Origin of the sequence: Mesorhizobium sp. M0189 (assembly GCF_040322135.1) — a bacterium.
Lineage (GTDB): Bacteria > Pseudomonadota > Alphaproteobacteria > Rhizobiales > Rhizobiaceae > Mesorhizobium.
Genome location: NZ_JAMYSW010000004.1, coordinates 1 through 57,538 on the forward strand (window position 1 = coordinate 1; position 57,538 = coordinate 57,538).

48 protein-coding genes and 3 pseudogenes are annotated in these 57,538 nt (G+C 63.1%); 30 read left to right on the forward strand and 21 right to left on the reverse strand.

Going from position 1 to position 57,538, the window contains the following annotated elements:
• Positions 1-121 precede the first annotated feature (121 nt).
• Positions 122-595: a VOC family protein gene (locus tag NKJ09_RS08465; protein WP_023717939.1), complete on the reverse strand. Its 474-nt coding sequence runs from the start codon at positions 593-595 to the stop codon at positions 122-124.
• Between the two features lie 282 nt (positions 596-877).
• Here NKJ09_RS08465 and ilvD point away from each other — a divergent pair, with 282 nt between their 5' ends.
• The 3 genes from ilvD to NKJ09_RS08480 all read left to right on the forward strand — a co-directional run bounded on the left by ilvD (position 878) and on the right by NKJ09_RS08480 (position 5,060).
• On the forward strand, positions 878-2,722 hold the full coding sequence (gene ilvD, locus NKJ09_RS08470) for a dihydroxy-acid dehydratase (RefSeq protein WP_352762609.1): 1,845 nt from the start codon (positions 878-880) through the stop codon (positions 2,720-2,722).
• Positions 2,723-2,750: 28 nt separating this feature from the next.
• Positions 2,751-4,025 carry an amidohydrolase family protein gene (locus tag NKJ09_RS08475; RefSeq protein WP_352495764.1) on the forward strand — a complete coding sequence of 425 codons (1,275 nt, stop codon included), beginning with the start codon at positions 2,751-2,753 and terminating at the stop codon, positions 4,023-4,025.
• 114 nt (positions 4,026-4,139) lie between these two features.
• Positions 4,140-5,060: a DMT family transporter gene (locus NKJ09_RS08480; protein ID WP_352495763.1), complete on the forward strand. Its 921-nt coding sequence runs from the start codon at positions 4,140-4,142 to the stop codon at positions 5,058-5,060.
• Here the strand turns inward: NKJ09_RS08480 and NKJ09_RS08485 are convergent.
• Positions 5,057-5,959: a phosphotransferase gene (locus tag NKJ09_RS08485; RefSeq protein ID WP_352495762.1), complete on the reverse strand. Its 903-nt coding sequence runs from the start codon at positions 5,957-5,959 to the stop codon at positions 5,057-5,059. The two genes, NKJ09_RS08480 and NKJ09_RS08485, sit on opposite strands and share 4 nt — an antisense overlap.
• A gap of 104 nt (positions 5,960-6,063) precedes the next feature.
• Here NKJ09_RS08485 and NKJ09_RS08490 point away from each other — a divergent pair, with 104 nt between their 5' ends.
• Positions 6,064-6,696, forward strand: a complete 633-nt coding sequence (locus tag NKJ09_RS08490) for a class I SAM-dependent DNA methyltransferase (RefSeq protein WP_023717942.1) — start codon at positions 6,064-6,066, stop codon at positions 6,694-6,696.
• A gap of 18 nt (positions 6,697-6,714) precedes the next feature.
• On the opposite strand, the gene NKJ09_RS08495 is transcribed toward NKJ09_RS08490, so the two are convergent.
• Positions 6,715-9,168: a GcvT family protein gene (locus tag NKJ09_RS08495; protein ID WP_352495761.1), complete on the reverse strand. Its 2,454-nt coding sequence runs from the start codon at positions 9,166-9,168 to the stop codon at positions 6,715-6,717.
• Positions 9,165-10,049 (reverse strand): phosphotransferase, encoded by an 885-nt coding sequence (locus tag NKJ09_RS08500; protein WP_352495768.1) that lies wholly within the window; start codon positions 10,047-10,049, stop codon positions 9,165-9,167. The genes NKJ09_RS08495 and NKJ09_RS08500 overlap by 4 nt, the downstream gene beginning before the upstream one ends.
• Positions 10,050-10,484: 435 nt before the next feature.
• Between NKJ09_RS08500 and NKJ09_RS08505 the strand changes: the two genes are divergently transcribed.
• The 7 genes from NKJ09_RS08505 (at position 10,485) to NKJ09_RS08535 (ending at position 18,014) form a co-directional block, all read left to right on the forward strand.
• Entirely contained in the window at positions 10,485-11,261 is a 777-nt protein-coding gene (locus tag NKJ09_RS08505; protein ID WP_352495767.1) for a DeoR/GlpR family DNA-binding transcription regulator, read from the forward strand.
• A gap of 66 nt (positions 11,262-11,327) precedes the next feature.
• Positions 11,328-12,254: a LysR family transcriptional regulator gene (locus NKJ09_RS08510; protein ID WP_352495760.1), complete on the forward strand. Its 927-nt coding sequence runs from the start codon at positions 11,328-11,330 to the stop codon at positions 12,252-12,254.
• A 201-nt stretch (positions 12,255-12,455) separates the two neighbouring features.
• On the forward strand, positions 12,456-13,610 hold the full coding sequence (locus tag NKJ09_RS08515; protein ID WP_352495759.1) for an ABC transporter substrate-binding protein: 1,155 nt from the start codon (positions 12,456-12,458) through the stop codon (positions 13,608-13,610).
• A 182-nt stretch (positions 13,611-13,792) separates the two neighbouring features.
• Positions 13,793-14,791, forward strand: coding sequence for an ABC transporter ATP-binding protein (locus NKJ09_RS08520; RefSeq protein WP_352495758.1), 999 nt, complete (start codon positions 13,793-13,795; stop codon positions 14,789-14,791).
• 14 nt (positions 14,792-14,805) lie between these two features.
• On the forward strand, positions 14,806-15,756 hold the full coding sequence (locus NKJ09_RS08525) for an ABC transporter permease (RefSeq protein ID WP_023717950.1): 951 nt from the start codon (positions 14,806-14,808) through the stop codon (positions 15,754-15,756).
• Positions 15,746-16,561, forward strand: a complete 816-nt coding sequence (locus NKJ09_RS08530) for an ABC transporter permease (protein WP_352495757.1) — start codon at positions 15,746-15,748, stop codon at positions 16,559-16,561. The genes NKJ09_RS08525 and NKJ09_RS08530 overlap by 11 nt, the downstream gene beginning before the upstream one ends.
• A 25-nt stretch (positions 16,562-16,586) precedes the next feature.
• Positions 16,587-18,014, forward strand: coding sequence for a gamma-aminobutyraldehyde dehydrogenase (locus tag NKJ09_RS08535; RefSeq protein WP_352495756.1), 1,428 nt, complete (start codon positions 16,587-16,589; stop codon positions 18,012-18,014).
• Between the two features lie 49 nt (positions 18,015-18,063).
• Here the strand turns inward: NKJ09_RS08535 and nhaA are convergent, their stop codons facing one another.
• From nhaA to NKJ09_RS08560, 5 genes are all read right to left on the reverse strand, one after another.
• Positions 18,064-19,257 (reverse strand): Na+/H+ antiporter NhaA, encoded by a 1,194-nt coding sequence (gene nhaA, locus NKJ09_RS08540; protein ID WP_352483987.1) that lies wholly within the window; start codon positions 19,255-19,257, stop codon positions 18,064-18,066.
• 91 nt (positions 19,258-19,348) lie between these two features.
• The gene (locus NKJ09_RS08545; RefSeq protein WP_023676342.1) at positions 19,349-19,912 is read right to left on the reverse strand and encodes an ActR/PrrA/RegA family redox response regulator transcription factor; all 564 of its coding nucleotides are present in this window, start codon (positions 19,910-19,912) and stop codon (positions 19,349-19,351) included.
• Positions 19,913-19,975: 63 nt separating this feature from the next.
• Complete coding sequence (locus NKJ09_RS08550) at positions 19,976-21,301, reverse strand: ActS/PrrB/RegB family redox-sensitive histidine kinase (protein ID WP_352495755.1); 1,326 nt, start codon at positions 21,299-21,301, stop codon at positions 19,976-19,978.
• Between the two features lie 91 nt (positions 21,302-21,392).
• On the reverse strand, positions 21,393-23,975 hold the full coding sequence (gene hrpB / locus NKJ09_RS08555) for an ATP-dependent helicase HrpB (protein WP_352495754.1): 2,583 nt from the start codon (positions 23,973-23,975) through the stop codon (positions 21,393-21,395).
• A 75-nt stretch (positions 23,976-24,050) separates the two neighbouring features.
• The gene (locus NKJ09_RS08560) at positions 24,051-24,941 is read right to left on the reverse strand and encodes a DMT family transporter (protein WP_352483984.1); all 891 of its coding nucleotides are present in this window, start codon (positions 24,939-24,941) and stop codon (positions 24,051-24,053) included.
• 26 nt (positions 24,942-24,967) lie between these two features.
• Here NKJ09_RS08560 and NKJ09_RS08565 point away from each other — a divergent pair, with 26 nt between their 5' ends.
• From NKJ09_RS08565 to dhaK, 14 genes are all read left to right on the forward strand, one after another.
• Positions 24,968-25,657: a PIG-L deacetylase family protein gene (locus NKJ09_RS08565; RefSeq protein WP_352483983.1), complete on the forward strand. Its 690-nt coding sequence runs from the start codon at positions 24,968-24,970 to the stop codon at positions 25,655-25,657.
• Positions 25,658-25,869: 212 nt separating this feature from the next.
• Positions 25,870-27,201: an ABC transporter substrate-binding protein gene (locus NKJ09_RS08570; RefSeq protein WP_023717957.1), complete on the forward strand. Its 1,332-nt coding sequence runs from the start codon at positions 25,870-25,872 to the stop codon at positions 27,199-27,201.
• Positions 27,202-27,323: 122 nt separating this feature from the next.
• Positions 27,324-28,271, forward strand: a complete 948-nt coding sequence (locus tag NKJ09_RS08575; RefSeq protein ID WP_031211681.1) for a carbohydrate ABC transporter permease — start codon at positions 27,324-27,326, stop codon at positions 28,269-28,271.
• On the forward strand, positions 28,268-29,218 hold the full coding sequence (locus NKJ09_RS08580; RefSeq protein WP_023717959.1) for a carbohydrate ABC transporter permease: 951 nt from the start codon (positions 28,268-28,270) through the stop codon (positions 29,216-29,218). Before NKJ09_RS08575 ends, NKJ09_RS08580 begins: the two co-directional genes overlap by 4 nt.
• Positions 29,215-29,415 carry a hypothetical protein gene (locus tag NKJ09_RS08585; RefSeq protein WP_023717960.1) on the forward strand — a complete coding sequence of 67 codons (201 nt, stop codon included), beginning with the start codon at positions 29,215-29,217 and terminating at the stop codon, positions 29,413-29,415. Before NKJ09_RS08580 ends, NKJ09_RS08585 begins: the two co-directional genes overlap by 4 nt.
• 3 nt (positions 29,416-29,418) lie before the next feature.
• The gene (locus NKJ09_RS08590) at positions 29,419-30,531 is read left to right on the forward strand and encodes an ABC transporter ATP-binding protein (RefSeq protein ID WP_352495753.1); all 1,113 of its coding nucleotides are present in this window, start codon (positions 29,419-29,421) and stop codon (positions 30,529-30,531) included.
• On the forward strand, positions 30,524-31,537 hold the full coding sequence (locus NKJ09_RS08595; RefSeq protein ID WP_352495752.1) for an ABC transporter ATP-binding protein: 1,014 nt from the start codon (positions 30,524-30,526) through the stop codon (positions 31,535-31,537). Before NKJ09_RS08590 ends, NKJ09_RS08595 begins: the two co-directional genes overlap by 8 nt.
• Before the next feature lie 67 nt (positions 31,538-31,604).
• Entirely contained in the window at positions 31,605-33,248 is a 1,644-nt protein-coding gene (locus tag NKJ09_RS08600; RefSeq protein WP_352495751.1) for a dihydroxyacetone kinase subunit DhaK, read from the forward strand.
• Positions 33,249-33,329: 81 nt separating this feature from the next.
• Entirely contained in the window at positions 33,330-33,932 is a 603-nt protein-coding gene (dhaL, locus tag NKJ09_RS08605) for a dihydroxyacetone kinase subunit DhaL (RefSeq protein WP_352495750.1), read from the forward strand.
• A complete protein-coding gene (dhaM, locus tag NKJ09_RS08610; RefSeq protein WP_172220312.1) occupies positions 33,929-34,318 on the forward strand; it encodes a dihydroxyacetone kinase phosphoryl donor subunit DhaM in 390 nt (129 codons plus the stop codon). The genes dhaL and dhaM overlap by 4 nt, the downstream gene beginning before the upstream one ends.
• Before the next feature lie 22 nt (positions 34,319-34,340).
• Positions 34,341-34,643, forward strand: coding sequence for an HPr family phosphocarrier protein (locus NKJ09_RS08615; RefSeq protein ID WP_023717966.1), 303 nt, complete (start codon positions 34,341-34,343; stop codon positions 34,641-34,643).
• On the forward strand, positions 34,627-36,243 hold the full coding sequence (ptsP, locus tag NKJ09_RS08620; RefSeq protein WP_352495749.1) for a phosphoenolpyruvate--protein phosphotransferase: 1,617 nt from the start codon (positions 34,627-34,629) through the stop codon (positions 36,241-36,243). The genes NKJ09_RS08615 and ptsP overlap by 17 nt, the downstream gene beginning before the upstream one ends.
• Positions 36,244-36,250: 7 nt before the next feature.
• Positions 36,251-36,673, forward strand: a complete 423-nt coding sequence (locus NKJ09_RS08625) for a hypothetical protein (RefSeq protein WP_023717968.1) — start codon at positions 36,251-36,253, stop codon at positions 36,671-36,673.
• A gap of 26 nt (positions 36,674-36,699) precedes the next feature.
• The gene (dhaK, locus tag NKJ09_RS08630; protein WP_352762620.1) at positions 36,700-37,686 is read left to right on the forward strand and encodes a dihydroxyacetone kinase subunit DhaK; all 987 of its coding nucleotides are present in this window, start codon (positions 36,700-36,702) and stop codon (positions 37,684-37,686) included.
• A 282-nt stretch (positions 37,687-37,968) separates the two neighbouring features.
• Here the strand turns inward: dhaK and NKJ09_RS08635 are convergent, their stop codons facing one another.
• On the reverse strand, positions 37,969-38,766 hold the full coding sequence (locus NKJ09_RS08635) for a DUF2259 domain-containing protein (protein ID WP_352495747.1): 798 nt from the start codon (positions 38,764-38,766) through the stop codon (positions 37,969-37,971).
• Between the two features lie 171 nt (positions 38,767-38,937).
• Between NKJ09_RS08635 and NKJ09_RS08640 the strand changes: the two genes are divergently transcribed.
• Together NKJ09_RS08640 and NKJ09_RS08645 are read left to right on the forward strand one after the other, a co-directional pair.
• The gene (locus NKJ09_RS08640; protein ID WP_352495746.1) at positions 38,938-40,845 is read left to right on the forward strand and encodes a propionyl-CoA synthetase; all 1,908 of its coding nucleotides are present in this window, start codon (positions 38,938-38,940) and stop codon (positions 40,843-40,845) included.
• A gap of 128 nt (positions 40,846-40,973) precedes the next feature.
• Positions 40,974-41,738 (forward strand): metallophosphoesterase family protein, encoded by a 765-nt coding sequence (locus NKJ09_RS08645; protein WP_352495745.1) that lies wholly within the window; start codon positions 40,974-40,976, stop codon positions 41,736-41,738.
• A gap of 103 nt (positions 41,739-41,841) precedes the next feature.
• On the opposite strand, the gene NKJ09_RS08650 is transcribed toward NKJ09_RS08645, so the two are convergent.
• Complete coding sequence (locus NKJ09_RS08650) at positions 41,842-42,009, reverse strand: Thivi_2564 family membrane protein (protein WP_023717974.1); 168 nt, start codon at positions 42,007-42,009, stop codon at positions 41,842-41,844.
• 222 nt (positions 42,010-42,231) lie between these two features.
• On the opposite strand from NKJ09_RS08650, the pseudogene NKJ09_RS08655 reads away from it, so the two are divergent.
• Positions 42,232-42,564: pseudogene (locus tag NKJ09_RS08655) on the forward strand (BA14K family protein); the annotation flags it as partial.
• Between the two features lie 109 nt (positions 42,565-42,673).
• Here NKJ09_RS08655 and NKJ09_RS08660 read toward each other — a convergent pair.
• The gene (locus NKJ09_RS08660) at positions 42,674-42,862 is read right to left on the reverse strand and encodes a hypothetical protein (protein WP_352495744.1); all 189 of its coding nucleotides are present in this window, start codon (positions 42,860-42,862) and stop codon (positions 42,674-42,676) included.
• A 163-nt stretch (positions 42,863-43,025) separates the two neighbouring features.
• Positions 43,026-44,094 (reverse strand): annotated as a pseudogene (locus tag NKJ09_RS08665) (sensor histidine kinase).
• Between the two features lie 166 nt (positions 44,095-44,260).
• Here NKJ09_RS08665 and NKJ09_RS08670 point away from each other — a divergent pair.
• Positions 44,261-45,541: a glucoamylase family protein gene (locus tag NKJ09_RS08670; RefSeq protein WP_352495743.1), complete on the forward strand. Its 1,281-nt coding sequence runs from the start codon at positions 44,261-44,263 to the stop codon at positions 45,539-45,541.
• Between the two features lie 65 nt (positions 45,542-45,606).
• On the opposite strand, the gene NKJ09_RS08675 is transcribed toward NKJ09_RS08670, so the two are convergent.
• From NKJ09_RS08675 to NKJ09_RS08700, 6 genes are all read right to left on the reverse strand, one after another.
• Positions 45,607-48,027 carry a polysaccharide biosynthesis tyrosine autokinase gene (locus NKJ09_RS08675; protein ID WP_352483975.1) on the reverse strand — a complete coding sequence of 807 codons (2,421 nt, stop codon included), beginning with the start codon at positions 48,025-48,027 and terminating at the stop codon, positions 45,607-45,609.
• Between the two features lie 149 nt (positions 48,028-48,176).
• Positions 48,177-49,073 (reverse strand): UTP--glucose-1-phosphate uridylyltransferase GalU, encoded by an 897-nt coding sequence (galU, locus tag NKJ09_RS08680; RefSeq protein ID WP_352483974.1) that lies wholly within the window; start codon positions 49,071-49,073, stop codon positions 48,177-48,179.
• 76 nt (positions 49,074-49,149) lie between these two features.
• The gene (locus NKJ09_RS08685; RefSeq protein WP_023717979.1) at positions 49,150-50,100 is read right to left on the reverse strand and encodes a glycosyltransferase family 2 protein; all 951 of its coding nucleotides are present in this window, start codon (positions 50,098-50,100) and stop codon (positions 49,150-49,152) included.
• Positions 50,090-51,040, reverse strand: coding sequence for a glycosyltransferase family 2 protein (locus NKJ09_RS08690; RefSeq protein WP_023717980.1), 951 nt, complete (start codon positions 51,038-51,040; stop codon positions 50,090-50,092). Before NKJ09_RS08690 ends, NKJ09_RS08685 begins: the two co-directional genes overlap by 11 nt.
• Positions 51,040-52,035 carry a glycosyltransferase family 2 protein gene (locus NKJ09_RS08695; protein WP_352483973.1) on the reverse strand — a complete coding sequence of 332 codons (996 nt, stop codon included), beginning with the start codon at positions 52,033-52,035 and terminating at the stop codon, positions 51,040-51,042. The genes NKJ09_RS08690 and NKJ09_RS08695 overlap by 1 nt, the downstream gene beginning before the upstream one ends.
• A gap of 11 nt (positions 52,036-52,046) precedes the next feature.
• On the reverse strand, positions 52,047-53,219 hold the full coding sequence (locus NKJ09_RS08700; RefSeq protein WP_023717982.1) for a glycosyltransferase family protein: 1,173 nt from the start codon (positions 53,217-53,219) through the stop codon (positions 52,047-52,049).
• Positions 53,220-53,512: 293 nt separating this feature from the next.
• Between NKJ09_RS08700 and NKJ09_RS08705 the strand changes: the two are divergent.
• A pseudogene (locus NKJ09_RS08705) lies at positions 53,513-54,565 on the forward strand (polysaccharide pyruvyl transferase family protein); the annotation flags it as partial.
• Between the two features lie 222 nt (positions 54,566-54,787).
• On the opposite strand, the gene NKJ09_RS08710 reads toward NKJ09_RS08705, so the two are convergent.
• Positions 54,788-56,251 carry a lipopolysaccharide biosynthesis protein gene (locus NKJ09_RS08710; protein ID WP_352495742.1) on the reverse strand — a complete coding sequence of 488 codons (1,464 nt, stop codon included), beginning with the start codon at positions 56,249-56,251 and terminating at the stop codon, positions 54,788-54,790.
• Positions 56,248-57,534 carry a glycosyltransferase gene (locus NKJ09_RS08715; protein ID WP_352591600.1) on the reverse strand — a complete coding sequence of 429 codons (1,287 nt, stop codon included), beginning with the start codon at positions 57,532-57,534 and terminating at the stop codon, positions 56,248-56,250. Before NKJ09_RS08715 ends, NKJ09_RS08710 begins: the two co-directional genes overlap by 4 nt.
• Positions 57,535-57,538 lie beyond the last annotated feature (4 nt).

Here is a 57,538-nt window from a genome sequence, read left to right on the forward strand (position 1 = left end):
CCAAAGTTCCCATCAGCCATCGCATCAAGAAATGCGCCTGGAACGACGACTATCTCATCAATGCCATCACTCATATGCGATAGCCCTGCCTTACAGGGGGAGAAGGGAAGATCGCGTTCGTTCACGCCTTGGCCGCCTCTTCGATCTTGGCGACGTCGATCTTGGTCATCTGCATCATCGCCTGCATCACGCGGCCGGCCTTTTCCCTGTCGGGGTCCAACAGCAGTTTGGGCAGCTGCTCGGGAACGACCTGCCAGGAGAGGCCGAATTTGTCCTTCAGCCAGCTGCACTGGCTGGGCTCGCCACCGCCCGCGATGAGCCTGTCCCAGAAATAGTCGACCTCTTCCTGCGTCTTGCAGTCGATGGAGAGCGAGACCGCCTCGGTGAACTTGAATTGCGGGCCGCCGTTGAGGGCCTGGAACGGAACGCCGTCGAGCTCGAATGAGACCATCAGCACCTTGCCCTCACGATCGCCGCTGCCCTTGGGCCAGCGCATCACGCTCAGCACCTTCGAATTCTTGAAGATGGAAACGTAGTGGTTCATGGCCTCCTCGGCCTGGTCGTCGAACCACAGGCAGGTGGTGATCTTTTGCATTCTCTTGCTCCTCGGGCTGGTTTGTTTGCTTTCGAAACGGCCGGCTGGTGATTGATGCCCCGCTCCTGCCGTCTGCCCAAGGACGCTCGAGTAAAACACGATCCGACAGCACCTCTGACTTTTTTGCGGTCTGGACCGGCTGCGTCTTTGGCTGGCCGTTCGTTCCGCTACCTGGCGCAGCGCAAAATTGTGGCCAGACCAGAGCGTGGCGTCTATAAGGCCTGCGGCTCAATTCCGGTTTTCCGCACCTTTGGGTGCGACGCAGACAGCAAGGACAGTTCAATGCCCGCCTACCGTTCCCGCACCACCACCCATGACCGCAACATGGCCGGCGCCCGCGGCCTGTGGCGCGCCACCGGGATGAAGGATTCGGATTTCGGCAAGCCGATCATCGCCGTGGTCAATTCCTTCACCCAGTTCGTGCCGGGCCACGTCCATCTCAAGGACCTCGGCCAGCTGGTTGCCCGCGAGATCGAGAAGGCCGGCGGCGTCGCCAAAGAATTCAACACCATCGCCGTCGACGACGGCATCGCCATGGGCCATGACGGCATGCTGTATTCGCTGCCGTCGCGCGAATTGATCGCCGATTCCGTCGAATACATGGTCAACGCGCATTGCGCAGACGCCATGGTCTGCATCTCGAATTGCGACAAGATCACGCCGGGCATGCTGATGGCGTCGCTGCGCCTCAACATCCCGACTGTCTTCGTCTCCGGCGGACCGATGGAGGCCGGCAAGGTGGTGCTCGCCGGCAAGAGCCAGGCGCTCGACCTAGTCGACGCCATGGTCGCCGCCGCCGACGACAAGATCTCCGACGAGGACGTCAAGATCATCGAGCGCTCGGCCTGCCCGACCTGCGGCTCGTGCTCGGGCATGTTCACCGCCAATTCGATGAACTGCCTGACCGAGGCGCTCGGCCTCTCGCTACCCGGCAACGGCTCGACGTTGGCGACGCACGCCGACCGCAAGCGCCTGTTCGTCGAGGCCGGCCATCTGATCGTGGATCTCGCCCAGCGCTATTACGAGCAGGACGACGACACCGCGCTGCCGCGCAGCATCGCCTCGAAGGGCGCCTTCGAGAACGCCATGACGCTCGACATCGCCATGGGCGGTTCGACCAACACCGTGCTGCACATCCTTGCCGCAGCACATGAGGGCGAGGTCGACTTCACCATGGAGGACATCGACCGGCTGTCGCGGCGGGTACCGGTGCTTTGCAAGGTGGCTCCGGCCAAGGCCGACGTCCACATGGAGGATGTCCACCGCGCCGGCGGCATCATGGCGATCCTCGGCCAGCTGGATAGCGCCGGGCTGATCAACCGCGACCTGCCGACGGTGCACACCGCGAGCCTCGGCGAAGCGCTCGACCACTGGGATATCTCGCGCACCACCAGCCAGAATGTCCGCGATTTCTTCCTGGCGGCACCCGGCGGCGTGCCGACGCAAGTCGCGTTCAGCCAGGACCGCCGCTGGGATGATCTCGATCTCGACCGCGAGAAAGGTGTCATCCGCTCGGCCGAACATCCTTTCTCAAGGGATGGTGGCCTCGCCGTGCTGAAAGGCAATCTCGCATTCGACGGCTGCATCGTGAAGACTGCCGGCGTCGATGAATCGATCCTGAAATTCACCGGTCCGGCAAGAGTGTTCGAAAGCCAGGACGCCAGCGTCAAGGCGATCCTGTCGAACGAGGTCAAGGCCGGCGATGTCGTCGTCATCCGCTATGAAGGGCCGCGCGGCGGCCCCGGCATGCAGGAAATGCTCTATCCGACCAGCTATCTTAAATCGAAGGGTCTCGGCAAAGCCTGCGCACTGATCACCGACGGGCGCTTTTCCGGCGGCACCTCCGGCCTGTCGATCGGCCACGTCTCGCCGGAAGCGGCGGAAGGCGGGCTGATCGGGCTGGTCAGGGAAGGCGACACGATCGAGATCGACATCCCCAACCGCACCATCCGGCTGGCTGTCGACGACGCGGAATTCATCGCCCGTCGCGCGGCGATGGAGGCGAAGGGAACGGCTGCCTGGAAGCCCGAGGAAAAGCGCAAGCGCAAGGTGACGATGGCCTTGCGCGCCTATGCGGCGATGGCAACCAGTGCTGCCAAGGGTGCGGTGCGGTACGTGCCGGAATAGGCATCATTCTTCAACGAGGTGGCGATAAATGGATTTCGACCTTGTGGTGCGCGGCGGGACGCTGCCCGACGGCAGGATCGCCGATATCGGCATCGTCGGCGAGACGATCGCGGCGATCGAGCCTGAGCTCAACATCAGCGCCGGCACGGCGATCGATGCCCATGGCAATCTGGTCTCGCCGCCTTTCGTCGATCCGCATTTCCATATGGACGCCACGCTTTCGCTCGGCATTCCCCGCATCAATGTCTCGGGCACGTTGCTCGAAGGCATTTCTCTGTGGGGCGAGCTGAAGCCGCTTCTGACCCACGAGGCGGTGCGCGACCGTGCGCTTGCCTATTGCGACTGGGCGGTGTCGATGGGCCTGCTCGCCATCCGCACCCATGTCGATGTCTGCGACGATCGCCTGCTGGCGGTGGAAGCGCTGCTCGACGTGAAGAAGACGGTTGCGCCGTATATCGACCTGCAATTGGTCGCCTTCCCGCAGGACGGGTTTTACCGCTCGCCGACGGCGCGCGACAACACCACCCGCGCGCTCGACATGGGCGTCGATGTCGTCGGCGGCATCCCGCATTTCGAGCGCACCATGGCCGACGGTACGCGCTCCGTCACCGAGCTCTGCGAGATCGCGGCCGAGCGCGGCCTGATGGTCGACCTGCATTGCGACGAGACCGACGATCCGCTGTCGCGCCACGTCGAGCAGCTTGCCTATGAGACGCAGCGGCTTGGATTGCAGGGCAGAGTGGCCGGCTCGCACCTCACCTCGATGCATTCGATGGATAATTACTACGTCTCGAAGCTGTTGCCGCTGATCGCCGAGGCCGGCGTTTCGGCGATCCCCAATCCGCTGATCAACATCATGCTGCAGGGCCGCCACGACACCTTTCCCAAGCGCCGCGGCTTGACGCGGGTCAAGGAAATGCTGGCGCACGGGATCCGCGTCGGCTGGGGCCAGGATTGCGTGCTCGACCCCTGGTATTCGCTGGGCACCGCAGACATGCTCGACGTCGCCTTCATGGGCCTGCATGTCGCGCAGATGTCGAGCCCAGCCGAGATGGCGCGCTGTTTCGACATGGTCACCAACGTCAATGCCGCCATCATGGGTCTCGACCACCTTGGCCTGGCCGTCGGCAAGCGCGCCAGCCTGGTCGTTCTCGATGCCGGCAACCCGCTCGAGGCGCTGCGCCTGCGCCCCGAGCGGCTCTGCGTCATTGCCAAAGGCAAGGTGGTGGCCGAGCGGAGCCGGCAGGACACGCGGCTTTCGATCGCCGGAAGGCCGGGCACCGTGAATCGGCGCCACGCTTAGACCAGCCGATTTCCGGCGCTGGTCTTACCGAATTCTCGATTTTCGCCTCGTCACGGCCGCTGCTAGCGACTACGACGCGGGTCACCGTAGCCACGGCGAGGAACCGGTAACGGAATGGCGCAGCCCGCAGCCCAGAACTCGACGATCAGGAACGTGCTGCTGGCCGGCATCCTGCTGATGCTCGCCGGCGATTTCCTGTTTGCCTTGAACGACGCGATGGGCAAGTGGCTGGTCGCCAGTTTTTCCGTCGGCCAGGTCGTGCTGATCCGCTCGATCGGCGCCTTTTTCATACTCGGGCCGATGATTGCACATCAGGGTGCGGCCAAGCTGTTTCGCATGGAGCGGCCGGAGCTGCAGCTGCTGCGCGTGGTGATGACGACGCTCGACACGGCGCTGTTCTACGCGGCGGTCGTCTATCTGCCGCTCGCCGACGTGATGAGCTTCTACATGGCCGGGCCGATCTATGTCGCGGCGCTGTCGCACTTCTTGCTTGGCGAAAGGGTCGGCTGGCGCCGCTGGGCGGCTATCCTGGTCGGTTTCTGCGGCGTGCTGATCATGCTGAAGCCGTCTTCGGCCGCGTTCTCGCTGTCGTCGATGTTCGCGCTCGCCGGCAGCATTTCCTTTGCCTTCGCCATCATCCTCAACCGGCGACTGCGCGGCACCAGCGACACCTCGCTGGTCACCTGGCAAACCATCGGCACGCTGCTGGTCGGCGCTGCGTTGACCATCGGCAGTTGGAAGACGCCGTCCTCGCTCGATTTCGGCGCCATGCTGCTTCTCGGCATTGTCTCCTGCGGCGCGCATCTGATGATCACTAGGGCATTGAAGCTTGCGCCTGCCTCGACCTTGGCGCCGCTGCATTACAGCCTGCTGTTGTGGGCAGTGATCTTCGGCTCGGCCTTCTTCGGCGATGTGCCTGGGCCACGCATCCTGGTCGGCTCGGCCATTGTCGTGCTGGCCGGCCTGTTCATCTTCCACCGCCAGAAGGTGGTCGACACGGTGCCGCCCGAAAACGTGCCGAAGGGTGTGAATTAACCCCGGCGCACCGCCGCGAGATGCCGGGAAAATTCCGGCGTCTCCATCAGTGCCTTGCAGCGCGCGAAGCGGCCGTCGGCGTAGGCGCGGAAATCGTCGACCGGATTTTTGTTGGCAAGCTGGATCAAGCCCCACAGCGTCCACAACAGGTCGCACATCGCCTTGTAGATGACGATGCGGGCGCGCTCCGCCGGTCTCGGCTCGCCGCCGAAATAGGCCAGCATCATCTCCTCGTCCTGCGCGGCGTCGAATTGCCCTTCGACGCTGAGGTCGCCGAGATCCCAGAGCGGATCGTTCATCCCGGAATATTCCCAGTCGACGATCCACATCCTGTCGCCCGTATCGAGAAAGTTTTCGCAGAGCGGATCGCAGTGGCAGGCGACGATTGGCAGAGGATGAGCCGCAAGTGCCGAGCGCACGGTTTCCGCTTCGCGGACCCCATCGTGGTAGCCGGCAGGCAGGGCGACGTCCTTGGTCGACAGCACTTTCAGATAATCATCGATCATCGCAAACAGTTCAAAGCGGAAGGGGAACACCGCGCCGGATGTGTGCAGTTTGCGAAAGGCCTTGCCGGCGCGTGCCGGGCTGCCCGGTCGGGTCTTGAATTTTTCCGGCGACATCGTCTCGGCGCTGGCGATGAAGCGGGTCACCAGCACGCCGGTCTCGGCATCGACATGCAGCACTTCCGGGCTGACGCCGGCCTTCGCCGCTTCCCGCGCCGCCACTGCCTCGTTGGCGCGGTTGATGTATTCCTCGGTACCCTTGCCGGGGATACGCAGGCAGAAATCCTTACCCCTGAAGACGAGGTTGGTCAGGCCGCCGAGCCGTTCCAGCGGGCCGTCATAACCGGCCAGCATCGGAATGGCCGCAAGTGCGGCGCGTGCCTGGTCGTCCGCCATGGCTTTCGCTCCTTTTCCAGTCTTTATTGTCGCGACGACGGTTCCACAGTTTTCGCCGTTTGGCTATGATCGCGTCGCAGATCGATACCAGGCGACGGAAAGCGATGACGGACAGCAAACAGCAGAGCGCGCTCGCCGCAGCCTATGCGGCGAAGCGACCGGAAGACGTCGCGGCGCTCTACGACAGCTGGGCCGGCACCTATGACGCCGACATGTCGGCGGCCGGCTATCGCCATCCGACCATCTGCCTTGCCTTGCTGGCCCGCCATCTGCCGCGCGGCGCCGCTCCTCTCCTCGATGCTGGCGCAGGCACCGGGCTCATCGGCGAATGGCTTGCCATCACCGGTTATCCGCAGGTCGAGGCGCTCGACATTTCGGAAGGCATGCTGGCGCAAGCCGCGCGCAAAGGCGTCTATTCGGCCCTTCATTGCCTGGCGCTTGGCGCGCCGCTGCCTTTCGTGGACGATGCCTATGCCGGGATCATCTCAGCCGGCGTCTTCACGTCCGGCCATGTCGGGGCCGAGGGTCTGGACGAGCTGATCCGCATCTGCCGGCCGGGCGGGGTGATCGTGCTGACGGTGAAGAACACGCTGTGGGATGCGGGTTTTGCCGCGCGGATCGCCGAGCTCGAGGCGCAAGGCACCGTCACCCGCGCCGAGGAGACGCCGCCCTATGTCTCGATGCCAGGCGAGGCCGATACGGTGCCCAGCCGGGGGCTGGTGCTCATCGTGAACTGAGGCTGAAACCGGAAGGCTCTAGGCCTTCACCTTTGCTCCCGCCGGATCGTAAAGCGGCTCGAGGTGGATTTTAGCCGGCGTCCGTTCCATCGCCACCACCAGCTCGTAATCGCCGGAGGTGAGGAAATCATCGCCGACGCCATCGGCATTGCGCACATAGCCGTAGCCGATGTTCTTGCCGACGGTGTAGCCATAGCCGCCGCTGGTGAGATAACCGACGGCCTCGCCATTGCGCAGGATGGTCTCACGCCCGAGCAGCACGATATCCGGATCATCGACTGTGAAGCCGGCAAAACGTTTCCTGAGCGCCGCGCCGTCGAGCTTTTCAAGCGCCCGCCGGCCGAGGAAATCGGTGTTCTTCCTGAGCTTCACCGTCCAGCCGAGGCCGGCCTCCTGCGGCGTGTCGTTGGGCGTGATATCGGCGCCCCAGGCGCGGTAACCTTTTTCCAGCCGCAGCGATTCCAGCGCCCGATAGCCGACCGGGCGAATGTCGTGGACAGCGCCCGCCGTCATCAGCGCGTCGAAAACCTCGCCCGTCGCCGCGATCGGCGCATGCAGCTCCCAGCCGAGCTCGCCGACATAGGTGACGCGCAGTGCCCGAATGACGTGGCCGGCAATGGCGATCTCGCGAACATGGCCGAACGGAAAGGCGGCGTTCGAGACGTCGGCATCGGTCACCGCTGACAGCACGTCGCGGGCGCGCGGCCCCATCAGCGACAATGTGCCGAACTCCTCGGTGACGTCGGTCAGCGTCACGTCGAACTCGCTGCCGATATGATCGGCAATCCAGCAGAAATCATGCGTGCGGAAACCGGTGCCGGTGACGATGTAGAATTTCTCCTCATCGAGCCTCGCCACGGTCAAATCGGCCTCGATGCCGCCGCGCGTGTTGAGGAGCTGCGTGTAGGTCAGCCGGCCGACCGGCTTGGCAACGTCGTTGGCGCAGATCCAGTCCAGCGCCTTCAGCGCGTCGGCGCCGGTCATTTCGTATTTGGCGAAAGACGACTGGTCGAAAATGCCGATCTTTTCGCGCACGTGGCGGTGCTCGTCGCCGACGGGTGAAAACCAGTTCTGCCGGCCCATCGAATAGACGTCCTTCGGCTCGATGCCTTCCGGCGCGAACCAGTTCGGCCGCTCCCAGCCGAGTTTCGAGCCGAACACGGCGCGATGTTTTTGCAGCCGCTCGTATAAAGGCGAGACGATGCACGGCCGGCCGGTGACATATTCCTCGTGCGGGAAGCCGATCGTGTAGTGCTTGCCATAGGCTTCCAGCGTGCGGTCGCCGACCCATTGCCGGTCGCGGTTCAGGTCGGAGAAGCGGCGGATGTCGACCACCCACAGATCGAGCGGCGCCTCGCCGTCGACGACCCATTGCGCCAGCACCCAACCGGCGCCGCCGCCGGACGCAATGCCGAAGGCATTGAAGCCGGCGCCGACGAACATATTGGGGCATTCCGGCGCCACACCGAGGATGAAATTGCCGTCCGGCGTAAAGCTCTCCGGACCGTTGATCATCTGCTTGACGCCGACATTGGCGAGCGCCGGGACACGCTCGATCGCCTGGCTCATATGCTGCTCGAAATGATCGTAATCGTCGTCGAACAGCCGGAACTCCCAATCGTCCGGCACATCGCCGGCGGGTAGACCGGTCGTCCAGGCCTGCGGGTTCGGCTCGTAACCGCCCATCACCAACCCGCCGACCTCCTCCTTGAAATAGGTGCGGCGGTCGGGGTCGCGAATTGTCGGCGCGTCGGTCGCCAACCCCTCGATCCTATCGGTGATGATGTACTGGTGCTTCACTGGCTGCAGCGGCACGTTGACGCCGGCCAGCGCACCCACCTGCCGCGCCCATTGCCCGGCGCAGTTCACAACCTTGTCGCAGGCGATGTCGCCCCTGTTCGTCCTAACCTTGACGATCCGGCCGTTGGTCATTTCGAAGCCGGTGACCCGCACCTCCTCGAACAATTTTGCGCCGTGCATACGCGCGCCTTTGGCCAGCGACTGGGTGATGTCGGAAGGGCTTGCCTGCCCGTCGCTCGGCAGCCAGGAAGCGCCGACGAGGTCGCCGGTTTCCAGCAGCGGCCACATTTCCTTGACCTCGGTCGGCGACAGCAGATGCATGTCCATGCCGAAACTCTTTGCCGTCGTTGCCAGCCGCTTATACTCGGTCCAGCGGTCGGCATTGGTGGCTAGCCGCAGGCAGCCGGTCATCTTCCAGCCGGTGGCAAGGCCGGTTTCGGCTTCCAGCCCTTTGTAGAGATCGACCGAATATTTGAGCACGCGCGTGATCGACGCCGACGAGCGCAGCTGGCCGACCAGCCCAGCAGCATGCCAGGTCGAGCCCGAGGTCAGTTTGCCCTGTTCGAGCAGCACGATTTCGGCCTTGTGGTCGCGCGCCAGATGATAGGCCGTCGAACAGCCGATGATGCCACCGCCGATGACGACGATGCCGGCCTGGGCGGGCAAGGTCATGTCCGCGTCCCGTATTTTGTCCTGTAGTTTTCCAGGGCGTCTTCGAGCCGCGCCAGGTTTTCGTCGGTATAGGCGGCGTAGTCGACACCGGGGGCGTCGAGGTAAAGCTCGGAAACCATGCCCCACATCGCCTCGCGCAGCAGCGACGCGCATTGCATGGCGGCGTGCGAGCGCCGTATCGCTTCGTCCGGCTCCTTCATGAAGTAGGCGGTCAGGAAGGCGAAGGATTCCTCGTCGCTCATGCCGGCATTGGAAGCCGCGCCGGCAAGGTCGAACATCGCGGTGTTGAAGCCGGCATATTCGAAATCGATGAGCCATAGCCTGTGACCGTCATCGATTATGTTAGCCGGCAGAAGATCGTTGTGGCCGAAGACGATCGGCAGCAGTTTTTGCGCGCGCTCGAGCTCGTCCGCCAGCGTCAGCAGGCGTGGCAATTCGCCCAGCTTGCGGCTGCCGCCTTCCTCCAGCGTGCGCGCATAGTCGCGAATGACGTGGAATACCCAGAACATGAAGCCGGCGCCGGAGACATGACCGGGCATCTCCCGGTGGAAACCGCGCAGCAACGCGGCGACGCGGCCGAGATCGGCGCGCACGTCTTGCGCGACATAGGCCTTGGCGCCGAGATACTCCGTCACCATGACGCCGGGTCCGGTGTAGCGGACCGCCGGAGCGAAGCCTGCCGCGTGTGCTGCCCGCGCGGTCATCATCTCGCGCTCGCGAAAGACATGGTGGAACGGATAGTCCTGGCCGAGGCGAACGACATGCCGCCCGGCCGCGTCCTTGACCAGATAATTGGCATTGCTCAGGCCGCCCGGCAGCGGCGCAATGTCGATGCTGCCGGTCCAGCAAGGCAGCGCACGGATGCGGTCTTCGACAGTCACGATCTCGTCCAACATTGGGTCAATTTTCCACGCATGTCATGGCTGGCCAGCGATGACAATCGGACGGAGGAATGGAGGCAACACGAAGATCTCGTCGGTGCAGATCTCGGGATCGGTATCCCGCACCGCACCGACGAGCCCCTTTGTGCCGGGTTCTTCGACGCCGGCATCCGCCCCCGCGGATCCTAGATTTCGGTTCCCTCGCACCCGAGGATTTCCCAGGCGTTCAGGCAGGCGATTTTTCGTGCGGCTCAGCCGTCGGCCTCCGTTCCGGGCCTGTCACAGCGATAATGTCGCGCCAGGCTGGAGACGTTGTCAACGCGAAATTGTGGTGTTTTCTGCTTTTTTGCCCGAATGTTGCGAAATATGTTGGAGTAAGTGGCATTTATGCCGTAGAAACGGTCAATGGTGCAACAATTCGACCGGTTGGAACCGATGGGCCACTCGAAGCGGCATGGCGAAATCCTGCGCCTCCTCAAGGAGGAAGGCACCGTCACCATTGCCAGCCTGGCTGACCGGCTGGGCGTCTCGCTGGAGACGGTACGCCGCGATGTCAAGCCACTGACCAGCGATGGTTCCATCCTCAAGATGCATGGCGCCGTCGGCCTGCCGTCGATTGCCGGCGAAGCGCCGTTCGAGCGGCGCATGCGTGAGAACGCCGATGCCAAGCGGGCAATTGCCCGCATGGTCGCTGCCACCATCCGCGACGGCGAGTCGATCATGCTCGACACCGGCACGACCACGAGCTTCCTGGCCCGCGAGCTGCTCGGCCACCGGCGGCTGACGGTCGTCACCAATTCCTCCGACATCGCCCGCACGCTGGCCACCGTCAACGGCAACAAGGTCTATATGGCCGGCGGCGAGCTGCGCAGCGATTCCGGTGCTGCTTTCGGCGTCTCAGCCATCGAATTCGTCAGCCGCTTCTCCGTCAGCCACGCGGTGATTTCGACCGGCGCGGTCGATGCCATCACGGGTGTCATGGACTATGACCTCGAAGAGGCTGAGTTCGCCCGCATGGTGCTGTCGCGCGGCCAGCGTTCGCTTGTCGTCACCGACCACAGCAAATTCGGCCGGCAGGGTCTGGTTCAGGTCTGCGGCTTCGACGGCTTTTCCGAACTCGCGACCGACCGGCCGCCGCCGCATGACATCGCCGCCGCCCTTGCCCAGGCCGGCGCGCGGCTCAGCATTGAGGATGGCGGAAGCGAGGACTGAGCTCTATCGGGAGAACGGCACCAGCACCCACTTCCCAGCGCCGCCTCTGCCGTGTTTAGTCCGGCCATGGCTTTCACCATCCGCCAATTGCAGTTCTTCATCGCCGTCGCCGAGCAAGGCACGGTGTCGGGCGCCGCCCAGAATCTGTCGATCTCGCAATCCTCGGTCACCGAGGCGATCAAGGAGCTGGAGCACGATCTCGGCGTCGAGCTGTTCGAGCGCCACCCGCGCGGGCTGAACATCACCCACAAGGGCCACCAGTTCCTGCGCCATGCGAGGAAGATCCTTGCCGACGTTTCCGATGCGCGCCGCGCCTTCTTCGGCGAACAGATCGCGGCAAGCGGGCGGCTGCAACTTGGCGTCACCTCGCTGGTCGCCGGCTATGTGCTGTCCGATCTTCTTGCCCGCTATCGCCGCGCCTATCCAGGTGTCGAGGTCTCGGCGATCGAAGACAATGGCGACTATCTCGAGCACCTGTTGATCGGCGGCAAGCTCGACATTGCGGTCATGGTCACCTCGAACCTGCGCGACCGCACGGCGCTGCAGTCCGAAATCCTCGAAGTCTCGGCCTACCGGCTGTGGCTGCCGCTCGGCCATCCATTGGCCGGTGCCGACATCATCGGCATCGGCGATATCGCCCCGGAACCGCTGATCATGCTGACCGTCGACGAGATCGAGGAGAATACCGGAAAGCTGCTGACGGCGATCGGCGCCAAACCGCACGTCGCATTCCGCACCCGCTCGGTCGAAGCGGTGCGCAGCCTCGTCGCCACGGGCGCCGGTGTTGCGCTGCTGCCGGACCTGGTCTACCGGCCATGGTCGCTAGAAGGCGACCGCATCGAATCGCGCGATATTTCGGGATCGTTGCCGGTCGTCCAGGTCGGCATGGTCTGGCGGCGCGGCTCCGGCCTGCCGCAGGCGGCGCGCGACTTCATCGGACTTGCCCAGTCGCAGCGCATGGTGCGCCAACGGCCCGAGAAGATCGGCCGCTGATGTATCGGAAAAACCGATATCGGCTTTCTGATAAATGAATTTGCGAAACCGGAAATTTCGCAGCACTTTTCGGCCAGGGAACAAAGCTGCCGCCGGAGCACGGCCCTTCAGAGCCGCGCATCCAACGTTTTTGAACGGGCGCATGATCTTCTTCCGAAAACCGAAACCGGTTTCGGGGTCATGCAAAATGGGAGATCGACGATGAATTCATTGCTGAAATCATGCACTGCCTTGACGGTCGCGCTGACCTTCTCCGGCCAGGCCATCGCCCAGGTCAAGGAGCTGGGCAAGGGTGAAGGCGAGGTCAATATCGTCGCCTGGCCGGGCTATATCGAGCGCGGCGAAACCAACAAGGGCTATGATTGGGTCACGTCGTTCGAGAAGGAAACCGGCTGCAAGGTCAACGTCAAGACCGCCAACACCTCCGACGAGATGGTTTCGTTGATGAACGAAGGCGGTTTCGACCTTGTCACTGCCTCGGGCGACGCCTCGCTGCGCCTGGTTGCGGGCAAGCGCGTCCAGCCGATCAACACCGACCTCATCCCGAGCTGGAAGACGGTCGACGACCGGCTGAAGGATGCGCCCTGGTTCACCGTCGGCGGTGTCCATTACGGCGTGCCGTACCAATGGGGGCCGAATGTGCTGATGTACAACACCGAAGTGTTCAAGGAGGTGCCGAAGAGCTGGAACATCGTGTTCGAGGAAATGAAGCTACCCGACGGCAAGTCGAACAAGGGCCGCGTCCAGGCCTATGACGGGCCGATCCACATTGCTGATGCCGCCAACTACCTGATGGCCCACAAGCCGGAGCTCGGCATCAAGGATCCGTACGAACTGACTGAGGACCAGTACAAGGCTGCGCTCGACCTGCTGCGCGTCCAGCGTACGCTGGTCGGACGCTACTGGCATGACGCTGCCATCCAGGTCGACGATTTCCAGAACGAAGGCGTCGTCGCCTCCGGTTCATGGCCCTATCAGGTCAACACGCTGATCGCGGCCAAGAAGCCGGTCGCCTCGACCATTCCCGAGGAGGGCGTCACCGGCTGGGCCGACACCACCATGATGGAGGCCGATGCGGCCCACCCGAACTGCGCCTACATGTGGATTGAGCATTCGCTGTCGCCGAAAGTGCAGGGCGACGTCTCCGCCTGGTTCGGCTCGCTGCCGGTGGTGCCCGCCGCCTGCAAGGGCAACGAACTGCTCGGCGAAGAGGGCTGCAAGACCAACGGCTACGACAATTTCGACAAGATCAAGTTCTGGAAGACGCCGGTCTCGAAATGCGCCACCCAGAACGACCAGTGCGTGCCCTATTACCGCTGGGTGTCGGACTATATCGGCGTCATCGGCGGACGGTGAGTTCGTCTCACCTACGAAGCTCGGCGCTGCCCCTCACCCTTACCCTCTCCCCGTGAAGAACGGGGGGTCGCCAGCGTTGGAGCGCCTCCCTTCTCCCCGTCCACTACGGGAGAAGGTACCGGCAGGCGGATGAGGGGCAGCGCTACCCTGAATTTGATGAGCCTGACAGATCAGGACAACCCATGACCTCCGCCGTTTCTTTCCAAAAAGTCTCCCGCCATTTCGGCAGCGTGCGTGCCGTCGACGCGGTCGATCTCGACATCGTGCCGGGCGAGTTCTTCGCCATGCTCGGGCCTTCCGGCTCGGGCAAGACGACGTGCCTGCGCCTCATCGCCGGGTTCGAGCAGCCGACGGCGGGCTCGATCTCGATCTTCGGCGAACGCGCCGAGGGCGTGCCGCCCTATCGCCGCAACGTCAACACCGTGTTCCAGGATTATGCGCTGTTCCCGCATCTCAACGTGCTCGACAACGTCGCCTATGGGCTGATGGTCAAGGGCGTCGGCAGACCGGAGCGGCAAAAGGCGGCGGAAGAAGCGCTGGCGCTGGTGCGGCTTCCCGGCTACGGCGCGCGTCGCCCTGGCCAGCTTTCCGGCGGCCAGCGCCAGCGCGTCGCGCTCGCCCGTGCGCTGGTCAACCAGCCCAAGGTGCTGTTGCTCGACGAGCCGCTCGGCGCGCTCGACCTCAAGCTTCGCGAGAACATGCAGGAGGAGTTGAAATCGCTGCAGAAGGCGCTCGGCATCACCTTCGTGTTCGTCACCCATGACCAGGGCGAGGCGCTGTCGATGGCCGATCGCGTCGCCGTCTTCAACGACGGCAAGATCATGCAGATCGGCACGCCGGAAGACATCTACCAGCGCCCCAAGACCCGCTTCGTCGCCGATTTCGTCGGCTCGTCCAACGTACTGCCGCCGGATTTCGTCCAGCGCTATGCCGGCCAGCATCGCTGGGGCAGCCTGCGCCCTGAATCCATTCGCATCGGCCGGGCGGCCAAGGGCGACGGCGTTGCGGCTCGCCTGGTGTCGACCAACTATCTCGGCGCGACGATAAGACTGGCGCTCGATGCCGAAGGCTTGCGGCTGCATGCCATCGTGCCGGCGGGTGCTGCCTTGCCCCGGGAAGGCGAGGCGGTGGTGCTCACCTTCAACCGCGAGCATTTGCATCTGATGGACGAGTTGGGATGAGCCTGGACGCCGCCATGCCGCGGGCCACGACCCCCGCCATCCTGCCGGGAAGCGGCGGCCTGCGCGGCGCGCTCTCCGACCTCTTCTGGCGCCGGCCCCAACTCCTGCTTCTGCTCATGCTGCTGCCGCCGGTTCTTTGGCTCGGCATCGTCTATATCGGCTCGCTGTTCGCGCTGCTTTTGCAGAGCTTCTTCTCGATCGACGAGTTCTCCGGCCTCATCAACCGCGAGTTCACGCTGAAGACTTATGGCGACCTGCTGCAGGCCGCCAATCTCGACATCATCCTGCGCACGGTGACGATGGCGGCGCTGGTGACGTTTGCGTCGGCGGTCATTGCCTTTCCCATCGCCTATTACGCGGCGCGCTATGCGCGCGGCCGTTGGAAGGCGTTGTTTTATCTCGGCGTCATGCTGCCGCTGTGGTCGAGCTACCTGGTCAAGATCTATGCCTGGAAGCTGATCCTCGCCAAGGAAGGCATCCTGACGTGGCTGCTGGCCAAATTGCATCTTCTGTGGCTGCTTGATGCCTGGCTATCGCTGCCGATCGTCGGCGGCAACTCGCTGTCGGTATCGTCCACCGGCACCTTCATCGTCTTTGTCTATGTCTGGCTGCCGTTCATGATCCTGCCGGTGCAGGCGGCCCTCGAGCGCGTGCCGGGCAATCTGGTCGAGGCTTCTTCCGATCTCGGTGCGTCACCCGGCCAGACCTTCCGCAACGTGCTGTTCCCGCTGGCATTGCCGGGTATCGTCGCCGGCTCGATCTTCACTTTCTCGCTGACGCTCGGCGACTACATCATCCCGCAGATCATCGGCACCTCGCGGCTGTTCATCGGCCAGGCCGTCTATTCGCAGCAAGGCACCGCCGGCAACATCCCGCTCGCCGCCGCCTTTACCGTGGTGCCGATCGTCATCATGGGCTTCTATCTCTGGGGCGCCAAGCGCATGGGGGCTTTCGATGCGCTCTGACCGTGGCCCATCCGCGCCGATCGGCCTGAAGCTCGCTGCCACCGGCGGCCTGCTTTTCCTGCACCTGCCGATTCTGCTGATCTTCGTCCATGCCTTCACCACCGAGGAGAAGAGCTTCGTCTGGCCGCCGCCGGGCCTGACCACGCAATGGTTCGCCGTCACCTGGAACCGCCCCGACGTCTGGCAGGCGCTGTCGCTGTCTGTACGGGTCGCGGCGATCTCGACCGCCATCGCGCTGGTCCTCGGCACGCTGTGCGCCGCCGCCGTGTCCCGCACACAATTCTTCGGCCGCGAAACCATCTCGCTGCTGGTGATCCTGCCGATCGCGCTGCCCGGCATCATCACCGGCATCGCGCTGCGCTCGGCGTTCGCGCTGGCCGAAATCCCGTTCTCGTTCTGGACGATCGTGCTCGGCCACGCCACCTTCTGCGTGGTCGTCGTCTACAACAATGCGGTCGCCCGTTTCCGCCGCACGTCCGGCTCGATGATCGAGGCGTCGATGGACCTCGGCGCCGACGGTTTCCAGACCTTTCGGCATGTCGTGCTGCCCAACATCGCAACCGCGCTGCTGGCCGGCGGCATGCTGGCCTTTGCGCTGTCCTTCGACGAGGTCATCGTCACCACCTTCACCGCCGGCCAGCAGCAAACGGTGCCGATCTGGATGCTCGAAGAGTTGATCCGTCCGCGCCAGCGTCCGGTCACCAATGTCGTGGCGATGGTCGTGGTGCTGGTGACGCTGCTTCCCATCCTCGCTGCCTATTACCTGACCCGCGACGGCGACCAGATCGCCGGTTCGGGCAAATGATCTCGTTCATAAGGGAGAGACTTCCATGGACACGCAGATGCTGATCGGCTCGAAATTCGAAAAAGGCACCGAGACCGAGGAACCGATCCTCAACCCGAAGACCGGGGCGACCATCGTCAACCTGCCCGAGGCCAGCCCGGCGCAGATCGAGGCAGCAGTGCTTGCCGCGGAAAAAGCGTTCGTCACCTGGTCCCGCACAACACCGGCGCAGCGCGCCGGCTATCTCCTGAAGATCGCCGATCGCATCGAGGCCGCGGCAAAGGATTTCGCGACGCTCGAGGCGCTGAACTGCGGCAAGCCGATCAATGCCGTGCTCAATGACGAGATCCCGGCGATCGTCGACTGCTACCGCTTCTTTGCCGGTGCGGTCCGCTCGATGCCCGGCCAGGTCGCCGGCGAATACATTCCCGGCCACACCTCGATGGTCCGCCGCGACGCCATCGGCGTTGTCGCGTCGATCGCGCCGTGGAACTATCCGCTGATGATGATGGCCTGGAAGCTGGCGCCGGCGATTGCCGGCGGCAACACCGTCGTCTTCAAGCCGTCGGAACAGACGCCGCTGACCGCGCTGAAGCTGGCGAAAATCCTTGCCGATATCCTGCCGGAAGGCGTCGTCAACGTCGTGCTCGGCCGCGGCGACAGTGTCGGCAACACGCTGATCAACCACCCGAAGGTCAACATGATCTCGATCACCGGTGACGTCGCCACCGGCAAGAAGGTGCTGCAGGCCGCCGCCAAATCGGTCAAGCGCACACATCTCGAGCTCGGCGGCAAGGCGCCGGTCATCGTGTTCGATGACGCCGATCTCGGTGCGGTGGTCAACGGCCTGCGCGCCTTCGGCTATTACAATGCCGGCCAGGACTGCACCGCCGCCTGCCGCATCTACGCCGGCAAGAAGATCTACGACAAGCTTGTCGCCGACCTCTCCGCTGCGGTCTCGACCATCAAGTATGATCGCCCCGACGATACCGAGAACGAGATCGGCCCGCTGATTTCGCGTCGCCAGCGTGATCGCGTCTCGAGCTTCGTCGAGCGCGCCTCTGAGCTCAAGCACATCGAGATTACCACGGGCGGCAAGCCGGGCGAGGGCTCCGGCTTCTTCTACCAGCCGACCGTCGTCGCCGGCGCGCTGCAGGAAGACGAGATCGTGCGCCGCGAAGTGTTCGGCCCGGTGGTCTCGGTCACCCGTTTTTCCGAAGTCGACGAGGCGGTGAACTGGGCCAATGACTCTGACTATGGCCTGGCGTCATCGGTGTGGACCAAGGACGTTTCGCGCGCCATGGCGACGGCCGCCCGCCTGCAATATGGCTGCACCTGGATTAACACCCACTTCATGCTGACAAACGAGATGCCGCATGGCGGGTTGAAACAATCCGGCTACGGCAAGGACATGTCGCTCTATGCGCTGGAGGATTACACAGCCGTCCGCCACGTCATGATTGCGCACGGGTAGGGTCCAGATGCGGGAGAAGGTGGCCTGAAGGCCGGAAGTGGCGGCGCGACTATTCTTCCGCCTCGTCCGTCCCGTCCGCCGCCGGCGCCACCAGCAGCACGGTGGCGCCGAGGAGCGCGGCGATGAAGGAGCCGGCGAGGATGCCGACCTTGACCGCGTCCTGCAGAGCGACGTCGCTGGCGAAGGCGAGCAGGCCGATGAACAGGCTCATGGTGAAGCCGATGCCGCAGAGCAGCGAAATGCCGATCATGTGCAGCCAGCCGGCATTGACCGGCAGATCGGCGAAGCCGAGCCGGATGGCAAGCGCAGAAGACCCGAACACGCCGACCAGCTTGCCGGCGACGAGGCCGGCGGCGACGCCGAGCGTCAGCGGCTCGGCCAGGGCGGCAGCGCTGAGACCGCCGAGTGAGACGCCGGCGTTGGCAAAGCCGAAAATCGGGATGACGAAAAAGGCGACGACTTTGTGCAGGCCGTGTTCGAGCCGGTGCAGCGGCGAATGGTCGAGATCGTGGCCGCTGCCCGGCGATATCTTCAATGGAATGGTGAGGGCCAGCGCGACGCCGGCAAGCGTCGCATGGACGCCCGATTTGAGCACCAAAACCCACAGAACGATGCCGAGCAAGACGTACGGCAGCAACGTCAGCACCCGCATGCGGTTGAGCACCACCAGCAGCGCGATGACGGCGAAGGCGGCGCCGAGATAGGCGAGGGACAGCCCGCTGGTATAAAACACCGCGATGATGAGCACGGCGCCGAGATCGTCGATGATGGCGAGCGCGGTGAGGAATATCTTCAGCGAGCCCGGCACGCGGCCGCCAAGCAGCGACAGCACGCCGAGCGCAAAGGCGATATCGGTGGCGGTCGGGATCGCCCAGCCGGACAGAGCGGCTTCATTGTTGCGGTTGATGGCGACGTAGACCAGTGCCGGCACCGCCATGCCGCCGGCGGCGGCGATGCCGGGCAGCACGCGGCGCGGCCAGGTCGAGAGCTGGCCGTCGAGCATCTCGCGCTTGATCTCGAGGCCGACCAGCAGGAAGAACACCGCCATCAGGCCGTCATTGATCCAGTGCGAGACGCTGAGCGGTCCGAGATAGGCGTGGAGGGCGGAGAAATAAGCCTCGCCCAGCGGCGAATTGGCGACGATCAGGGCCAGGGCCGCCGCAGCCATCAGGATGAGGCCGCCGGCCGCCTCGCTGTCGAGGAATTCGCGCAGCATGGAGACCAGCCGCTTTTCGTCCTGCATGTCGCCTCCGTCGTATCAGCGGCAAGGTCCGACACCGCCAAGCGATGATGCGCAAACAGCGCTGGCCGGGCAAGCCTGCAGTCAGAGCCTTTTAGCGCGGCGCGCGCTTGGCGAGGATACGCTGCAGCGTGCGGCGATGCATGTTCAGCCGGCGCGCGGTTTCCGAGACGTTGCGGTCGCACATTTCATAGACGCGCTGGATGTGCTCCCAGCGTACCCGGTCGGCCGACATCGGATTTTCGGGCGGTGCTGCGCGTTCGCCCGCCGTGCGGGTCAGGGCTGCAAAGATGTCGTCGGCGTCGGCCGGCTTCGACAGATAGTCGATAGCGCCGAGCTTCACCGCCGTCACCGCGGTGGCGATGTTGCCGTAGCCAGTGAGGATGATGGCGCGGGCATCGTCGCGCTTCTCGCGGATCGCGGCGACGACGTCGAGGCCGTTGCCGTCGGCCAGCCGCATGTCGACCACCGCGTAGGCAGGCGGATTGGCGCGCGCCTTGGCAACCGCCTCCTCGACGCTCTCGGCCGTCTCGACCACGAAACCCCTGGTTTCCATGGCGCGGGCAAGCCGCGTCAGGAACGGCTTGTCGTCGTCGACGATCAGCAGCGAGGTGTCCTCGCCTTCGACCATTGCGCCAATCGTTTCGTCAGTACTCATCGTGCTGAAAATCCTGCTGCCTGATTTTTACGCAAATATAGTTTCGCGACGCTATTGTCCAATTTAGGCCGTGTCGAACATGGTGGCCGAAGCCTGCTCGGGATTGAGGAAGACGCTGCGCGGCCACGATATCTGCACGATAGCGCCCTCGCCGGGCTCGCTCGAATTGCGGAAATCGAGCGTCGCCCCGGAGCGTTCGAGCAAGGTCTTGGCGATGAATAAGCCAAGGCCGAGGCCGCCGCCGGCTTCGGTGCCTTGTCGCGTCGACATATAAGGTTCGCCGATGCGGTCGATGATCTCCGGCGGAAAGCCCGGCCCGTCGTCGATGATCGAGAAGCTGACGGCGGCCTCGTTCCAGCTCCAGCGTACAGTGACGTTCTTGCGAGCGAAGTCGACGGCGTTCTCGACCAGATTGCCGAGGCCGTAAATGACGCCGGGATTGCGCCGGCCCACCGGTTCCGGGCCGATGCGCTCGCCCGGCCGAAGCTTGATCGAAATGCCGAAATCGCGGTGCGGCGCCGTCACCTCCTCGACCAGTGAGGTCAGCGGCAGGCGCGAGAGGTGCACCTCGCTCTCGGAGGAAAGGCTGGTCAGGCGCTTTAGGATTTCGCGGCAGCGCTCGCTCTGCGAACGCAGCAGCTTCACGTCCTCGCCGTATTTGGGATCTTCGCCAAGCGCCTTCTCCATCTCCTTGGCGACAAGCGTGATCGTGGCGAGCGGCGTGCCGAGCTCGTGCGCGGCGGCCGCGGCGAGGCCGTCGAGGGCTGAGAGATGCTGCTCTCGCTGCAGCACCAGTTCGGTGGCGGCAAGCGCGTTGGCAAGCAGCCGCGCCTCCTCGGCCACCCGGAAGGCATAGATCGCGGTAAAGGCGATGGAGCAGAACACCGCCATCCACATGCCGGCGACATAGATGAACGGCATCGCCAATGGTGCGCCCTCATGCCAAGGCAGCGGCAGGTGGTAAAAGACCAGCAGCGTCGCCGCCACGATCACCAGCGCGCCGAGCATGGCGGTCAGCCGCAGCGGCAGCGACGTCGCCGAGACGACGACGGGCACGGTCATCAGCAGCGAAAACGGATTGGTGAGGCCGCCGGTCATGTAGAGCAGGCCGGCAAGCTGCAGGCTGTCGAAGGTCAGGATGGCAAAGGCCGAGGGCGGGGTAAGCCGATGCGCCGCCGGATAGCGGAAGGTCAGCAAAAGGTTCATCCAGGCCGAACAAGCGATCAGCGCAAAACACATGCTGACCGGCAGCGGAAATTTCAGCCCGTAAGCGACGACAAGCACGGTCAGGCTCTGGCCGACGATGGCAAGCCAGCGCAACCTGATCAGCGTGTTGAGGCGCAGCCGCTGGCTTTGCTGGAAGTCGGGTGCGTGCAGGATGTTTATCATGGCCAATGATTATAGAGGGGAAACAGCCGGAGGTCTTTTCCGAAAAAGCGCCGAAGCTGGCCTTCCGTTCGGGATAACAGTCCGGGAATCATTAGGTACCGCGCGGTTTGGCGCGGCTCGTTGCGGCGGCGAGAAGCGGGTTCTCCGGCCAGACATGCCTGGGATAGCGGCCGCGCATGTCTGTCCGCACATCGGCCCAGGAGCCGCGCCAGAACCCGGGCAGGTCGCGCGTCGTCTGGATCGGCCGGCGCGCCGGTGACAGCAATTCGAGCGTCAGCGGCACAGTGCCGTTGGCGATCGCGGGATGCCGGTCGAGGCCGAACAGCTCCTGCACGCGGATTGCCAGTACCGGCCATTCGCCGTCATAGCGGATCGGCAGCCGACTGCCCGACGGCGCGTCGAAATGGGTCGGCGCCAATGTGTCGATCTTGCGCTGCAATTCGTGCGGTACCAGCGTCATCAGGCCTTGCGAAAGCACGCTGGGATCGATCGCGGCAAAGGATGCGGCGCCGGAAAGGAACGGCAGCAGCCAGTCGTCGAGGCGCTCGACGAGCGCCGCATCGGAGACATCGGGCCATGGCGCACCGAGGCCGCGATGCAGCCAGCCGAGCCGCTGCCGCAACGTCTCCGCTTCCCTGCTCCACGGCAGCAGCGACAGGCCGTGTTCGCGCAAGACGTCGAGAATGGCGCTGTCTGCGTCGGCACCGGTCGGCGCCGGCAGCATGCGTTCGGACAACGTGATGGCGCCGAGCCGAACCGTTTCGCGCACCCGCACCGCGCGCCTATCGCGGTCGAAGCTCACCTCGCGGCGAGTCTCGATCTTTTCCGCCAGCGCGGTGCGGATGTCGGCCTCGTCGAGCGCCGCCGCCGCGGTGATGCGGGCGTTCTGCGCCTTACCCTGCAGATCGGCGACGACGAGCCAGGTCTCGCCGGCCAGCGGGTCGGAGGCGTCGAGCATGGCGCCGGAGCCGTTGGCAAGCACGAAGCGGCCACGCTCGCCGCGCGCTTTAGCGACCCGGTCCGGCCAGGCATGGATGAGGAGAGCGCCGGCGGTGCTGCCCTCTCCCTTGAGGGGAGGGTCGATCCGCGTAGCGGACCGGGGTGGGGTCGGTTCGGGCACGCCATCGGCGACCCCGCCGCGTCTCCCTCGTCTCGCTGCGCTCGGCTCGCTCGCCGACCCTCCCGTCGAGGGGGAGGGTGAAGCCTGCTTTGCCAACCTCTCGGCCAGCTGCCGGGCAGCGGTGGCACGCGGCGATCTTTCGGCATGAAAGCGCATCAGCCGCCGTTCGAGATCGGCACCATCGCCGCCAAGGCCGCGCTCGGTGAGCAGCATGGCCAGCATCGCCGCCTCGAGCGCCTGGCCGGTCCTTGCCGCCTCGGCGACCATGTGGGCGAGCCGGACCGGCAGAGCCAGCTTGCGCATCGCGGCACCGGCCTCCGTCAAGCGCCCTGCCGCATCGACGGCATCGAGCGCGCGCAGCAGCGCCCTTGCCTCGTTGAGCGCCGGAGCCGGCGGGGGGTCGAGGAAGGACAGGCTCGTCGGATCGGCAACGCCGAACGCCGCGCAATCGAGCAACAGGCCGGAGAGATCGGCTTCGAGGATTTCCGGTGGCGTGAAGGCCGGCAGTGCCGCTGTCTGCTCGGCCCGCCACAGCCGGATAGCGACGCCCGGCTGTGTGCGCCCGGCCCGGCCGGCGCGCTGGTCGGCGGAAGCGCGGGAAGCACGCACCGTCTCCAGCCGCGTCAGGCCGCTGGCCGGCTCATAGCGCGGCAGCCGCGACAGGCCGGAATCGATGACGACGCGCACGCCGTCGATGGTGATGGAGGTTTCGGCGATCGACGTCGCCAGCACGACCTTGCGACGCCCGGGCGGCGCCGGCTTGATCGCTGCGTCCTGCGTCCTGTTGTCGAGCATGCCGTAGAGCGGCACGATGTCGGTGTCGGCGCCGACCTTGCCCGCCAGCCGCTCGGCGGTGCGCTCGATCTCGCGCTGGCCGGGCAGGAAGACAACCACGCTGCCCTCCTCCCCGGCAAGCGCCGAGCGGATCACCCTGGCCATGGCATCCTCGATGGTGACGCCGGCCGGCCGCTCGTCATAGCGGATGTCGACCGGAAAGGCGCGGCCTGCGCTCTCGATCACCGGCGCGCCGGAAAGCAATTTTGCGACACGCGCGCCATCGAGCGTCGCTGACATGACCAGCAATCTGAGGTCGGGCCTCAGCGCACCCTGCACGTCGAGCGCCAGCGCCAGCCCGAAATCACCGTCGAGCGAACGTTCGTGGAACTCGTCGAACAACACCGCCGAGACACCAGGCAGCTCGGGATCGTCGAGGATCATGCGGGACAACACGCCTTCGGTGACGACGACGATCCTGGTCTTCGCGGAAGTCCGGTTTTCCATGCGCATGGCATAGCCGACGGTTTCACCGGGCTCTTCGCCAAGCAGTTCGGCCATGCGGCGGGCGGCAGCGCGGGCGGCGAGGCGGCGCGGCTCGAGCAGGATGATCTTTCCGGCGCCGAGCCATTGCGCATCGAGCAGCGTCAGCGGAACCAGCGTCGTCTTGCCGGCGCCGGGCGGAGCCACCAGCACGGCGCTGTTACCATGGCTCAGCGCTTCATTGAGCGCCGGCAAGACCGCGGAGACCGGCAGGTCCGGCAAAGGTTTTGTCGTCATTGTCCTATGATGTGCAGCCAGTTGGCAGCGATCGCATATCAGCGGTGGCGGTCGCCGCGCAAGCTTGGTACCAGCTCAAAGTCGGGTCCGCGCAAACGGGTTCCAGCGCACCGTGCCGAGCCGCACCTCCTCGCGCACCATCGTCAGCAGACCGGAACCGCCGACCACGGCAAGCCCGACCAGCGACAGAAAATCCGGATATTCCCTGAAGAACAGCGCGCCTAGAACCACCGCCCAGACGATCTGCGAATAATGCGTTGGCGCGATGCGGTTGGCCGGCGCGTATTTGACCGCCAGCAGATGCAGCAACTGACCGCCGGCGGTAAAGGCGCCGGCCAGCACCAGCCACGCCCATTGCCTGCCATCCGGCAGCGAGAACGAGGTAGCCGCCGCACCGACGCCGTTGAAGAGCAGGCCGTAGCCGATCAGCACGCCGAGCATCGTCGTGCGCTTTTCCTGCGCGGCGAGCGAACGCATCAGGATGACATTGGTGGCGGCCAGGAAGGCGATGATGAACGCCGCCAGATGACCAAGATGCAACTCGCGAAACCCAGGCCTGACGACCAGCATCACCCCGGCAAAGCCAGCGACGACCGCCAGCCACCGCCATGGGCCGACCTTCTCTTTGAGGACGAGCGTGGCCAGGATGGTGACGAACAGCGGCGCCAGGAAGATCAGCGCATAGACTTCCGCCAGCGGGATGGTGGTGAAGGCGTAGACGCTGAGCACGCCGGAGGCGATGCCGGCCCAGGCGCGGGCCTGTACCGCCCAAGGCCGTGTCGTGCGCCAGAAATCGCGCCAACGCTCGCCTGGCGGCCTGGCAAAGAGCAGAAAGCAGCCGGCAAACAATGTCGAGAAGAAGCCGATCTCGAAGACGTTGAACTGCCCGCCCAGGCTTTTGACAACCGCGTCGCTGCACGAATAGCTTGCATAGGCGATGAGAGCGAGCAGAATTCCGTTGGGCACGTTTTCCATTTCCGGGAGGGATGAGAGTGAAGATATTGGCGCTTGGCGCGCATCCGGACGACATCGAGATCTTCATGTTCGGTACGATGGCCGCCTATGCCGCGCAAGGCGCAGAACTCTTTTTTGCCGTAGCCACGGATGGCGCCAGGGGCGGCTACGGCGATCCGGCCGCGCTTGCCCGCACGCGCCGCAAAGAGGCGACGGCGGCGGCCGGTCTGCTTGGCGTGACGCCGCGCTTCATCGATTTTCCCGATGGCGCGCTGGTGGCGGACGCCGCCCTGATCGCGGCGCTGAAAGCACTGATCGGCGAGATAGGGCCGGATCTGGCGATCACCCATGCGCCGAACGACTATCATGGCGACCACCGCGCGCTATCGGATAGCGTGCGCATCGCAGCGTCATTCTCGGTGCCGGTGCTGCATGCCGACACGCTCGGCGGCACCGGGTTTTCGCCAACGCACTACGTCGATATCTCCAGGCATTTCGATCTCAAGGCGGAGGCGATCCGGGCGCACCAATCGCAGGATCCCGAGCGTTTCGTCGACGCGGCGCGCACGCAGAACGCCTTTCGCGCCGGCCAGTGCAACGGCCCAGCCGGATCGTTCGCCGAGGCCTTCCGCTTCGAGCCGGTCTTCCCCTTCGCCGATATCCGCGCGCTGCTGCCGCCGGCCCCAGTGATCCGTCCGGTGGCGGTCAGCAACAAGACGGTGACCTAGGCAGGTCGCCGCAACTTCTCACGTTGCTTTCCTATCCAGCATGCTGCGGTGCAGCAACGAATTCGCTTGCCTTGTTTAGTAAAAATTGCATCACTAAACAAATTACTAAACATCCGACGTGTTGCCGCGCCGTTGTGTTTAGGCCCCGGAGGAGGGGTTTAGCGGGCTCTTGAAACCGTCATCCGGACGCGTTTCGCAAATGGGAGGAAGGCATGAAATCGACCTTGAAACTGGCGTTGGGACTGGCATCGACACTCCTCGCGTCGACAGCCGTTTCGAACGTCGCGCAGGCAGAAGATCTGACGCTTTGCTGGGCAGCCTGGGACCCGGCTAACGCGCTCGTGGAATTGTCCAAGGACTTCACCAAGGAAACCGGAATCGGCATGAAATTCGAATTCGTGCCGTGGACCAACTATGCCGACCGCTTTCTCAACGAGCTGAATTCGCACGGCAAGCTGTGCGACATGATCATCGGCGACAGCCAGTGGATCGGCGGCGCCGCCGAGAACGGCCATTACGTCAAGCTGAACGACTTCTTCGACAAGGAGAAGATCAGCATGGACGATTTCGTGCCGGCGACTGTCGTCGGCTACTCGGAATGGCCGAAGAACTCGCCGAATTACTGGGCGCTGCCGGCTATGGGCGACGTCGTCGGCTGGACCTATCGCAAGGACTGGTTCTCCAAGCCGGAACTGCAGAAGGAATTCAAGGAGAAATACGGTTGGGATCTCGGCCCGCCGACAACCTTCGACCAGCTGAGGCAGATCGCCGAATTCTTCCAAAAGCGCGAGATCGACGGCAAGACCGTCTATGGCGCGTCGATCTACACCGAGCGCGGCTCGGAAGGTATCACCATGGGTGCCATGGACGTCCTCTACAGCTTCGGCTTCCAGTATGAAAATCCGAAAAAGCCCTACGAGATGGAAGGTTTCGTCAACTCCGATAAATCGGTGAAGGGCTTGGAGTTCTACAAGGCGCTCTATGATTGCTGCACCCCTCCCGGCGCCTCGAACAGCTACATGGGCGAAGGCGTCGACGCCTTCAAATCCGGCCAGGTGGCGATGCACATGAACTTCGCCTTCACCTGGCCAGGCCTGCAGAAGGACGAAAATGTCGGCGGCGACAAGATCGGCTATTTCGTCAATCCCAAGGGTCCCGACGGCGACCAGTTCGCCCAGCTCGGCGGCCAGGGCATCTCGGTGGTCTCCTATTCCGACAAGCAGGAAGCCGCGCTCAAATACATCAAATGGTTCGCCAACAAGGACGTGCAGTCCAAATGGTGGTCGCTCGGCGGCTATTCCTGCCTCAACGCGGTCGTCAAGGACCCGGGCTTCCCGGCCAGCCAGCCTTATGCGCAGACCTTCCTCGACTCTATGGCCATCGTGAAGGATTTCTGGGCCGAGCCGAGCTACGCACCGCTGCTGCAGGCATCGCAGAAGCGCTTCCACGACTATGTCGTTGCCGGGCAAGGCTCGGCCAAGGACGCGCTCGACGGCCTCGTCAAGGACTGGACCGAGGTCTTCCAGGACGATGGCAAGATGTAATCGGATGTAACCGGCTCCTCCCGAGCCCATGACCGAACCGTCCCGTGCCGCCCTTGGCACGGGACACAGTTCAGATAAATTCCATTGTCGAGACGATCCAAGTGACCGAAGCAGGACTGACCATGCTCAATCGGACGGCGGACAGCGTTGCCCGGGCTACGCCTGAGCCGTTGGCCCGCAAGGTCCGGGGCATCAGCGACAAGGGCCTCGCCTGGCTGTTCATCTCGCCGACGATCCTGTTGCTTCTCGCCATCAATATCTTCCCGCTGTTCTGGGCGATCTATCTGTCCTTCACCAACTTTCGCGCCAATCGCCCCAACGAGGTGGTGAAGAATCTTGGGCTGGCCAACTACAAGCGCATCCTCGCTGACCAGGACATCTGGATCGCCATGCAGACGACGGCGCATTTCGTGTTCTGGACCATCCTGCTGCAGACGCTGATCGGCTTTACGCTGGCTTGGCTGATCGACCGCAAGTTTCGTGGCCACGCCTTCTGGACGACCATCATCCTGGTGCCGATGATGCTGTCGCCGGCGGTGGTCGGTAATTTCTGGCGCTTCCTCTACGAGCCGCAGATCGGGCTGTTCGCCTACGCCGTTTCGTTCGTCACCGGCATTCCGGCAACCGAGATCAGCATGCTGTCCAACGTGTCGCTGGCGCCATGGTCGATCATCATCGTCGATACCTGGATGTGGACTCCCTACGTGATGCTGATCTGCCTCGCCGGCCTGCGCTCGATCCCCGAATACATCTACGAAGCGGCCGAGGTCGACCGCGCCTCCAACTGGCGGCAGTTCTGGTCGATCACGCTGCCGATGGCGCTGCCCTTCATCATGCTGGCGGTGCTGTTTCGCGGAATCGAGAACTTCAAGATGTTCGACATGGTCAATTTGCTGACCGGTGGCGGGCCGGGATCGACCACCGAAGTGGCCTCGATCACGCTGAAGCGGCAGGCCTTCGAAAGCTGGCGGACGGGCTATTCCTCGGCCTTCGCCATCATCCTGTTCGTCGCGGTGTTCGGCCTGGCGAACATCTACGTCAAGGCGCTCAACAAGGTGAAGCAGAGATGAGCCTGACGTCAGCCCATTCGGTCGTCGCACCCTCGGCCACGTCAAAGCGCGTCGCCGGCACGATCATCGTCGCCTACGCGTTGATCTCGATCGTGCCGCTGCTGTGGATCTTCGCCACCAGCTTCAAGACGCCGCCGGATTCGATCGCCTATCCGCCGAAGATCCTGTTCCAGCCCAGCGTTGAGGGCTACTGCAACCTGTTCACGACGCGGACAAGGCAGACGCCGGAATACATCAACTCGCTGGGGCCGGCGACGGGCCTTTGCGACGAGACGGTGCGCAAGCGCAACATGGTGATCGCCGGCCCCTCGAACTTCATGCCGCGCTTCGTCAATTCGCTGATCATCGCCTTCGGCTCAACCTTTTGCGCAGTGTTCCTCGGCACGCTGTCGGCCTACGGTTTTTCGCGCTTCAAGGTGCCGCTCGCCGACGACCTTTTGTTCTTCATCCTGTCGACGCGGATGATGCCGCCGATCGCTGTCGCCATCCCAATCTACCTGATGTATCGCGAGCTTGGCCTGTCGGACACGGCTCTCGGCATGATCCTGCTCTATACGGCGGTTAACGTGTCGTTGGCAGTGTGGCTGCTAAAAGGCTTCATCGACGAGATCCCGCGCGAATATGAAGAAGCGGCGATGATCGACGGCTACACCAGGCTGCAGGCGTTCTGGCGCACGGTACTGCCGCAGGCGACCACCGGTATTGCCGCAACCGCCATCTTCTGTCTGATCTTTGCCTGGAATGAATATGCCTTCGCTGCGCTACTGACCTCGGGCACGGCGCAGACCGCGCCGCCCTTCATCCCGACCATCATCGGCGAAGGCGGCCAGGACTGGCCGGCGGTCGCGGCCGGCACAACGATCTTCCTGGTGCCGATCCTGGTCTTCACCATCCTGCTTCGCAAGCAATTGCTGCGCGGCATCACCTTCGGCGCGGTGCGCAAATGAACCTGACCGCAAAACGCAAATCGCGCTGGCCCGTTTGGGCCAGGCGCGGGCTGATGGAAAACGTCGCCACGGCGATCATCGCGATCGGCTTCCTGATGCTGTTCCAGCCCTTCGCGCTGGCGCTCTACACCTATTCCTTCATCACCATGCTGGCCGGCACGGCAATGTTCATCATCGTCTCGAAATTTCCGGAGTAGACGATGGCCGAGATCAGGGTCGAACATCTGAGGAAGGCATTCGGCGATTTCGTCGCCGTGCAGGATTCCAACTTCGTCGTCGAAGACGGCGAGTTCTTCGTCATGCTGGGGCCGTCGGGCTGCGGCAAGACGACGACGCTTCGTATGATCGCCGGGCTCGAACTGCCGACCGGCGGCAAGATCCTGCTTGGCGGCGAGGACGTCACCATGCGGCGTGCCCGCGAGCGCGACATCGCCTTCGTCTTCCAGCTGTTCGCGCTCTATCCGCACATGAATGTGAGAAAGAACATCGGCTTTCCGTTGCTGGCGCAAGGCATGCCAGGTGCTGAAATCCGGGCCAGGGTGGAAGAGACGGCGAAGCTTTTGCGGATCGACCATCTGCTCAACAAATCCGTCTCCGGGCTTGCCGGCGGCGACCGCCAGCGCGTAGCGCTCGGCCGCGCCATCGTGCGGCGGCCAAAGTGTTTCCTGATGGACGAGCCGCTCGGCACGCTCGACACCGAATTCCGCGACCTGATGGTCCATGAGCTGCGCGACCTGCACAACCGCATCCACGCCACCACCGTCTATGTCACGCATGACCAGATGGAAGCGATGTCGATGGCCGACAAGATCGCGGTGATGAACCATGGCGTCATCGAGCAGTTCGGCACGCCGCGCGAAATCTACGACCGGCCGGCAACGATGTTCGTCGCCGACTTCATCGGCTCGCCGCCGATGAATTTCCTCGGCTTCGGCGGCGGCCTTTCAAAGGGCGCCAGGGAAATTGTTGTGCAAGGCGCGAAGGTGGCCGTGCCGGAGGTGCGGGAGGATATTGCGCCGGCCGAGATGGCGCTTGGAATCCGGCCGGAGCACATCCGTTTCGATGACGCTTCGAAGCTGCGCGGCGCCATTTATGGCACCGAATATCTCGGCACCACGCAGATTGTGGCGGTGGAGACGGCAGACGGCATCATCAAGGCCAGGGTACCGGCCGAAATCCGGCTCAATCCGGGCGATCATGTCGGCCTGGCGCTGAGCAGCGCGCGGCTGTCGCTGTTCGCAAAAGGATCCGGCCGTGCGGTGCGCACCGAAATCCATGAGTCGGCCTCCCAGGGGAGAGCGCATCATGGCTGACGTTCACATCAAAGGCGTGACCAAGGTTTTTGGCGAGCATGTCGCCGTCGACAATCTCGACCTGCATATCGCCGACGGGGAATTCGTCGTGCTGCTCGGGCCGACTGGCGCCGGCAAGACGACGACGCTCAGGCTGATCGCCGGGCTGGAGCGGCCGGAAGCGGGCTCGATCCATATTGCCGGCCACGACACGACGACGCTGTCGCCGGCCGAGCGCGACACCGCTTTCGTCTTCCAGCAATATTCGCTCTATCCGCATCTGTCGGTCTACGACAACCTCGCCTTTCCACTGCGCTCGCCGGCGCGGAAAATGCCGGAGGACCAGATCCGCCGCCGCGTCGACGATGTGGCCAAGATGGTACGCATCCACCACAAGCTGAATAATCGCTCGATCAAACTGTCGGGCGGCGAGATGCAGCGCGTCGCCATCGGCCGCGCCTTGGTGCGCAAGCCGTCGATCTACCTGATGGACGAGCCGCTGTCGTCGCTCGACGCCAAACTGCGCGCCGATCTCAGGCTCGAGCTGAAGCGCATCCAGGCCGAACTCGGCGCCACAATGCTCTACGTCACCCACGACCAGATCGAAGCGATGACCATGGCCGACCGCATCGGCATTCTCGCCGACGGCGTGCTGGTGCAGATCGGTTCGCCGCGCACGATCTATTCTGAGCCGGCAAACCTTCACGTCGCGGCAAGGCTCGGCCAACCGGCAATCAATTTGTTGCCGGTCGGCTTGCTGCCGGATGGCGGCGCGCCGGCGGGAACCAAGACGATCGGTGCGCGTACCGAACATCTTTCGATCGAGAAGGCGGCGAACGGCCATGCCGACGGCGTCGTCGACTGGATCGAGCATCTCGGCGACCAGAACCACCTGCATGTGACGGTCGGGGGCAGGAAACTGGTGACGCTGACCGACCCCGACACCGACCTGGCGCAGGGCGACAGGATCATGATCCGCTATCGCTCGCCGCTGTATTTCGGCGCCGATGGGCGACGGCTGATGTGAGCGCTGCGCGAGTGTTTTCCTGGCACCTTTCAACCGGCAATTTCGGGCACCGGACTGGACCAATTCGATGAAGCATTTTTTCAATCGCAGGGATACGATCGTAACTGAGGCACTGGACGGCTTTCTCGGCACGACCGGCGCCGGCGATCTCGCTCGCCTCGACGGCTATCCCGAAATCAAGGTCGTCCTCCGTGCGGACTGGGATAAGAGCAAGGTCAGCATCATCTCCGGCGGCGGGGCCGGGCACGAACCCGCGCATGCCGGCTTCGTCGGCGTGGGCATGCTGACGGCGGCAGTATCAGGCGAGATCTTTGCTTCGCCGAGCGTGGAAGCAGTATTGGCCGCCATCCGCGCGGTAACCGGTCCCGCCGGGTGCCTGCTGATCGTCAAGAACTACACCGGTGATCGCCTCAACTTCGGCTTGGCAGCCGAGAAGGCGCGCGCCGAAGGCTTCCGCGTCGAGATGGTGATCGTCGCCGACGACATTGCCCTGCCGGATATTGCCCAGCCGCGTGGCGTTGCCGGCACCTTGTTCGTGCACAAGATCGCCGGCCACCTGTCGGAAGCCGGCAACGATCTGGCGACGGTTGCCGCTACGGCGCGGGCCGCGGCGGTGGACATCGTTTCACTCGGCATATCGCTGTCGTCCTGCTCGATCCCCGGCCAGAGCCATGACGAAAGATTTGGCGCCGACGACGCCGAACTCGGCCTCGGCATCCATGGCGAACCGGGCGTTGAGCGGATTGCGGTGCAAAGTGCCGAAAGGCTGGTTGCGATCATGTCGGAGCGCCTTGCCGCGCGGCTCGATCCCGCCAGTGACTACGCCTTGCTGATCAACAATCTCGGTTCGGTGCCGCCGCTGGAAATGTTGCTTGTCACCAATGCGGTGTTGGCTTCACCGCTGGCACGAAAGGTGACGCTGACGATCGGGCCCGGGCAGCTTATGACGGCGCTCAACATGAACGGCTTTTCCCTGTCGCTGATCCGGCTCGATGCGCCTCGCGAAGTAGCCTTGCGGGCGCCGGTCGGCCCTCACGCCTGGCTGCCGGCAAGAGCCGTTCGCCCAGTGAGCGTCGTGCCGGTGGCCAAAGCCACCGGCCCGAACAGCGCGTCAAAAGCCAGCCAGGATGCACGCACCGAGCAGTTGGTTGTCGCGGTCTGCGAACGGCTGATCTCGCTTGAAGGCGCGTTGAACGGACTGGATGCCAAGGCGGGAGACGGCGACACCGGATCGACTGTGGCGGCCGGTGCGCGGAGCGTGCTTAGCCGCCTTGAGACACTGCCGCTCGCCGACCCTGCCGCAACGCTCGCCACCGTCGGCGACATACTGAGTACCAGCATGGGCGGCTCCAGTGGCGTGCTGCTGTCGATCTTCTTAACCGCCGCCGCGCAGGCGTCGAAATCTGGCGAAACGCTTCCCAAGGCGCTTCTCGTCGGCCTGGATCGGATGTCCTTCCATGGCGGAGCGAGGGTCGGCGATCGCACGATGATCGATGCCCTGGAACCCGCCTTGAGGGCGTTGGATAGCGGCAGTCTGGAGGACGCGGCGGTCGCGGCGCGACGCGGCGCCGAGGCCACCGCGGCCATGCGCAAGGCCAAGGCCGGGCGGTCCGCCTATATTGGCAGCCAGCTCGACGGCGTGGTCGACCCCGGCGCCTTTGCCATCGCCGAGGTCTTCACTGCCCTCGCTGCGTTGCTCGAACCCGCTTGACTGGGGAAAAGAATGCTTCAATTGCCGGATATGCAATTTTCTCGTACTGCCGGCAGCGCGGAGGCCAGGAGCATGGGTGATATGGCGGCAGCGGATCTTTCCAGGCTGATCGAGGCGGCGGCAAACACCATCGCCGCCCATGCCGAAGAGCTGACCAGGCTCGACCAGGCGATCGGCGACGGCGACCATGGACTCAACATGAAACGCGGCTTCGAGGCAGTGCGGGCCGAGGCCGGCGCGTTCGCGGCAAAGCCATTGCCCGAGGCGCTGAAGGCGATCGGCACCAAGCTGGTGATGACGGTCGGCGGAGCCTCCGGTCCCCTGTTCGGCACGCTGTTCATGGCGCTCGGCAAGGAGATTTCCGCCGCGCCGGGTCGCGCCGATCTGGCAGCGGCCTTCGGCAAGGCAATCGAAGCGGTAGCCGCCAGAGGCAAGTCGCAGGCCGGGCAAAAGACCATGCTCGACGTACTGCAGCCGGTGCATGAAGCGCTGGTGCAGGGAAAGACAGCAGGGGAAATCGTCGACATCGCCGACAATGCAGCCGACGCGACCGTGCCGATGAAGGCGTTGCGTGGGCGCGCCTCCTTCCTTGGCGACCGTTCGATCGGTCATATGGATGCCGGCGCACGCTCGACCGCGCTTCTGGTGCGGGCCGTCGCCGAAGCAATCGAGGCGCGCGCATGAGCAATGTCGGCATCGTCATCGTATCGCATTCGCCGCTGGTCGCCGAAGGCACCGCAGACATGGTGCGGCAGATGGTCGGCGACGAAGTGCCGCTTGCATGGTGCGGCGGAAACGGCCATGGCGGGCTGGGAACCAATGTCGAGGCGATCATGGGCGCCATCGACAAGGCGTGGTCGGAGGCGGGTGTCGCGATCCTCGTCGATCTCGGCGGTGCCGAGACCAATAGCGAGATGGCGGTAGAGATGATCGGCGAACCACGCGCCCAGAAGATCATCGTCTGCAATGCGCCGATCGTCGAAGGCGCGGTGATGGCGGCGACCGAGGCTTCCGGCGGCGCCTCGCTCAAGGAAGTGGTGGCGACGGCGCACGAACTGTCGCCGTCGTGAGTGAACGGGAACTTTGACAAGCATGTCCGCAGCAGCCGAAGCCAGCGTCCTGATCACCCATGAGGTGGGACTGCATGCGCGTCCTTCGGTGAAGTTCACCAAGCTTGCCAAGACGTTTTCGGCCGACGTCGAGATTGCGCTCGCCGCCAACGGGCCATGGTTCGACGCCAAGAGCATCGTCAAGGTGATGGCTGCGAAAGCGCCAAAAGGCACTGTCCTGCATATCAGGGCCAGAGGCGACGGCGCCGGCGAGGCCGTCGGGGCACTGGTCGAGCTGGTGCGGCGCGATTTCGACGAAGGCAAGGACCATGCCCGAACCGCTTAGGCTGCAGGGCATTTCGGCATCGGCCGGCTATGCCGAGGGGCCGCTGTTCGACCTCGACCAGGCTGCTGTGCGTTATGTCCGCAAGGCGACTGCCGCGGACGAGAAAGCGGCGCTTGAGGCCGCCATCTCCATTGCCGCAGGCCGGCTCGCGATATTGATCGAAACCAGCGACAGCGAGGCGGCCGGGATCCTCGAATTCCAGCTCGCCATGCTGGAGGACGACGCGCTGACCGGCCCGGCTTTTTCGCACATCGCCGAGGGCATGGCTGCTGATGTGGCTTGGCGAACAGCGCTCGACGCCGAGATCGCCGGCTACGAAACATCCGAGCAGGACTATTTCCGGGCGCGCGCGGCCGATATGCGCGATATACGCGACCAGGTGCTACGCGCGCTGACCGGGGGCGGCGACATTGCCGCGCCGGCGGGTGCGATCTTGTATGGCGAGGATATCGCACCGACGCGCTTCCTCGAGACCGACTGGAGTGCCGGCGGCGGCATCGCGCTTAAGGCCGGAAGCGCCGCAAGTCATGTCGCAATGCTGGCACGCTCGCGCGGCGTGCCCATGGTGGTGGGGCTTGGGCTCGTGGGGCGTGGGGTAGCCGGGCCTGGTGCTTCGCCGGCTCACCTTGCCGGAATCGCACTGCTCGATGCCGAACATGGCGGCATCGTGTTGGGGCCTTCGAAAGCGGAGATCGACGCGTTCCGGCGATCGTCGTCGTCTTTCGCGGCGCATCGCGGCAAAGCGGCAGCCTATCTGACAAGGCCGGCGGCAACGAAGACCGGCATAGCGATCGGGGTGCAGGTGAATATCGCCGATCCGTCCGATGTAGACAGCATCGATGTCGCGACGTGCGACGGTGTCGGGCTGATGCGGACCGAATTCCTGTTCGGCAAGACGCTGCCGGACGAGGAGACGCAATATCACGCCTACCGCAAAGTGCTGGAATGGGCCAGCGACAGGCCGGTAACAATCCGTACCGTCGATGCCGGCGGCGATAAGCCTGTGCCGGGCCTGACCGTCGAGGAAGGTAATCCATTCCTTGGCCTGCGCGGGATCAGGCTGTCGCTGGCGCGCCCAGAGGTCTTTCGCGTGCAGATCCGCGCCTTGCTCCGCGCCGCCATGCACGGCAATCTGAAGGTGATGTTCCCGATGATCGCCGTTCCGGAAGAGTATGAACGCGCCACCGCGCTGTTCGCTGAGGAGCAGGCTGACCTTTTGGCGCGCGGCATCGCGCAAAAAATGCCGCCACTTGGCATCATGGTCGAGGTGCCTTCGGTGGCGATTGCGCCGGAGGCATTCGCCAGGGCCGCCTTCTTCTCGATCGGCTCGAACGATTTGACCCAATACGTGATGGCCGCCGCTCGCGATAACATTTCGGTCGCACATCTGAATTCCGTCAGGCACCCGGCCGTACTCCGGCTGATCGCGTCGGTTGCCGCCTTCGGGCGCGAGCATAATATCCCGGTCAGCCTGTGTGGCGATGCCGGCGGCGACCCCGCCTCGATCCCGGCGCTGCTCGAAGCCGGCCTGCGTGACCTCTCCGTCGCTCCCGCCCAACTCGCGATGGCCAAGGCGGCCATCGCGGACGTTTGGATCTAGGCCCGGCATGTCAGACAAGGCGTCGCAATCCGGCCCCGAAGAGGCGATCCGCGCCTACAAGACGATCCTGTCGCAGGTGATCGATCAGCGCCCGTCCGGCATGCGCCAGCGCCTCGCCGACGCGCTGGGCAAGCATCGCAGCTTCGTCACGCAGATTTCCAGCCCGGCCTATTCGACGCCGATCCCGTCGAAGCATTTGCCGGCTATCTTCTCCGTCTGCCATTTCAGCCCGGCCGAACGTGATCATTTCCTTGAAGCATATCATCGGGCGCATCCGGGAAAGATGTCGCTGGCCGCAGGCATGCGCAAGACACGCCATGTCTCGCTGATCGTTCCCGATTTCGGCGACGATAAGCAGAATGCGGCGCTCGACCGGGCGGTCAATGATTTCATCCAGAAGATCACCAGCATCGCCGGCAAGGGCAGCTGACGCTGGCCTATTTCGGGAGGACAGCCATGAAGAAATTTCTGAATTCGGTCGACACGGTGCTGACCGAGAGCCTCGACGGCTTCGTTGCCGCGCATGCCGACATTCTGGCGCTTGGCGAGGAACACAAATTTGTCCGCCGCAAGCTGCTCAAATCGGGCAAGGTGGCGCTGATCTCCGGTGGCGGCTCGGGTCACGAGCCGCTGCATGGCGGGTTCGTCGGGCACGGCATGCTGGATGCCGCCTGCCCTGGCCAGGTGTTCACCTCGCCGACGCCGGACCAGATGATGGCGGCCGTGGAAGCCGTCAATACGGGCGCCGGCTGCCTGTTCATCGTCAAGAACTACGAGGGCGACGTGATGAATTTCGACATGGCCGCTGAAATGACAGAAGGCGTCATGCAAATCGTGATCAATGACGATGTCGCGGTCGAAAACTCGTCCTACACCACCGGCCGGCGCGGCGTCGCCGGCACGCTGGTGGTCGAGAAGATCGTCGGCGCGGCGGCCGAGCAAGGCATGGCACTGGAGCCGTTGAAGGCGCTCGGCGAGCGCGTCAACGGAGCGACGCGCTCGATGGGCGTGGCGCTGACCAGCTGCACCGTGCCGGCGGCGGGCAAGCCGACCTTCGACATCGGCGACGGCGAGATGGAGTTCGGCGTCGGCATCCATGGCGAGCCCGGAAGGCGGCGCGACACGTTGAAGAGCGCCGACGCTATCGTCGAGGAGATCTGTACCGCGATCCTCGGCGATCTGGGCGACAGCGCCAAAGGCCGGGCGCTGCTCTTCGTCAACGGCTTTGGCGGCACGCCGCTGATGGAGCTTTATCTGATGTACAACAGCGCCCGCAAAACCTTCGAGAAGCACGGCGTGACGGTGACCCGGTCGCTGGTTGGCTCCTATGTGACTTCGCTCGACATGGCCGGCTGCTCGATCACGCTGAGCATGTTCGACGACGAGGCTGCGGCGTTTTGGGATGCGCCTGTGCACACCGCCGCGCTGCGCTGGGGCATGTAGCGGCGGAGAATGCCTCAGAGATAGTCGGTGATAAGACCGACAGCAGCAGCGTGGTGCATCGCCAGACTGTTGTCCTCCTCACCCTAGGTAAGATAAGGGACTCAGCGGGTTTGGGGAGTTGGGGCATGCGTTACAATTGGGATCGGGCGCCGACAGGTTTCGAGCGTCATGGGAAAATGCTGGCAGCCGCCTTGCTGATCGCCTGCGGGGTTGGCCTTATGCTCACTGCGCTGCCGCTTTAGGAATCAACTCGAGTAGCAGACTACTTCTCAGCGGGTTATCTCAACGCGCCCGCCCTGTCACGGCGATGAAACGGCGGTCACGCCCTTCAAATCCCTGGCTGAAACGCTGCACGAGTACGACAAGCACGCCTGCTTTGCGGTCGGGGGTGAATGCGTAAGATTCCGACAGGCTGTAGGAAGTCGGGCAATTCCTCGAACCCGGCACCGCCTTGTCCTCATGCAGCAGCTTGATCGGCTTGCCGTCCTGACCCTGCAGCGTCAGGCGAAAGCCGAGCGCCTTGCCGGTCGTTTCGCCTTGCTGCGTCCCGTCGAAACTCGGTGAACAATCCGCCGTACTGTCGGCAAGGATCTGCTCGAGCTGGATGGTCGAGATGCCAAGCTCGTCATAGTTCGGCGAAAGCCATTTTTGCGAGACTTGCTCGAGGCGCGCAATGTCGTTGTAGGCGACCATGTCGTCGGGAAAGGTGAATTTGTCGAAGCCCGTCCGCTCGCCGCGCAGTGCGATGGCATATTTGGCCAGCAACGGCGCTGCCAGCTCGGCGGCCTGTGCCCTCGCCTGCGCAAGTGTCAGCGTCGAATCCTCCGTCTCGTCAACGATGAGGATCGGCTTGCCGCCGACGAACTCATCGGTGCGGGTGTCGATGATTTCGATCTCCGACCAGCCCGAATCCGAAGCACCGGCATCGAGCGTGCCGTACTGCTCGAAGGCGAAATAGTTGCCGTCGGGCGAAAAGCCGATGATGCGCCGTGCCGCCGCATCACCGGCCTGAGCAGCTGAAGCGAGTGCGAACGCCAGCGTCGCAACGACGGCAAATCCAAGCTCGTATCGCAGTTTCATCGCGCCCTGCCCCTGTGTCGAAAATTCGGCCGATATCAGCCCCGCAGACCACGACGACCCTGGATTTGCGGCCGAATTGGAACGACGGCAAACGAAAAGCACAAATACATGGTTACAGAAAGCAGCATACGCTATTTCAAGGACAGCAAACATTCCTGGGGAGGAAGCTGGATGGCGTCACGCTACCACGAGGTCTATGACGGCTGGAAACGCGACCCGGAAAAATTCTGGGCCGACGCCGCCGGCGCAATCGACTGGTTCTCGCCCTTCGAGACCGTGTTCGATGCCAATGCCGGCGTCTATGGCCGGTGGTTCAATGGTGCCTCGTGCAACACCTGCTTCAATGCCGTCGATCGTCATGTGGCGGACGGCCGCGCCGACCAAATAGCGCTTATTCATGACAGCGCGATTTCGGGCACAATCAAGAAATTCACCTATGCCGAGTTGAAGCGCGAGGTGGTCGCACTGACCTCGGTACTCAAGAATCGCGGCATCCAAAAAGGCGATCGCGTCATCATCTACATGCCGATGGTGCCGGAAGCAGCCTTCGCCATGCTTGCCTGCGCGCGGATCGGCGCCGTGCATTCAGTGGTCTTCGGCGGTTTTGCCTCACATGAGCTCGCCACGCGCATCGACGATGCCAAGCCGAAGCTGATCATCTCGGCGTCCTGCGGCCTGGAGCCCGGGCGTGTCGTTGCCTATAAGCCGCTGCTCGACAAGGCGATCGAGATGTCGCGGCACAAGCCCGAAGCCTGCCTCATCCTGCAGCGCGACCAATTGCGCTGCGAGCTCAGGGAAAACTACGACATCGACTATGCCGACGCTGTGGCGCGGGAGCGAGCCGCGGGTGCCAATGTCGACTGCGTTCCGGTGCTTGCCACCGATCCGCTCTACATCATCTACACGTCCGGCACGACCGGCCAGCCAAAGGGCATCGTGCGCGACAATGGCGGCCACATGGTCGCGTTGAAATGGTCGATGGAAAACGAGTTCGGTGTGAAACCCGGCGAAGTGTTCTGGGCGGCTTCGGACGTCGGCTGGGTGGTCGGCCATTCCTACATCGTCTACGGCCCGCTACTGCATGGCTGCACGACGGTGCTGTTCGAAGGCAAGCCGGTCGGCACGCCCGATGCCGGCACCTATTGGCGTGTGATCGCTGAGCATGGCGTCGTCGCGTTGTTCACCGCGCCAACCGCCTTCCGCGCCATCAAGGGACAGGACCCGAGGGGCGAGTTCGTCCCGAAACACGATCTGTCCCGGTTCCGCACGCTGTTCCTTGCCGGCGAGCGCGCCGATGCGGAAACCATCAAATGGGCCGAGCAGAAATTGAACGTGCCGGTGATCGACCACTGGTGGCAGACCGAGACCGGTTCGCCGATGACCATCAATCCCGCCGGACTGGGCCTGCTGCCTGTCAAATACGGCTCGCCCGGCATGCCGATGCCCGGCTACGACATTCGCGTGCTCGACGATGCCGGGCATGCGGTCAAGCGCGGCACACTGGGCAACGTTGTGGTCAAACTGCCATTACCGCCCGGCTGTCTGCCGACGCTGTGGAATGCCGACGAGCGGTTTCGCCAAGCCTATCTCGAGGAGTTCCCCGGCTTCTACAAAACGGCGGATGCCGGCATGATGGACGAGGACGGCTATCTCTATGTCATGGCCCGCACCGACGACATCATCAACGTCGCCGGCCACCGGCTGTCGACCGGCGCCATGGAGGAGGTGTTGGCCGCGCATCCCGACGTTGCCGAATGCGCCGTCGTCGGCATCGCCGATGCGATGAAAGGCCAGGTTCCGCTCGGCTTCGTCGTGCTGAATGCCGGCGTCGACCGCGACGCGGGCATCATCGAAAACGAGGTGGTCGCGCTGGTGCGCGAACGGATCGGCCCGGTCGCCGCCTTCAAGACGGTGGTGACGATCAAGCGCCTGCCGAAGACGCGCTCCGGCAAGATCCTGCGCGGCACCATGCAGAAGATCGCCGACAAGGAGAAATGGAGCATGCCGGCGACGATCGACGACCCCGCCATCCTCGACGAGATCACCGCCGCGCTGAACGGCCGTGGCATCGGCGTGTAGGAGGCCGAAGCCGAGTTGCGTCCGAAGCTCCGGTATGGAACGACCGGCGCCAGACATGGTATCCAGGCGCTGCGTCTTCATGTTGTTTCGGAATCGAGACGCCCCCACAGCCATGCGAGACGCCATTCGTGACCCTGTTCCAACGATCGAGAAAGCCCCCGACGGCGGCGCGCCAGCGGCTCGAGATGGATCTGCAGGACACGGTCGTCTATGCGATCGGCGACGTGCATGGCTGCTATAAGGAGCTTCGCTCCCTGGAGCAGAACATCCTGGTCGATTCTGCGTCTTTCGAAATGCGCAAGCTCATCATCATGCTCGGCGACTACGTCGATCGTGGCCCCCAGTCGGCGCGCGTGCTCGATCATCTGCTGGCGCCGCCACTCCAAGGCTTCCAGCGCATCTGCCTTGCCGGCAACCACGAAGTCGTGATGCTGAACTACCTCGACGGGATCATTTCGAGAGAGTCGTGGCTGGCGATAGGTGGCCTGCAAACGCTGTTTTCCTACGGCGTTGATCCGTCGCGCATGGCCGATCTCTACGGTTCAAGCGAGGAGGTCGACCGGCGCATTCGGGAGATCATTCCAGCCGGCCATGTCAGCTTCATGCGTGCGCTGCCGGTCATGGTCTATTCGGCCAAATTCGTGTTCGTACACGCCGGCATCAGGCCCGGCATCGAGTTGGCCGCGCAAGACGAGGACGACCTGCTCAACATCCGCTCGGAGTTCTTCGAAGCCGCGCATCTTCTCGAACGTTATGTCGTGCACGGGCATACGCCGGTCGACATTCCGAAGCTCGAGGGACGCCGGCTTGGCATAGACACCGGCGCCTTCCAAACCGGCCAGCTGGCCGCCCTCAGGATCGTCGACAACCGCGCGAGGCTGATATTTTCCTAGAGCGGGAAGGTCTCAAGCCGCCTGCTCATGAGTGGGTGTAAAGCGCTGGGTTTGTCTTGCTCGCTCGGACGCCAGCAGCGTCGCATATCCCAACCGTGATGCGTTAAAACACTGCGAGGTACTTCAGCAGCGAAATGATGCCAATAATGATCACGACAATCTGGGCAATCTGACGAGTGCGACCATCAAGCGGCAACCGATTGACCAGATACAGCACCAGAATTATGACAAGGAAAGTGATCAGAATGCTGATCAACGGAGTGCCGGCCATTGTCCCTCACTGTATGAAACGTAGAAAAAAGCCAGCACACCGCATCGTGTGAAGATTGCCCATGCTTGTTCGAGCCGTAGCACCTGACAAGTGATTCGAACAGCCTGGCTGGCGGTGTCGAAGGCTGTCTGGCACGCCACAGAACCTTAACCTCCTTAAATCGTTTTAAATCCGAGAAGGGATATCAACCATTCCTTCAAAGGAGATTTATGAACAAGATATGTGGCGACGGTCGACTACAAGCCGTGGATGAAGCGGAAATTCAACCGCAATCGCAATTTTTCGCGCAACGATGGCGTAAACTGGATCGGTCATCGCGGCTATCGTGAATACCATCGCGGTTATCGCCGTCATGGTGACTACTGGTTTCCTCTGGCGGCCTTCGCTGCCGGCGCGGTGATCAGCGGCGTGATCATTAACAACAACCAGAACCCGGTCGATCGCGGCGATTCGCATGTACAGTGGTGCTACGACCGATACCGGAGCTATCGAGCTTCAGACGATACATTCCAGCCTAGCTATGGCCCTCGGCAGCAGTGTAATTCGCCGTACTGAAATGTAAGGTTTTTGACCGCATCAACAACCTCGCATCGCGCGGGGTTTTCGTAGCGGCGCCAAGGCGGCGATAGAAAAGCGAAAGTAGCGTGGATCTCGGCTTGAGTGTCTATTCCAGACGGAATTCGACAGCGTGCGCTTCAGCCTCGGCAATGAGGCCGCCGTCGACGGCGGCTTCGAACGCTTTGGCAAAATACTGATCATCGGAAGTCTGGTGATCCTGGCCCGAAAGATCGATCGGATACGCGCCGATCACCCGGCCCGTAATTTTCTCGATTACTGTCACCGTCCGCTGCATTGGTTTCTTCTTCAATTAAACGGAACCTATAGCACAGAGAATAGGAACATCAGCGGCAGCCGCTCGCGAGCGGCTTCGCAACGTTCGAGCTACACCACCTGAGGGACACGACCTCCAAGGCGATATTCGGAACAGCCGCTTGAAACGCATGCCAAGCACCAAACTATGCTGCTTTCGGCATCCGCGACGTGAACGTCGCTCTGGTAATGGCAATCGTCGTGCCAGTATTGCCCGTGACCGTGTCAATGCGTGCTTCAAGCTGTTTAACAAGCGCCTCCACGATCGCTGTCCCCAGTCCCGCACCTGGAATGTCGCGAACGGGTTTGCCCCACCCGTTGTCCGATACGGTCAACTTCCAATCCTCAGCATCGGTCTCATAGGTCACCAAGATCAGCGCATCGACCTTTTCTGTCGAGAATGCATACTTGATGGCGTTGAGAACGAGCTCGGTCACGATCAGGCCAAGGCTGACCGCCTTCTGGGAGTCTATCCTTCCATTTTCCGCCATAACGTTTACAGCAATAGCCTGTGCTTCCCCGATCATCGAAGCGGCCAAACTACTGCAAAGCTTCGACAGATAAGAACCAACCTCGATTTCGTCGGCACCGGTTGAGGCATGGAGATGCCGCTGCACTTCTGCTACCGACAGCACGCGTTGATGGGCATCCTTCAGGTGCTGCCGCGTTTCATCTGAGGTGACGGACCGGGCCTTCAGCAGCAAAATGCTGGCGATGATCTGCAAGCTGTTGGCGACCCGGTGCTCCATTTCGCGCAGCAGCACATCTCTGCCGCAGCAGGTCTTCGGTGCGGCCGAGAAGTTCTTCCTTTTCCCTTTCTATGGCGCGGCGCGCCGTGATGTCATTGAAGGCGAGCAGGATGGTCGCGGCTGAACTGTGGTCGTAAAGGACCTTCCGCGCGTTGAGCAGCATCGTGCGCCGGCCGATATCGGGGAAATCATGCTCGACCTCGAAGCCGTCCATGGCGGTCTTCTCGGGAATGATCGTCTCCAAGAGCAGGTGAAGCGCTGGAATGTCCCACTGGCCGTCGCCCAGCGCGTAGAGCAGCGAGCCGTGCGTCTGCTCGGGGTCGACCCTGAAGGTCTGATAGAAGGAGTGGTTGGCCGCCAGCACGCGAAAGTTCTCATCGAGAACGAGGAAGGGTTCGACCATCGTATTGACGATGGCCTGCGCCAGCGTCTGCGCGTCTTCGATATTCGCAATGGGATGGAACATAGGCTTCGAGGCCAATCCAGGGGCTGTTTCCCCTTGATTTTCTTTCTACCGGGTCGCCAGGCACCTGTCGCGAATTGAATCGGCCTGACACGAGTGAGCGGCCGGTCCGTGCGCACAATTGTTTTAGGAATGGCCTTAGGACACCCGAGGCACTAACACCGGCTCGATGATTCCAGCACTCGACCTCCCGGAAAATACTCTCGAGCTCGACGATGATGCGCTGTTGGATGTCGTGCAGCGGCAGACGGTGCGCTATTTCTGGGAAGGCGCGCATCCCGTCAGCGGTCTTGCCCGCGACCGGCAAAAGACCACAGGTGATCCTGCCAACGATCTGGTGACGATCGGGGGGGCCGGTTTTGGCATTGCAGCCATCATCGTTGCGGTCGAGCGGGGATGGATCGACCGCACCGTGGCTTTGCTGCGATTGCACGGCATGCTCGATTTCTTGGAGAACTCCCCGCGCTACCACGGCGTTTTTCCGCATTTTATCAACGGGCGAACTGGTGCGACGATCCCGTTTCGTCGCAAGGACGACGGCGCTGATCTCGTCGAAACCACCTTCCTGTTTCAGGGTCTGATTTGCGCCCGTGAGTATTTCGCCGGGATGACAACTGGCGAAGTGCGCCTGCGCCAGCGCGTGGACGCGCTGTTGCTACAGGCCGAATGGAACTGGTTTACACGCGGCGCTCGGCAACTCATGTGGCATTGGAGCCCTAATTTTGGCTGGGCGATGGACAGCCCGATCAGGGGTTGGAACGAATGCCTGCTCACTTTCGTGCTGGCGGCGGGATCGGCGCGCCACCCTATTGATCCGGGAATCTATCACGAGGGTTTTGCTGTAGGACCTGGCTTTCGAAACGGGCGCGACCATGACGGGATCGTGCTGCCGTTGGGAATGAATTCTGGTGGCCCGCTCTTCTTTTCGCACTATTCTTTCTCCGGGCTCGATCCCCGGGGCCTAAGTGACCGCTACGCCGATTACTGGCAACAGAACGTCAGTCATACGCAGATCAATTATCGGCATTGCGTTCGCAATCCCCATAGCCATTTGGGATATGGACCGGACTGCTGGGGTCTGACCGCGAGCCATGGGCCGCGAGGATACGTCGCGCATGCACCCGACAGGGACTTTGGCGTGATCACTCCGTCTGCTGCCCTGTCGAGCTTTCCCTATGCCCCGGCGGAGGCGATGCGCGCACTGCGTGGCTTCCTGGGCAAGCCTCGAAAACGCATATGGGGCCGCTTCGGCTTTGTTGACGCGTTTTGCGAAAGCCGCAACTGGTACTCCCGAACCTATCTGGCGATCAATCAGGGGCCGATCATCGCGATGATCGAGAACCATCGTACAGGGCTGTTGTGGCGGCTTTTCATGAGGGCGCCGGAAGTGCGCAGAGGCTTGGAGAGGCTTAGCTTCATCAGCAAGCATCTCAGAATGTCAACACCCTAATAGATCTTTGCGACGCCGGGTGATTCCGCTTCGGTGCAAAAATGCTCGAAACGCGCGGACCGCACTCAGGCAGCCGCCTTTGTGCGCGCTTCTGATTTTTCCAGATAATAGCTCGAATATTTGTCGAAGAATTTTTCCGAGCCGCCGATCGCGCCATACTTGGCGAGTTTCTTCAGCTCGACCTTGTTCAGGACCGCGCCAATGATCTTCTTCGCGATATAGGGTTCCGAGCTCAGCATCGATTGCACCATCGCACGCGGCGTGCGTCCCCACTCGGTGACCAGCACGAAGCCGTCGACAAGCGGAGCGAAGGCCTTGGCGTCGACGACAGGCCCGAGCGGCGGCAGATCGACGATGATGTACTCGAAGGTTTCCTTGGCGTTGTCGATGAAGCGCCGCATGCCGGCCGAAGACAGAAGCTCGCTGGTATGCGAAAACTGGCCACGCAGGACGGCCGGGATGATCACCAGTTTGGTCTGCCGGTCGATCTTGCCGACCGACTGCCAGGTCTGCCCGCTCACCACCGCTTCCATCAAGCCCTGCTCGGCCTCCATGCCGAGGCTGCGGCTGAGGCCGGGATTGCGCAAGTCGCCGTCGATCAGCAGCGTTTTCGATCCGTTGGCGGCAAGCAGCCCGGCAAGATTGGCCGCCACCGTCGACTTGCCTTCGCCCGGAAGCACCGAGACCACGCCGATGACCCGGCTGCCCTGGCCTTCTATCACGACGTCGAAGGCGATCTTTGCGTTGCGCAGCGTCTCGGAGAACATCGATGCCGGTGCATCGACGGTTACCCGCATGCGCGCACGTTTTTCGGCTGCCGACAATGTTTTGGAGGGCTGGGATTTGGAGGACTTGGCGGTCTTGGATTCAACGACTTTGACGTCAGGCTGACCGCCATTGCGCTGGTCATCCTTGCCAGCCTTGCCGATGACCGGGAGATAGCCGAGGAATTTGAGGCCGACACGGTCGCGCACATCCTCGCCGGTCCTGAAGAAGCGTTCTCTGAATTCATTCAGGCCACCAACCCCGGCCCCCATCATTATGCCAAGCGCCAGCGAGAGCCCCAGCACGATGGCCGTGCGCGGGGTTGCGGCCGACTGTGGCATCGTCGCGTCCGAGATGACCCGGATCTTGCCGACTGGGAAGGATTGCTGTTGGGCAGCCTCCTCATAGCGGTTCAGGAACGTCTGGTAGAGCGTCGACAGCGCCGTGGCCTTTTGGTCCAGCTCACGCAGCTTGACCTGCGACTGGTTGTCGATGGAGCTCTTGCCAGCCGCCAAGGCGACATTTGCGCGGAGCGCGGTTTCGCGCGCCAGAGCGACCTCGTATTCGTTGCGGTAGCTTTCGGTCAGTTGCTTCAGCTCGCCGAAAATCTGCGCCGATATGTCGGCCTTCTCCTTGGCGAGCGCGACGGCCTGCGGATGTTGCGGGCCGAAATTGGCTTCGACGTCCTGCTGCCGCTTGGCGACGGTGAGATAGCGGTTCTTCAGCGTCGTGATGACGGAGCTGCTCGGCTGGTCGTTCGATATCGCGGCGTCCTTGAACGCATTGTCCGAGCCGCTTTCGACGATCGACTTGTACTGCTGATAGCGGGCGCCAGCACGTGCGGTATCGGCCTGCGCGACGATCAGCTGAGTGTTGAGATCGGACAATTGCTTGTCGCTGATCAGCTGGCCGTCATTGACGGCCAATCCATGTTCGGCCCTGAACTTTTCGACCGCGAGTGCGGCCGCCTGGGAGCTCTCACGAAGCTCGGTCAGCCGGCCTTGCAGCCAGACAGCCGCCCGCTCGGTCGCGTCGAAGCTGGCATCAAGCTGATCGGCGAGATAGGCGTCGGCATAGGCCTTGGTGATGGCGGTCGCAAGCGCCGGATCCGTCGCCTGAAAGGAGATGCTGATGACAAAGCTTCGGCCGATCCGCTCGGCATCGAGTTGGTTCTGCAGTTTGAAGATTGCGTAGTCGCGGGGCGACGACGATGCGGTGATCGCGTCACGCGTCGCGGCATCAAGCTGAGTGACATCGGTTGTGCTCGCGGCGCGCTTGGGGCGGACAGACTGGATGATACCGCGTACAAAGCTTGCGACCTTAGACAGGGCCGATGTCGGAGGGTTCATGAAAGCATCGTTCTGATCGAGCTTCAGCTTGTCGACGACCACCCCCGCCAGCCTGGCCGACTGTAGAATTTCGATCTGGCTCAGAACGGCGGAGTCGGTCTGCATGCTGACCGACGCCGCCGAAATATCGTCGACGACCTTGTTCAATCCTTCGTCGATCAGCACGCTGCTCGTCGCCACATAGGTAGGAGGCGTGGTCTGCAAATAGAGCACGCCGAGAAAGAGACCGATGATGGCGCAGGCGGCAACCACTTTCGCCTGCCGCGCGGCCATGCCAAGCAGACGCTCGATGTCGATGAAGTCTTCGGCGTTTGCCGCACTCGAAGTCGGCAATGGCGTCCTCTTGTCGACAGGAAAATTGGCATAGTTCATCTTCGGTCCAATTCTAGTTTGCAGGCGCTACCGCCTCGAAGATCGGCACATAGGGTGCAAACCCTGCGCCGGACAGTGCGCGTTACGCGCGGCGCAACGGCCTGTCCTGCGTCATCAGCCGCACCCACAATGCCTCGAAAAAATGGACATTATGCGGCTTCTTCCCGACGCTGATGCGACCGGACGAATTCCTGCAGCATCTCGAAGATCGGACCCTTCATGTCCTCACGCGCCAGCGCGAAAGCGACATTGGCCTGGATGAAGCCCTCCTTCGAACCGCAGTCGAACATGCGGCCGTTGAAAGGCTGGGCGAAGAAGGCCTGCGTCTGTGCGAGACGCACCATTGCGTCGGTCAGTTGGATCTCGTTGCCGGCGCCGCGTTGCTGGCTGCCCAGCAGCGAGAATATCTCGGGCTGCAGGATGTAGCGGCCGTTGATGTAGAAGTTCGACGGCGCGTTGGCCGGTGCCGGCTTTTCGACCATGGCCGTCACCTCGAAGCCGGTGCCGACATCCGCGCCGCGCCCGACAATGCCGTATTTGTTGGTCTCGGTCGGATCGCAACGCTCGACGGCGATAACGTTTGCGCCAGTCTGCGCATAAAGATCGGCGACTTCGGCAAGACACCCTCGCCCGCCAAAGGACACCATATCCGGCAACAGCAACGCGAAAGGTTCGTCGCCGATGACCTCTCGCGCGCACCAGACGGCGTGGCCGAGGCCTTGCGGCGACTGCTGACGGATGAAGCTCGTCGCGCCGGCGACGGGAAGCAGGCTCTCGAGTGATTCGAGCTGCGCCTTCTTGCCGCTCTGCTCCAGGGTTCCGATCAGTTCAGGATGCAGATCGAAATAGTCCTCGATCACCGCCTTGTTGCGGCCGGTGACGAAGACGATGTGCTCGATGCCGGCCTCGAATGCCTCGTCCACCGCATATTGCACCACAGGCTTGTCGACCACCGGCAGCATTTCCTTCGGCATGGATTTGGTCGCCGGCAGGAACCGCGTTCCAAGCCCCGCCACCGGTATGACTGCCTTCCTGACTTTTTTCATTGCATGTTCCTTCTGAGGAGATCGATTTCAACCCTGTCGCAGGCGGCGAAATTTGTCTTCATTCGCCTGCAGCCCTTTACCTCCCCGCCACCACGGCAAACTGTGCCGCTACCCTTCGCAGCCGGACGGCGATCGGCATGCTCATATGCCGAACCGCCGCCGGATCGCTGAGCGCCGTCCATATCGCCTTGAGCGGGGACCGCGCCTTGATGTGCTGAACCAGCGACAGGAATGATGCCGCCCGCCGCAGGCTGCGAGCGCGCCTGGCGAACGCCGCCGCGGCCGCAGCATCCATGGAATGGGTCGCGGCGAAGGTGGCATCGGCCCGGCGCATCGCCTCGACGTGATGAAGTTCGAGCACCCGGGAGATGGAACCGGTGCGAATGTGGTAAATATAGCCCGTCGTCGGCTCGACCACGCATTTGCCGCCTTTGGCCAGAGCACTGGCCAGGAGGATGTAGTCTTCGCCAATGATCAGGCTTTCATCGTAACGAAGCCCGTTCTCGTTCAGGAACCGGCGCTGGAAGATCGGCTTGAGATAGCCGAGATTGAACCTCGATTCGAAGAGGACATTGCCGCCGATGTAATCCGCCAGCGAGATTTCACTGAGCCCTTCCAGATAGTCGGCCGGGAACATCGTCTCTTCCGCAACGCCGTCCTCCCGAACGACCTGCAGATTATCGACCGCGATCTCGGCGCCGGCTTTTTCCGCGCGTTCGATCATGGTGCAGATTCGCCCGGGATAGACCGCGTCGTCGGAATCGAGAACCGCTACCCACCTGCCGCGGGCAAGCTCAAGGCCGGCATTCCTGGCGCCGCCAGGCCCACGGTTTTGCTCAAGCGCGACAACGCGTACGATGTCTTCGGGGTAGGATCTCGCCAGGTCGAGCGTCCGGTCGCGCGACTTGTCGTCGACGACGATGACCTCGAGGCTGACATTGCGCTGGGCGACGGCGCTGGCAATCGCCCGATCGATGGTCGCCTCGGCATTGTAGGCGGCAATCACGAAGCTCACGTCAGGCTGCACGCTTGCCCCCTTGCTGCGGCGAAGACAGGCCGTATTGGCGGATTTCACGAACCCCGACGAGGCCGCTGACGACGCCGACATGCATAATGCCGCGAAGGACGCTGCGGTTCCGTCGGACGGGGTCGATGGCGACCGGAATTGCCGACAGGAAACTATAGCCGGCCTTTGCCGCGGCAATGCCGACCTGCTTGAGCCGGGCAAGGCCGCGCGCGTTGCGCCCCAGGAGGTGGCCATGCGTCTGTCCGACGCGGAACCGGCGGCGGCCGAGCCAGTCGAATGCCGCCCTGGCAGGCGGCACGACTTCATCGACCCAAGCCTCTGGCGAAAAGGCGATACTGCCGCCGGCCTTGACCATCTGGTCGAAGAATTCCGTATCTTCGCCGCCGGTCTGGCCACGTGCCAGGCTGAAGCGCCGGCCGCGCAGGCTCTCAGCGCCAATTCTGAGCAGGACGTTGCAGGTGTAGCCGGTGCGGATCTCGCCGCGCACCCAGACCGGCGAGGTCGAGTGGAAATCGCCTTTGCGCATCCAGTCGGGCGCATCCGGCAGGTAACGGGCTTGCACCGGCCCGAGCACGGCCGCAGCACCAGTTGCTTCCACCGCCGCCACCAGTTCGGCAAGCCAGCCAGCGGTGGCCGTCTCGTCGTCGTCGATAAAGGCGACGAAATCCGCCGCACTGGCATCGAGGCAAGCGTTGCGCGCGATCGAAATGTTGCGGGCCGGGGCGTGCCGGTAGGTCACCGGCAGCTTCAACTCCCCCGCTAGCTTGGCGACCAGCGTTTCGGCCGTCGGCGTATCGTCGTTGTCCGCGATGATGACACCGACATCGAATCCCGCGGGCATATCCATGGCTGCTACGGAGCGGAGCGTGTCGACAAGCTCCGGCCGGCGAAATGTGCAGACGCAAATATCGATGCTTCGATTTTTCTTGACCGGGTCCATCACGCTACCCCGCGCTGCGGTCGCGGTGCTAGCAGCTGCAGCCAGAAGCCGACCGACCAGCCGAAATGCATGACCATTGCCGAGACCCCGGCAAGCGCAATGTCGGGTTTGCGCTGACTGACCGCGGTCCAGAAGCCGTAGCCAAGGCAGACCGAGACCCATAGCAAAAGCGGCACGGCCGCCAGCCAGTGGACGAAGGAAAAGGCGGCGAGAAGAACCACGGGAAACACCAGAAGCGGCACCATCTGCCGGATCTTCGGGATCATGCGGTGCTTGAGAACGTTCTTCGCCCGGCCGCGGCCATAGCCGAGATACTGAAAATAGAGGCCCTTCAGCGAGGAGCGCGGGTAGTAGACCATTTGTGTCTTACCGGTCATCCAGATCCGGTAACCGGCCTGACGGAGCCGATAGTCGAGTTCGGCATCCTCATTGTGGCTGAACGTCTCGTCATAGCCGCCGACCGCGGTGAAGGCCGATATCCGGATCAGCGCATGGTGGCCATGATCGACCCATTCCCCCGCCGAAAGGTGCCGATGCTTGGAGCCGCCGGTGCCGAGCCTGGAATTCTGGGCCGCGGCCGCCGCCTTCTGCACCATGCCGCTGCCACTGGTCAGCATCGAGACGACGACCGAATCCGCCCCGGTGGCCTGCGCTTCTTCGACCAGCCGGTCGCAATAGTCGGCGGGATAGCCGCCATGCGCGTCGATGCGAATGAGATAGTCGACGCCCTCCCCGAACCTGGCAACGGCGAGATTGATCGCCGCGCTCTGCAAGCGCTTTTCATTGTGGAGCAGGACCACCCGCTGATCTTTTGCGGCGATATCCGCGACGATCGTCCTGGTGCCGTCCGTACTGCCGCCATCGGCAACGATGATCACGGCGCCCAGCCTCTTGGCCGCAGGGCGGAGCTCTCGAAGCAACGCGCCGATATGGGGCGCTTCGTTCAGGCACGGAACCACGATCATGCAGGATGGGAGCGTTTCGGTTTGCGTCATCGGCCGTCCTTCTATGCCAATGCTTCGGCAGCATATGGACCGGGCGCCGCGGCAAGGCCGCGGAGTTTTTCGACGAGCGCCCGGCAATCGGCGCGGTCGTAGCTCCAGGTGCGCGGATTGCGGGCGAGAACACGTGCCCTCAATGTCTCGAACCGATGCTGCTCCATGGTGCCGAGGGCAGCTTCGAGCGCCTCGGGCGTGGCTTCTGGCAAAAGAACGCCGATGCCTTGCCGATCGAGGAACCGGCCGGTCTCGGTGTTGCCCATCGAGATCGGCACGGCTCCGAAGCGGCAGCCCTCATAGAGACGGTTGGGCAGCAGCCATTCGGAATTCAGGCCCTGCTCAAAAAAGTCGATGGCCCAGGAAAAGTGAACCTCGCGGTAGATCGCCGCCATATCCTCCGGATTGCGATAGGGTCCGCCAAACGAGAGCCAGGGTTCCGATTCAACAAAACCGTGGAAATCGGGAAATTCGGACAACGCCGGGCGGCCTCTGAGGACGATTTCGAAGCGGCCGTCGAGGCGGCGCGAAAATTCGGCCAGAAGCTCCAGGGAGCGGCGGCAGCGGAGCGCCCCGAACCAGCCGATTCGCCAAGGCGGCGCAACAGGATTCTCCTCCGTCATGCGGTCATCCAGGGAAGCCGCGGCTGGCTCGAAATACTTGTTTTCGAGCAGTTCGACCGGCGCGGCAATCTGTCCGAACGGCTTGAAATAATTGGCGATGAAGGCCGGAGAGCTGGTCACCAGAAGCTTCACATCCCTGGCCAGGAAGCGTTCTGCGCCGCGCATCGCCCAGCCCAGCGGATCGTCGCGAAGCAGCAGACGATGGATGTCGAGGCACTCGTAGACAATCGGCACCGTTGCCTGGAAAGCCGACCTGGCCCGCCGGGCAAGCGCCAGCATTTCCAAATTGCGCGCGATAATGAGGTCGGGCCGTTGCATTGAACCCAGCTTGGAGCCGGTCGAGACCACCGCCTTCATGATCGCCGCCAGACGCTGGGCGAATCGGCCATCACGCGTCGGGCCGAGATCGATCGGCTGCAAGCCCTCGACATCAGCAACCGCGCTTGCCGTTCGACGAAAGCCCGCCAGCGTAACCTGGGCGCCGCCTGCCTTGAGCATTATGATCCGCCGGCGCACTGCCGGGTCGGAGACGTCGTGTACCAAGTACAAGACATGCAGCATGAAAAACTCGACCGCTGTTGGCCCGCCCGCGACAATGCTAGTACAGCTCTTGCTGCATCGCAACATTTTTGGTTGCAGCGTAGCAAAGATCCACATTTTTTGTTGCACTGCAAAATCGATGGGTTAATCTCGCTCTGCTTGGGCCGCATGGACCGCGCGTTGGCCCTGCCATTGGGCTGCGCGCCAATAATCACGACGCGAGGACCATCCTTGGCGTGCAGCATTTTCGGCCAACCCGCACCTCGGCATCCGTCGACCGAACCGCGGGACTACTCACGAAATGAGGTCATTCAATGAAGATCGCGGTTGAAAACACCGTCTGCCTGAATACCGGAGACGCAGCGATTCTCCTGGCGATTCGCCATGTTTTCAAGACGATCGTGCAGGACGATATCCAGTTCTACGTCTTCGACAGCCAGCCGGAGGTGGCGGCGAGGCTCTACACGAAGAAGGAGTATCCAGATCTCGAATTCCACAAGCTGCTGTCGGAATCGCTGTTCCGCTACAAATACGGCAGTGGGCTGAAGAACCTGTTCAAGCCGATCTACAATCGGCTCGTACTCAATGCCCTGCGGCGGTTCGGCATCCGCGGCGTTCTCGGGCGTTTGTTCAGCTCAAGCAATCGCCGTGGTCTCGAGATCTACAAAGACGCCGACCTCGTGGTCACGACAGGCGGAACCTATCTCGTCGAGACCTACAATCTGGAACGGCGCCTCAATCAATTCCGGATCGACGCGATTCTGGGCAAGGACCCGGTCTTCTTCACGCAATCGCTCGGCCCGTTCAACAAAAGTTACAATCGCCAGGAGTTGAGCCCGATCTTCGACCGGAGCCCGCTCATCCTGCTGCGCGATGAACGTTCGAGAGGCCACATTGTGGACATGGTGAAAGACCCCGGCAAATGCCACGTCGTGGCCGACGCCGTCTTTGCGCTGGCCGATACCGACAGGATCGGAAGTTTTCTGGCCTCCGGCCAGTCGGCGACTGTCACCGGCCGCGTCGCCATTTCCGTCCGTCACTGGAACTATGTCAGCGACGGCGAGGGCGGCATGCGCCGCTACATCGACTCGATCCGCGAGATTGCGACCATCCTGGTCAGGGACCACGCCAAGCAGGTGACCTTCGTCTCTACCTGCCAGGGCGTGCCGGAATACGCCCATGACGATTCCAAGACGGCGCGGGCGATCGTTGCCGAACTCGATCCGGAGATCGCCAAGCATGTGAGCGTGGACGCTTCGTTCCACACGCCGGAGCAACTGATGGCCCTGGTGAAAGGCTTCGACTTCGTCGTCGCGACGCGCATGCACATGATGATCATGTCGCTCTGCGTCGGCACGCCGGTGCTGCCGATCGCCTATGAATTCAAGACCAAGGAACTCGCCAAGCGGATCGGCGTCGCCGACCTGCTGCTCGACATCGACACGGTAACGCCCGAGGAAGCGAGCGAGAAGCTCGGCAGACTTACCGCCAATCTCGACCTCTATCGCAGGACGAGCCTTCAGGCAGTGCTTGAGGAGCATGCGTCGGCGATGTCGGCAGGTGAGCTTTTGAGGCCGGTTATTGCCTGCCTAGCGGGCGTTGCGCATGGCGCTGGAAAGCGTGGTGAACAACGCACTGCGCGACTGGCGAAGGGCAAGCATGAGGATCAGGCCGATCGAATAATTGAGGGCAACCGCCAGGACCACCGCGAGCAGGTCTGACTGGCCGGCCAGCGATACGGGCAACTCCCGGTAGACGGACCAGGCAAGCAGCGACGACATGATGAAAAGCCCCTGCATGATCAGGAAGTCGGCTGCGGTCACCGGGCCGACCCGGTGGACAAGAACGGCAAGCACCGGGACGCGCAGCATATAGCCGCTGATCGCGTAGGCCGCGGCGACACCGACGGCGCCCCAGTGCAGGCCGATAATGAAGGCGGCGACCGTCGTCAGCGACGAGTAGATGCCCCAGTGGAACATGGTCTTGGTCTTGCCCTGGCAGATGAAGATCCATCCGGTGGTGCTCGAGACGGACTGGATCAGGCTGGCGATGCCCAGCCAGGCGAAGATCGGCGCCACCGCTGTCCAGCGCTCGCCGAAGAGAAGCCCGACGACCTGGTCCGACGTCAGCGTCAGCGCCGCGATGCCGGGCATGGTGATGGCCGCCAGCATCCAATTGGTCCGCACATAGATGTCGCGAAACCGCGCCTTGTCCTCATGGATGCGGCTCAGCAGCGGCACCATCACGCGTGTCAGCGGCTGGTTGATGTTCTGCAGCGGAAACAGCAGGAGCTTATAGGCGCGGTCATAGTAGCCGAGTTCGATCGCGCCCGAATATTTTCCGATCAGGATGTTGTCGAGATTGCGCGAGAAGAAGTTGGCCAGATTGAAGCCGGTCAGATTGGCGCCGAAGGACAATATGTCGGTATCGACCTTCAGGTCCGGCCGCGACGGCGTCCAGCGCGCCACCTGCCATGCCGCGGCCAGCGCGACAACAGCCGAAACCGCCGGGCCGATGACCAGCGACCAGTAGCCCAGTCCCGCATAGGCGGCGATTGCGGTAGTCGCAAGTCCGGCAGCGGCGGTTATCACATCGTTCAGCGCGAGCTGGCCAAAGCGCAAATGACGGTTCATCAGCGCCAGCGGCACCGCGGCGAGGCTGCCAAGAAGCAGCGGCAAGGCAGAGCCGATGGTGATCCCGACCATGCGTTGATCGCCGTAGAAGGCGGCGATGGCGGGCGCCAGGCATGCCACCACCACGGCACTGCCCAGCCCAACCAGCGCACTGATCCAGAATACCTGGTTGAGCTGTTCGGTGCTGATGTCCTTGCGCTGGACCACAGCCTGCTGCAGGCCTAGGTTTTGAAGCAATCCGACAAAGGCCACGATCGGCCCGACGGAAGCCACGAGACCAAAATCCTCGGGGACCAGCAGACGCGCAAGCACGATGACCGAGAGAAACTGGATCGCCATCTTGAAGCCTTGCGCGCCGATCGTCACCACGCCGCCGCGCAGAGCGACGCGACCGAACTGGGGGGGCGGGTTGGCGTTCATGCCGGGCGCCTGGCTTCGGCGAGTTGAGCAACGATCTGCGCAAAACGTTCGTTGAGCAGGTCCGCGTTGAAATCCTGCTCGATCTTGCGGCGCGCCGCACGTGCGATGCGCTCGCATTTGTCCGGGTTCTCGGCCACCCAGACAAGCTTGCGGGCCAACGCCGCAACGTCTCGCTCCGGTGCGAGGAAGCCTGTCTCCTGATCCTCGATCAACTCGGGGATGCCCGAGTGATAGGTGCTGACAACAATCAGCCCGGCGGCCATAGCTTCCATCAGCGCCACCGGAATACCCTCGAGATCGCCGTCCTGTGCAGCAACGCTGGGCAGCAGGAATACGTGGGCATCGCGCAGGCGCTGCTTGACCTCGGCGTGCGGGCGCGGCCCGAGGAAAGTCACCCGGTCGGCAACGCCGAGATTTGCGGCGAGCTTCTTCAACTCTTCCAGCAATTCGCCGCCGCCAATCACCGTATAGACCCAGTTGCGCCGCGGAAGGCCGGCGAGGGCGCGCAGGGCGAATTCGATGCCCTTCTTTTCGGTCAGCCGGCAGACCGAGATGAAGGACAGCGTGTCCCGGTCCCAGGAACGCCAATGATAGCTGATCTCGCCCGGCCGCACGCCCATATGGTGAACCATGACTTGCGCGGCAGGCGCGCCGACGCCGATCAGGGCGTCGCGGAAAAACGCGTTCACCGGCAGCTGGAGAACGCCCTTTTCGAAAACAACCTTGTAGCGCGTGAGCGTGTCGTCATGCAGCGGTTCGCCGACATCGCGGCCGTGGAATATGGTTACCAAAGGAGCGGAAATCCGGCCTCGTTTCATGGCGCGGGCAACGCGCATGCCGTTATTGCCGAAATGCGCGACGATCACATCGGCGTTCTGCAATTTGCGCGCAAAGGCGATGTCGATAACGGTCGAGAGCTTATCCCAGAACCTGCCCGACCATCTCCTGAGCGTCGGGCGAAAGCGCCCCAGTCCGCCCCACCAGCAGACGACCTTGCCAGGCAGCGCCTGCCAGCGGCGATCGTCGATGTTGCTGTCCTTGCCGAACGACGTCTCGTTGCAGACGACGCCGACTTGCATGCCGCGCTCGAGGCACCCTTCTATCTGGTCGAGGACGAAGGTCTCCGACAAAGAGGGGAACTTATCAACTACGAAGCAAATCTTCATCGAATGGACGATCTTTCGAGGCCGGTCGGCGATCTGCTCGCGCGGATGAGGGCTGAAGCCCGTCGCCGCCGTGCGAGGCGCCCCAAGCGTCTGGTGTTGTGCGTGCCGTTGTCCCAAAGCA

Coding starts and splice junctions, on each gene's coding strand:
- NKJ09_RS08600 (WP_352495751.1), top strand. CDS start 31,605: ATGAAGCATTTTTTCAATCGCAGGGATACGATCGTAACTGAGGCACTG.
- NKJ09_RS08640 (WP_352495746.1), top strand. CDS start 38,938: ATGGCGTCACGCTACCACGAGGTCTATGACGGCTGGAAACGCGACCCG.
- NKJ09_RS08475 (WP_352495764.1), top strand. CDS start 2,751: ATGGATTTCGACCTTGTGGTGCGCGGCGGGACGCTGCCCGACGGCAGG.
- NKJ09_RS08495 (WP_352495761.1), bottom strand. CDS start 9,168: ATGACCTTGCCCGCCCAGGCCGGCATCGTCGTCATCGGCGGTGGCATC.
- NKJ09_RS08585 (WP_023717960.1), top strand. CDS start 29,215: ATGAACCTGACCGCAAAACGCAAATCGCGCTGGCCCGTTTGGGCCAGG.
- galU (WP_352483974.1), bottom strand. CDS start 49,073: ATGAAAAAAGTCAGGAAGGCAGTCATACCGGTGGCGGGGCTTGGAACG.
- NKJ09_RS08650 (WP_023717974.1), bottom strand. CDS start 42,009: ATGGCCGGCACTCCGTTGATCAGCATTCTGATCACTTTCCTTGTCATA.
- NKJ09_RS08535 (WP_352495756.1), top strand. CDS start 16,587: ATGGACACGCAGATGCTGATCGGCTCGAAATTCGAAAAAGGCACCGAG.
- nhaA (WP_352483987.1), bottom strand. CDS start 19,257: ATGCAGGACGAAAAGCGGCTGGTCTCCATGCTGCGCGAATTCCTCGAC.
- NKJ09_RS08710 (WP_352495742.1), bottom strand. CDS start 56,251: ATGAACGCCAACCCGCCCCCCCAGTTCGGTCGCGTCGCTCTGCGCGGC.
- NKJ09_RS08670 (WP_352495743.1), top strand. CDS start 44,261: ATGATTCCAGCACTCGACCTCCCGGAAAATACTCTCGAGCTCGACGAT.
- NKJ09_RS08465 (WP_023717939.1), bottom strand. CDS start 595: ATGCAAAAGATCACCACCTGCCTGTGGTTCGACGACCAGGCCGAGGAG.
- NKJ09_RS08510 (WP_352495760.1), top strand. CDS start 11,328: ATGGCTTTCACCATCCGCCAATTGCAGTTCTTCATCGCCGTCGCCGAG.
- NKJ09_RS08505 (WP_352495767.1), top strand. CDS start 10,485: ATGGGCCACTCGAAGCGGCATGGCGAAATCCTGCGCCTCCTCAAGGAG.
- NKJ09_RS08520 (WP_352495758.1), top strand. CDS start 13,793: ATGACCTCCGCCGTTTCTTTCCAAAAAGTCTCCCGCCATTTCGGCAGC.
- NKJ09_RS08700 (WP_023717982.1), bottom strand. CDS start 53,219: ATGCTGCATGTCTTGTACTTGGTACACGACGTCTCCGACCCGGCAGTG.
- NKJ09_RS08690 (WP_023717980.1), bottom strand. CDS start 51,040: ATGGACCCGGTCAAGAAAAATCGAAGCATCGATATTTGCGTCTGCACA.
- NKJ09_RS08660 (WP_352495744.1), bottom strand. CDS start 42,862: ATGCAGCGGACGGTGACAGTAATCGAGAAAATTACGGGCCGGGTGATC.
- NKJ09_RS08525 (WP_023717950.1), top strand. CDS start 14,806: ATGCCGCGGGCCACGACCCCCGCCATCCTGCCGGGAAGCGGCGGCCTG.
- NKJ09_RS08675 (WP_352483975.1), bottom strand. CDS start 48,027: ATGAACTATGCCAATTTTCCTGTCGACAAGAGGACGCCATTGCCGACT.
- NKJ09_RS08490 (WP_023717942.1), top strand. CDS start 6,064: ATGACGGACAGCAAACAGCAGAGCGCGCTCGCCGCAGCCTATGCGGCG.
- NKJ09_RS08570 (WP_023717957.1), top strand. CDS start 25,870: ATGAAATCGACCTTGAAACTGGCGTTGGGACTGGCATCGACACTCCTC.
- NKJ09_RS08530 (WP_352495757.1), top strand. CDS start 15,746: ATGCGCTCTGACCGTGGCCCATCCGCGCCGATCGGCCTGAAGCTCGCT.
- dhaM (WP_172220312.1), top strand. CDS start 33,929: ATGAGCAATGTCGGCATCGTCATCGTATCGCATTCGCCGCTGGTCGCC.
- NKJ09_RS08485 (WP_352495762.1), bottom strand. CDS start 5,959: ATGGCGGACGACCAGGCACGCGCCGCACTTGCGGCCATTCCGATGCTG.
- ptsP (WP_352495749.1), top strand. CDS start 34,627: ATGCCCGAACCGCTTAGGCTGCAGGGCATTTCGGCATCGGCCGGCTAT.
- NKJ09_RS08590 (WP_352495753.1), top strand. CDS start 29,419: ATGGCCGAGATCAGGGTCGAACATCTGAGGAAGGCATTCGGCGATTTC.
- NKJ09_RS08575 (WP_031211681.1), top strand. CDS start 27,324: ATGCTCAATCGGACGGCGGACAGCGTTGCCCGGGCTACGCCTGAGCCG.
- NKJ09_RS08615 (WP_023717966.1), top strand. CDS start 34,341: ATGTCCGCAGCAGCCGAAGCCAGCGTCCTGATCACCCATGAGGTGGGA.
- NKJ09_RS08515 (WP_352495759.1), top strand. CDS start 12,456: ATGAATTCATTGCTGAAATCATGCACTGCCTTGACGGTCGCGCTGACC.
- hrpB (WP_352495754.1), bottom strand. CDS start 23,975: ATGACGACAAAACCTTTGCCGGACCTGCCGGTCTCCGCGGTCTTGCCG.
- NKJ09_RS08635 (WP_352495747.1), bottom strand. CDS start 38,766: ATGAAACTGCGATACGAGCTTGGATTTGCCGTCGTTGCGACGCTGGCG.
- NKJ09_RS08625 (WP_023717968.1), top strand. CDS start 36,251: ATGTCAGACAAGGCGTCGCAATCCGGCCCCGAAGAGGCGATCCGCGCC.
- dhaL (WP_352495750.1), top strand. CDS start 33,330: ATGGCGGCAGCGGATCTTTCCAGGCTGATCGAGGCGGCGGCAAACACC.
- NKJ09_RS08550 (WP_352495755.1), bottom strand. CDS start 21,301: ATGATAAACATCCTGCACGCACCCGACTTCCAGCAAAGCCAGCGGCTG.
- ilvD (WP_352762609.1), top strand. CDS start 878: ATGCCCGCCTACCGTTCCCGCACCACCACCCATGACCGCAACATGGCC.
- NKJ09_RS08595 (WP_352495752.1), top strand. CDS start 30,524: ATGGCTGACGTTCACATCAAAGGCGTGACCAAGGTTTTTGGCGAGCAT.
- dhaK (WP_352762620.1), top strand. CDS start 36,700: ATGAAGAAATTTCTGAATTCGGTCGACACGGTGCTGACCGAGAGCCTC.
- NKJ09_RS08480 (WP_352495763.1), top strand. CDS start 4,140: ATGGCGCAGCCCGCAGCCCAGAACTCGACGATCAGGAACGTGCTGCTG.
- NKJ09_RS08695 (WP_352483973.1), bottom strand. CDS start 52,035: ATGACGCAAACCGAAACGCTCCCATCCTGCATGATCGTGGTTCCGTGC.
- NKJ09_RS08580 (WP_023717959.1), top strand. CDS start 28,268: ATGAGCCTGACGTCAGCCCATTCGGTCGTCGCACCCTCGGCCACGTCA.
- NKJ09_RS08545 (WP_023676342.1), bottom strand. CDS start 19,912: ATGAGTACTGACGAAACGATTGGCGCAATGGTCGAAGGCGAGGACACC.